The 54462-nt window shown below is 60.9% G+C and carries 56 protein-coding genes and 4 pseudogenes (2 of these 60 running past the window's edge); 27 read left to right on the forward strand and 33 right to left on the reverse strand.

Features of this window, described 5'->3' with window-relative positions; translation table 11 throughout:
- Positions 1-234, forward strand: partial view of a carbohydrate porin gene (locus NLM15_RS17425; protein WP_254124271.1) — the 3' portion only. Its footprint begins 87 nt before the window's first position; 234 of the gene's 321 nt are visible here — the last part of the coding sequence; its start codon lies beyond the left edge, outside the window; the stop codon is at positions 232-234.
- Here the strand turns inward: NLM15_RS17425 and NLM15_RS17430 are convergent.
- The 3 genes from NLM15_RS17430 to NLM15_RS17440 all read right to left on the reverse strand — a co-directional run bounded on the left by NLM15_RS17430 (position 231) and on the right by NLM15_RS17440 (position 1340).
- A complete protein-coding gene (locus NLM15_RS17430) occupies positions 231-623 on the reverse strand; it encodes an inorganic diphosphatase (protein WP_254118310.1) in 393 nt (130 codons plus the stop codon). The two genes, NLM15_RS17425 and NLM15_RS17430, sit on opposite strands and share 4 nt — an antisense overlap.
- Complete coding sequence (locus NLM15_RS17435; RefSeq protein WP_254118311.1) at positions 623-757, reverse strand: inorganic diphosphatase; 135 nt, start codon at positions 755-757, stop codon at positions 623-625. The genes NLM15_RS17430 and NLM15_RS17435 overlap by 1 nt, the downstream gene beginning before the upstream one ends.
- Before the next feature lie 67 nt (positions 758-824).
- The gene (locus tag NLM15_RS17440; protein WP_254124272.1) at positions 825-1340 is read right to left on the reverse strand and encodes a ferritin-like domain-containing protein; all 516 of its coding nucleotides are present in this window, start codon (positions 1338-1340) and stop codon (positions 825-827) included.
- A 218-nt stretch (positions 1341-1558) separates the two neighbouring features.
- Between NLM15_RS17440 and NLM15_RS17445 the strand changes: the two genes are divergently transcribed.
- Positions 1559-3061: an FAD-dependent oxidoreductase gene (locus tag NLM15_RS17445; protein WP_254118312.1), complete on the forward strand. Its 1503-nt coding sequence runs from the start codon at positions 1559-1561 to the stop codon at positions 3059-3061.
- Between the two features lie 89 nt (positions 3062-3150).
- Positions 3151-4315, forward strand: a pseudogene (locus tag NLM15_RS17450) (NAD(P)/FAD-dependent oxidoreductase).
- On the opposite strand, the gene NLM15_RS17455 reads toward NLM15_RS17450, so the two are convergent.
- The gene (locus NLM15_RS17455; protein ID WP_254118313.1) at positions 4312-4512 is read right to left on the reverse strand and encodes a hypothetical protein; all 201 of its coding nucleotides are present in this window, start codon (positions 4510-4512) and stop codon (positions 4312-4314) included. The pseudogene NLM15_RS17450 and the gene NLM15_RS17455 sit on opposite strands and share 4 nt — an antisense overlap.
- 198 nt (positions 4513-4710) lie before the next feature.
- Here NLM15_RS17455 and NLM15_RS17460 point away from each other — a divergent pair, with 198 nt between their 5' ends.
- Positions 4711-5985 carry a DUF892 family protein gene (locus NLM15_RS17460; RefSeq protein WP_254118314.1) on the forward strand — a complete coding sequence of 425 codons (1275 nt, stop codon included), beginning with the start codon at positions 4711-4713 and terminating at the stop codon, positions 5983-5985.
- 186 nt (positions 5986-6171) lie between these two features.
- Positions 6172-7131: an arginase family protein gene (locus NLM15_RS17465; RefSeq protein WP_254118315.1), complete on the forward strand. Its 960-nt coding sequence runs from the start codon at positions 6172-6174 to the stop codon at positions 7129-7131.
- Here NLM15_RS17465 and NLM15_RS17470 read toward each other — a convergent pair.
- Complete coding sequence (locus NLM15_RS17470) at positions 7128-7913, reverse strand: SDR family oxidoreductase (protein WP_254118316.1); 786 nt, start codon at positions 7911-7913, stop codon at positions 7128-7130. The genes NLM15_RS17465 and NLM15_RS17470 overlap by 4 nt on opposite strands.
- Before the next feature lie 129 nt (positions 7914-8042).
- On the opposite strand from NLM15_RS17470, the gene NLM15_RS17475 reads away from it, so the two are divergent.
- The 3 genes from NLM15_RS17475 to NLM15_RS17485 all read left to right on the forward strand — a co-directional run bounded on the left by NLM15_RS17475 (position 8043) and on the right by NLM15_RS17485 (position 10644).
- The gene (locus NLM15_RS17475) at positions 8043-9218 is read left to right on the forward strand and encodes a zinc-dependent alcohol dehydrogenase (RefSeq protein ID WP_254118317.1); all 1176 of its coding nucleotides are present in this window, start codon (positions 8043-8045) and stop codon (positions 9216-9218) included.
- A complete protein-coding gene (locus NLM15_RS17480; RefSeq protein WP_254118318.1) occupies positions 9218-10336 on the forward strand; it encodes a DUF305 domain-containing protein in 1119 nt (372 codons plus the stop codon). The genes NLM15_RS17475 and NLM15_RS17480 overlap by 1 nt, the downstream gene beginning before the upstream one ends.
- 83 nt (positions 10337-10419) lie before the next feature.
- The gene (locus NLM15_RS17485) at positions 10420-10644 is read left to right on the forward strand and encodes a general stress protein (protein ID WP_254118319.1); all 225 of its coding nucleotides are present in this window, start codon (positions 10420-10422) and stop codon (positions 10642-10644) included.
- A gap of 111 nt (positions 10645-10755) precedes the next feature.
- On the opposite strand, the gene NLM15_RS17490 is transcribed toward NLM15_RS17485, so the two are convergent.
- Positions 10756-11775: an ATP-dependent DNA ligase gene (locus NLM15_RS17490; RefSeq protein WP_254118320.1), complete on the reverse strand. Its 1020-nt coding sequence runs from the start codon at positions 11773-11775 to the stop codon at positions 10756-10758.
- A gap of 354 nt (positions 11776-12129) precedes the next feature.
- On the opposite strand from NLM15_RS17490, the gene NLM15_RS17495 reads away from it, so the two are divergent.
- Positions 12130-12339: a hypothetical protein gene (locus NLM15_RS17495; RefSeq protein ID WP_254118321.1), complete on the forward strand. Its 210-nt coding sequence runs from the start codon at positions 12130-12132 to the stop codon at positions 12337-12339.
- A gap of 143 nt (positions 12340-12482) precedes the next feature.
- Here NLM15_RS17495 and NLM15_RS17500 read toward each other — a convergent pair whose 3' ends face one another.
- A complete protein-coding gene (locus NLM15_RS17500) occupies positions 12483-12686 on the reverse strand; it encodes a hypothetical protein (protein WP_254118322.1) in 204 nt (67 codons plus the stop codon).
- A gap of 735 nt (positions 12687-13421) precedes the next feature.
- On the opposite strand from NLM15_RS17500, the gene NLM15_RS17505 reads away from it, so the two are divergent.
- Both NLM15_RS17505 and NLM15_RS17510 read left to right on the forward strand, forming a co-directional pair.
- Complete coding sequence (locus NLM15_RS17505) at positions 13422-13622, forward strand: hypothetical protein (protein WP_254118323.1); 201 nt, start codon at positions 13422-13424, stop codon at positions 13620-13622.
- A gap of 17 nt (positions 13623-13639) precedes the next feature.
- Positions 13640-14056, forward strand: a complete 417-nt coding sequence (locus tag NLM15_RS17510) for a hypothetical protein (protein WP_254118324.1) — start codon at positions 13640-13642, stop codon at positions 14054-14056.
- 111 nt (positions 14057-14167) lie between these two features.
- Here NLM15_RS17510 and NLM15_RS17515 read toward each other — a convergent pair whose 3' ends face one another.
- From NLM15_RS17515 to NLM15_RS17560, 10 genes are all read right to left on the reverse strand, one after another.
- On the reverse strand, positions 14168-14731 hold the full coding sequence (locus tag NLM15_RS17515) for an MOSC domain-containing protein (RefSeq protein ID WP_254118325.1): 564 nt from the start codon (positions 14729-14731) through the stop codon (positions 14168-14170).
- The gene (locus tag NLM15_RS17520) at positions 14731-16413 is read right to left on the reverse strand and encodes a PHP domain-containing protein (protein WP_254118326.1); all 1683 of its coding nucleotides are present in this window, start codon (positions 16411-16413) and stop codon (positions 14731-14733) included. The genes NLM15_RS17515 and NLM15_RS17520 overlap by 1 nt, the downstream gene beginning before the upstream one ends.
- Complete coding sequence (locus NLM15_RS17525) at positions 16414-16635, reverse strand: hypothetical protein (RefSeq protein ID WP_254118327.1); 222 nt, start codon at positions 16633-16635, stop codon at positions 16414-16416. It abuts the gene before it with no gap.
- Positions 16636-16807: 172 nt separating this feature from the next.
- Positions 16808-17965: a YihY/virulence factor BrkB family protein gene (locus NLM15_RS17530; protein WP_254118328.1), complete on the reverse strand. Its 1158-nt coding sequence runs from the start codon at positions 17963-17965 to the stop codon at positions 16808-16810.
- A gap of 59 nt (positions 17966-18024) precedes the next feature.
- On the reverse strand, positions 18025-18528 hold the full coding sequence (locus tag NLM15_RS17535) for a ferritin-like domain-containing protein (protein ID WP_254118329.1): 504 nt from the start codon (positions 18526-18528) through the stop codon (positions 18025-18027).
- Positions 18529-18589: 61 nt separating this feature from the next.
- Positions 18590-18904 (reverse strand): hypothetical protein, encoded by a 315-nt coding sequence (locus tag NLM15_RS17540; protein ID WP_254118330.1) that lies wholly within the window; start codon positions 18902-18904, stop codon positions 18590-18592.
- On the reverse strand, positions 18901-19536 hold the full coding sequence (locus tag NLM15_RS17545; RefSeq protein WP_254118331.1) for a cysteine hydrolase family protein: 636 nt from the start codon (positions 19534-19536) through the stop codon (positions 18901-18903). Before NLM15_RS17545 ends, NLM15_RS17540 begins: the two co-directional genes overlap by 4 nt.
- Positions 19520-19852 carry a SemiSWEET family sugar transporter gene (locus NLM15_RS17550; protein ID WP_254118332.1) on the reverse strand — a complete coding sequence of 111 codons (333 nt, stop codon included), beginning with the start codon at positions 19850-19852 and terminating at the stop codon, positions 19520-19522. Before NLM15_RS17550 ends, NLM15_RS17545 begins: the two co-directional genes overlap by 17 nt.
- 39 nt (positions 19853-19891) lie before the next feature.
- On the reverse strand, positions 19892-20290 hold the full coding sequence (locus NLM15_RS17555; protein WP_254118333.1) for a low affinity iron permease family protein: 399 nt from the start codon (positions 20288-20290) through the stop codon (positions 19892-19894).
- Between the two features lie 20 nt (positions 20291-20310).
- On the reverse strand, positions 20311-20514 hold the full coding sequence (locus NLM15_RS17560) for a hypothetical protein (RefSeq protein ID WP_254118334.1): 204 nt from the start codon (positions 20512-20514) through the stop codon (positions 20311-20313).
- A 144-nt stretch (positions 20515-20658) separates the two neighbouring features.
- On the opposite strand from NLM15_RS17560, the gene NLM15_RS17565 reads away from it, so the two are divergent.
- From NLM15_RS17565 to NLM15_RS17585, 5 genes are all read left to right on the forward strand, one after another.
- Complete coding sequence (locus NLM15_RS17565; protein ID WP_254118335.1) at positions 20659-21240, forward strand: phosphatase PAP2 family protein; 582 nt, start codon at positions 20659-20661, stop codon at positions 21238-21240.
- Entirely contained in the window at positions 21227-21832 is a 606-nt protein-coding gene (locus NLM15_RS17570) for a cupin domain-containing protein (protein ID WP_254118336.1), read from the forward strand. Before NLM15_RS17565 ends, NLM15_RS17570 begins: the two co-directional genes overlap by 14 nt.
- On the forward strand, positions 21829-22176 hold the full coding sequence (locus NLM15_RS17575) for a DUF3147 family protein (protein WP_254118337.1): 348 nt from the start codon (positions 21829-21831) through the stop codon (positions 22174-22176). The genes NLM15_RS17570 and NLM15_RS17575 overlap by 4 nt, the downstream gene beginning before the upstream one ends.
- The gene (locus NLM15_RS17580) at positions 22173-22649 is read left to right on the forward strand and encodes a DUF3147 family protein (RefSeq protein ID WP_254118338.1); all 477 of its coding nucleotides are present in this window, start codon (positions 22173-22175) and stop codon (positions 22647-22649) included. Before NLM15_RS17575 ends, NLM15_RS17580 begins: the two co-directional genes overlap by 4 nt.
- 94 nt (positions 22650-22743) lie before the next feature.
- The gene (locus NLM15_RS17585; protein WP_254118339.1) at positions 22744-23808 is read left to right on the forward strand and encodes an ROK family protein; all 1065 of its coding nucleotides are present in this window, start codon (positions 22744-22746) and stop codon (positions 23806-23808) included.
- A gap of 46 nt (positions 23809-23854) precedes the next feature.
- On the opposite strand, the pseudogene NLM15_RS17590 reads toward NLM15_RS17585, so the two are convergent.
- A pseudogene (locus tag NLM15_RS17590) lies at positions 23855-24049 on the reverse strand (DUF6496 domain-containing protein); the annotation flags it as partial.
- Between the two features lie 836 nt (positions 24050-24885).
- The gene (locus tag NLM15_RS17595) at positions 24886-25056 is read right to left on the reverse strand and encodes a hypothetical protein (RefSeq protein WP_254118341.1); all 171 of its coding nucleotides are present in this window, start codon (positions 25054-25056) and stop codon (positions 24886-24888) included.
- Between the two features lie 831 nt (positions 25057-25887).
- On the opposite strand from NLM15_RS17595, the gene NLM15_RS17600 reads away from it, so the two are divergent.
- Together NLM15_RS17600 and NLM15_RS17605 are read left to right on the forward strand one after the other, a co-directional pair.
- Positions 25888-26196 carry an inorganic diphosphatase gene (locus tag NLM15_RS17600; protein ID WP_254124273.1) on the forward strand — a complete coding sequence of 103 codons (309 nt, stop codon included), beginning with the start codon at positions 25888-25890 and terminating at the stop codon, positions 26194-26196.
- 210 nt (positions 26197-26406) lie between these two features.
- The gene (locus NLM15_RS17605; RefSeq protein WP_254124274.1) at positions 26407-28362 is read left to right on the forward strand and encodes an AI-2E family transporter; all 1956 of its coding nucleotides are present in this window, start codon (positions 26407-26409) and stop codon (positions 28360-28362) included.
- Positions 28363-28589: 227 nt separating this feature from the next.
- Here the strand turns inward: NLM15_RS17605 and NLM15_RS17610 are convergent, their stop codons facing one another.
- Complete coding sequence (locus NLM15_RS17610; RefSeq protein WP_254118342.1) at positions 28590-29024, reverse strand: hypothetical protein; 435 nt, start codon at positions 29022-29024, stop codon at positions 28590-28592.
- 416 nt (positions 29025-29440) lie between these two features.
- Here NLM15_RS17610 and NLM15_RS17615 point away from each other — a divergent pair, with 416 nt between their 5' ends.
- Entirely contained in the window at positions 29441-29821 is a 381-nt protein-coding gene (locus NLM15_RS17615) for a PRC-barrel domain-containing protein (protein ID WP_254118343.1), read from the forward strand.
- A 703-nt stretch (positions 29822-30524) separates the two neighbouring features.
- Here NLM15_RS17615 and NLM15_RS17620 read toward each other — a convergent pair.
- The 5 genes and pseudogenes from NLM15_RS17620 to NLM15_RS17645 all read right to left on the reverse strand — a co-directional run.
- Positions 30525-30740, reverse strand: a pseudogene (locus NLM15_RS17620) (PRC-barrel domain containing protein); the annotation flags it as partial.
- 66 nt (positions 30741-30806) lie between these two features.
- Complete coding sequence (locus tag NLM15_RS17625) at positions 30807-31229, reverse strand: hypothetical protein (RefSeq protein ID WP_254118344.1); 423 nt, start codon at positions 31227-31229, stop codon at positions 30807-30809.
- Positions 31230-31242: 13 nt separating this feature from the next.
- The gene (locus NLM15_RS17630; RefSeq protein ID WP_254118345.1) at positions 31243-31464 is read right to left on the reverse strand and encodes a hypothetical protein; all 222 of its coding nucleotides are present in this window, start codon (positions 31462-31464) and stop codon (positions 31243-31245) included.
- A 389-nt stretch (positions 31465-31853) separates the two neighbouring features.
- A complete protein-coding gene (locus NLM15_RS17635) occupies positions 31854-32072 on the reverse strand; it encodes a hypothetical protein (RefSeq protein WP_254118346.1) in 219 nt (72 codons plus the stop codon).
- A 977-nt stretch (positions 32073-33049) separates the two neighbouring features.
- Complete coding sequence (locus tag NLM15_RS17645; protein WP_254118347.1) at positions 33050-34663, reverse strand: alpha-amylase family glycosyl hydrolase; 1614 nt, start codon at positions 34661-34663, stop codon at positions 33050-33052.
- Positions 34664-35110: 447 nt separating this feature from the next.
- Here NLM15_RS17645 and NLM15_RS17650 point away from each other — a divergent pair, with 447 nt between their 5' ends.
- Complete coding sequence (locus NLM15_RS17650) at positions 35111-36001, forward strand: NAD(P)/FAD-dependent oxidoreductase (protein WP_254118348.1); 891 nt, start codon at positions 35111-35113, stop codon at positions 35999-36001.
- 26 nt (positions 36002-36027) lie between these two features.
- Positions 36028-36981: a cation diffusion facilitator family transporter gene (locus tag NLM15_RS17655; RefSeq protein ID WP_254124276.1), complete on the forward strand. Its 954-nt coding sequence runs from the start codon at positions 36028-36030 to the stop codon at positions 36979-36981.
- A 535-nt stretch (positions 36982-37516) separates the two neighbouring features.
- Here the strand turns inward: NLM15_RS17655 and NLM15_RS17660 are convergent.
- The 6 genes from NLM15_RS17660 to NLM15_RS17685 all read right to left on the reverse strand — a co-directional run bounded on the left by NLM15_RS17660 (position 37517) and on the right by NLM15_RS17685 (position 46741).
- Positions 37517-39493, reverse strand: coding sequence for a glycosyltransferase family 2 protein (locus NLM15_RS17660; protein WP_254118349.1), 1977 nt, complete (start codon positions 39491-39493; stop codon positions 37517-37519).
- The gene (locus tag NLM15_RS17665) at positions 39493-40719 is read right to left on the reverse strand and encodes a hypothetical protein (RefSeq protein ID WP_309143605.1); all 1227 of its coding nucleotides are present in this window, start codon (positions 40717-40719) and stop codon (positions 39493-39495) included. Before NLM15_RS17665 ends, NLM15_RS17660 begins: the two co-directional genes overlap by 1 nt.
- On the reverse strand, positions 40716-42236 hold the full coding sequence (locus tag NLM15_RS17670; protein WP_254118350.1) for an HlyD family secretion protein: 1521 nt from the start codon (positions 42234-42236) through the stop codon (positions 40716-40718). The genes NLM15_RS17665 and NLM15_RS17670 overlap by 4 nt, the downstream gene beginning before the upstream one ends.
- Positions 42237-43021: 785 nt before the next feature.
- Positions 43022-45229: a xanthine dehydrogenase family protein molybdopterin-binding subunit gene (locus NLM15_RS17675; protein ID WP_254118351.1), complete on the reverse strand. Its 2208-nt coding sequence runs from the start codon at positions 45227-45229 to the stop codon at positions 43022-43024.
- A gap of 7 nt (positions 45230-45236) precedes the next feature.
- Positions 45237-46253, reverse strand: a complete 1017-nt coding sequence (locus NLM15_RS17680) for a xanthine dehydrogenase family protein subunit M (protein ID WP_254118352.1) — start codon at positions 46251-46253, stop codon at positions 45237-45239.
- Positions 46250-46741, reverse strand: coding sequence for a (2Fe-2S)-binding protein (locus NLM15_RS17685; protein WP_254118353.1), 492 nt, complete (start codon positions 46739-46741; stop codon positions 46250-46252). Before NLM15_RS17685 ends, NLM15_RS17680 begins: the two co-directional genes overlap by 4 nt.
- 412 nt (positions 46742-47153) lie before the next feature.
- Between NLM15_RS17685 and NLM15_RS43745 the strand changes: the two genes are divergently transcribed.
- The 4 genes and pseudogenes from NLM15_RS43745 to NLM15_RS44045 all read left to right on the forward strand — a co-directional run bounded on the left by NLM15_RS43745 (position 47154) and on the right by NLM15_RS44045 (position 50036).
- Positions 47154-47366, forward strand: coding sequence for a hypothetical protein (locus NLM15_RS43745; RefSeq protein WP_254124278.1), 213 nt, complete (start codon positions 47154-47156; stop codon positions 47364-47366).
- 18 nt (positions 47367-47384) lie between these two features.
- Positions 47385-47627, forward strand: a pseudogene (locus tag NLM15_RS17695) (hypothetical protein); the annotation flags it as partial.
- Between the two features lie 1810 nt (positions 47628-49437).
- Positions 49438-49575 carry a hypothetical protein gene (locus NLM15_RS17700; RefSeq protein ID WP_254118354.1) on the forward strand — a complete coding sequence of 46 codons (138 nt, stop codon included), beginning with the start codon at positions 49438-49440 and terminating at the stop codon, positions 49573-49575.
- A gap of 230 nt (positions 49576-49805) precedes the next feature.
- Positions 49806-50036, forward strand: a complete 231-nt coding sequence (locus NLM15_RS44045; protein ID WP_375166846.1) for a hypothetical protein — start codon at positions 49806-49808, stop codon at positions 50034-50036.
- Positions 50037-50098: 62 nt separating this feature from the next.
- Here the strand turns inward: NLM15_RS44045 and NLM15_RS17705 are convergent, their stop codons facing one another.
- Positions 50099-50416 (reverse strand): hypothetical protein, encoded by a 318-nt coding sequence (locus tag NLM15_RS17705; protein ID WP_254118355.1) that lies wholly within the window; start codon positions 50414-50416, stop codon positions 50099-50101.
- A 461-nt stretch (positions 50417-50877) separates the two neighbouring features.
- Between NLM15_RS17705 and NLM15_RS17710 the strand changes: the two genes are divergently transcribed.
- Positions 50878-52932 carry a response regulator transcription factor gene (locus NLM15_RS17710; RefSeq protein WP_254118356.1) on the forward strand — a complete coding sequence of 685 codons (2055 nt, stop codon included), beginning with the start codon at positions 50878-50880 and terminating at the stop codon, positions 52930-52932.
- A gap of 116 nt (positions 52933-53048) precedes the next feature.
- Here the strand turns inward: NLM15_RS17710 and NLM15_RS17715 are convergent, their stop codons facing one another.
- Entirely contained in the window at positions 53049-53204 is a 156-nt protein-coding gene (locus tag NLM15_RS17715) for a hypothetical protein (RefSeq protein ID WP_254118357.1), read from the reverse strand.
- Positions 53205-53731: 527 nt separating this feature from the next.
- On the opposite strand from NLM15_RS17715, the gene ligD reads away from it, so the two are divergent.
- Positions 53732-54462, forward strand: the 5' portion of a protein-coding gene (gene ligD, locus NLM15_RS17720; RefSeq protein ID WP_309143650.1) for a non-homologous end-joining DNA ligase. Its footprint extends 73 nt past the window's final position; 731 of the gene's 804 nt are visible here — the first part of the coding sequence; the start codon lies at positions 53732-53734; its stop codon lies off the right edge, out of view.

The following is a 54462-nucleotide window of genomic DNA, read 5'->3' on the forward strand; positions in this document are numbered from 1 at the left end:
GCGCTCGATGCCGACATCGTACTTTTCTCGATCCCGCGTGGCCGTTGCGCGGTTTCGAGGGGCTTCTCACGGCCGCGTATTAATACCAGATCAAAGACGGATGGACGTTGCAGTACAACCTGCGGTACATCATCCACCCCCGGGGGGAGGTGCCACAGTTCTTCCAGTGCAGCGCCCGGCAAGGTTCTTCATAACGCAACCGTGCTCGGCCTGCGAACGACTCTGAACTTCTAGTTCGTGGCTCGGCGGGCCAGCCGCTTGATGGTCTTGGTCGCGCGGTTCGGTCCATGCCAGCCGAGGAATTTCAGCTCTTTGTTCTCCAACGCATTCGTCGCCCGAAAGAATTCTTCGAGATCATCGCGTGCATGAGATGGAAGATTGCGGATATCCTTGAGATCCGTTTCCAGCGGTGACCTGTCAGGCACCGCAAATACCCGGTCGTTGCGCTCCGTCTTGCCCTTTTTCTTCTGCTCGACTTCGAGAATGCCGATCGGTCGACAGCGCAGCACGACGCCTGGATAGGTCTGCGCATCATGCAGGATCAGCACATCCAGCGGGTCGCCATCCTCGGCCTTGGTCGAGGGAATGAAACCCCAATCATAAGGATAGGTCAGACCCGCCATCAAGGCTTCGCCAGGGCAAAAACGCCAAGCTTGGGATCAAAATCGAGCTTGCACGAACTGCCCCGCGGCGTCTCGACCACGGCGAAGATATTGTTATCGTCGGCCCAGCTCGGCAGTTTTGTCAGATTGGTCATGGCGGATTACTTGAGCCTCGAAAGGAGTAGCGTGCCCGGCGGAAATAGATCCGCCGGGCCCTGCCGATCAGGCGGCGGTGGAGGCCTTCTTGTTGACCCCCTTGCGCAACGCAACCGTGTTGAGTTTGGTGTTCGCCGCTTTCTCTTCGTTGAGGTTCGTGGTCAGGAAACGCACGATATCGTCGTGGCCGAGTTCTTCCGCCCACGCAATCAGCGTGCCATACCGGCATATCTCGTAATGCTCGACGGCTTGCGCGTTGGCGACGATCGCCGCATCGAGCACCGTCTTGTCTTCGATCTCGCCGGCCGTCTCGTCCGCTTCCTTGATGATGCCGTCGATGGCCGGACATTGCGTACCACTCGGCGATTGGCCGAGTTTGTCGAAGACCTTTTCGAGACGCTCGATCTGCTTGTTGGTCTCCTCGAGATGGTTCTTGAGGCCTGTGGCCAGATCGCGGTTGGTGGCTTTGTCGATCATTTTCGGCAAGGCCTTGGTGATCTGCTGTTCGGCATAGTAGATGTCCTGTAAGCCATGCAGCAGCAGGTCATCCATCGTCTTGATGTCTTTCGTGAATAGTCCCATGACGTCACTCCTCGAATTCAAAGCGATGGAACGGCGGCGCCACGGCTTCGTTCCTCGCCTTGTCGCTGCCGGACGGGTGAATGCGGTCTCGGAGCGTAAGCGGCCCAACGAGCTATCGCGCGTTGATCATCCTCAAGGACGCCGGGAGGCGGCTTCCCACGCGCCCGAAGGAACCTGCGCAAACAGCCCGCGTTTTGCTTCTTTGCATGGAGTTCAGGATGGTCAGCACCTCGCTCTGGATGGAGACCGAGATCCTGCCGGAGGCGGGTGCGCTCAAAGGCGACGTGCATTGCGATGTCGCCGTGGTCGGTTCGGGCATCGCCGGGCTCTCAACGGCGTATGAACTCATGAAGCGCGGCCGGTCGGTTATCGTCATTGACCGCAAAGGCATAGCAAGCGGTATGACGGCGCGCACGTCGGCGCACCTTGCGCCGCTCTGCGATGATCTGATGAGCGAATTCCGGAAGCTGCGTGGCGCCGAGGCCGCCAGGCTGTTCTACGAGAGTCAGGCCGCCGCCGTCGACAGGATCGAAGACATCCAGGCCAGCGAGAAGATTGCCTGTGACTTCCTTCGTCTTGACGGCTATCTGTTTCAGGGCAATGGCATGCCGGCCGACATGTTCGATGCGGAGCTGGAAGCGGTGCGCGAGGTTGGAGCACCGGTTCACCGACTGGTCGGCGTGCCGCTCAAAGGCTGCGAGGACCGGCACGTCCTTCGATATCCGCGCCAGGCAAAATTCCATCCCCTCAAATATCTCGCGGGTCTTGCCGCCGTTTGCAGAAGCGGCGGCGTCCGCTTCTTTGCCAACAGCCCGGTGGAGGGGGTCGCCGAACAAGACGGCACCGTCACGCTGCGAACTTCACAAGGGGAGATCACCGCCGCGCATGCCGTGATCGCGACCAACGCCTCCATCGTCGATCGCTTTCAACTGCATACCAAGGTCGCTCCTTACCGTACCTACGTGCTCGCTTTTGCCATCGCGCGCGGTGAACTTCCCGATGCGCTCTATTGGGACACGGAAGATCCCTACCACTATGTGCGGCTGCAAACAGGCCCAGACGATGATTTCGTTCTTGTCGGCGGCGAAGACCACAAAAGCGGCGAGGCCAATGACGCCGACGCGCGCTTTGCCCAGCTGGAGAGCTGGGCGCGAGCATTGATCCCGGCCCTTGGCCGCATCTCCCATCGCTGGTCAGGCCAGGTTCTCGATACCATTGACTATGCTGGCTTCATCGGCCGCGAGCCCGGCCGCGAGCGCGTATACCTTGCGATGGGCGATTCAGGCCAGGGTCTGACCCATGGCGTCATGGGCGCAATGCTGAACACGGCCCTCATTCTCGGCGAGGATCATCCGTGGAAGTCCGTCTATGCGCCGGATCGCAAACCGCTCGCAGCGGCTACGAATTTCCTGCGGGAGAACATGACGATCTTGCAAAATCTCGCGGAATACGTCGCGCCGGGTGAAATCGCCTCGCTCGAAGAGCTTCACCCGGGTGAGGGCGCCATCCTGCGGCGGGGACTTGAAAAGATCGCCGCCTACAAGGACGATGCTGGCGAACTGCATCTTCATTCGGCGAGTTGCACCCATATCGGCTGTCATCTGCACTGGAACAGCTTTGAGAGCTGCTGGGACTGTCCGTGTCACGGTTCGATCTTTGCGCCCAACGGCCAGCCGATCAATGCTCCGGCCGTGTCGGCCTTACGCCCGGTGAAGGTCTAACGAAATCTGACTAAGGCGGGGAGCGTTCCATCTTCAACGACGATGACATCGAGCAGGACGATCTGCGCAGTCCGCGTACACCCTGGGCCATTCTGCCGCCGCCAGTTGAGCCGATCGCTGACAGCTTTCGTTGTGAGGTTCTGATCGTCGGCGCCGGCATCACCGGTGCTCTGGTGGCCGAGCGCCTGACACGGCAAGGCCGCCAAGTGGTCATCATCGATCGCGAGCTTCCCAGTCTCGGTAGCACGGTGGCCAGCACCGCCATGCTGCTCTGGGAAATCGATCGTCCGCTGTTTGAACTCACGCAGCTCTATGGTTTCGAGAAGGCGATGCGCTGCTATCGGGCCAGCCATCGTGCGACGCAAGGCCTGCTGTCCCTGGTTGCGCATCATGGAATTTCCTGCCACATGCGGCCGCGTCTTTCGCTATCTCGCCGTCGATGACAGTCCGAAGCTTGTTCAGGATGAATATGCGCTGAGGGGCCGCGCCGATCTGCCGTCCCTCCAACTCGATCATGCCGCGCTGCGCAAGCGCTTCGCCATCGCCCGGGCGGGCGCTCTTTTGTCGAGGGACGCGGCCGATGCCGATCCGGTGCTGCTCACGCGTGGCGTGCTTGATGTTTCCCTACGGCGCGGCGCCCGCCTCCTAAAGGCCAATGCGGTTGCCTACGATAGTACGGCTCAGAACGTAACCGTCGGCCTTGAAAGTGGGCTTTCGATCGACGCGCGCCACGTCGTGCTCGCGACCGGCTATGTGATGCCTGATATTGTGCGGCCCACGACGCAGCAGCCAGCTTCCAGCTGGGCTATCGCGACCCGACGGCAGCTGAGCCATCTATGGCCAGAACAGGCGCTGATCTGGGAGGCGAGCCGGAACTATCATTATGCGCGGACCACCGCTGATGGCCGCATCATCCTTGGTGGCGAGGATGATCATGCCCTCATCGAGCCTGACGCTCGTAATGACGCGACGCCGGCAAAGGTGGCTGCGCTCAAGGATCATCTGAAGGCTCTTTGGCCGCATGCATCGGACCAGGTCGACTTCCGTTGGTCGGGCGCGTTCGATACCACCCCTGACGGCTTGCCGTTGATAGGCAGGGTACCGGGCTGCAACAATATTTTTGCTGCCTTTGGCTATGGTGGCAACGGCATTACCTTCAGCTTCCTCGCGGCGGAACTTCTGGCCACGATGTTTGCCGGAGGCTCCTCGCCCCTGCTCGATGATCTTGCGATTGACCGGGATATTCCCGGCTAACGACGCGCGATCAGGCAGCCCAGCATGAAGGCGACGACCAGCGAGGGCAACGGTGCCTCTCGCACCACATCGCGCAGAAAAGCGAGCGCTTGGCCCGGCGGCTGCCCGTCTTCCAGGCTTTGCCGAACCGTGCGGGCGGTCTCTCGCACGCCTTCCGAAACCTCCTTGACTTTTGCGAAGGCGTCTTCGCTGTCCATCTCATCCTCCTCCGGAGCATCCAGCAAGCCAAGCTTATGGGCGACCAATCGTTCCACGAGCGCGGACACGGCCAAGCTAGTCTCTGAGCGTCCAGCGCTGCGAACGGCTTCGACGCCCCGACACTTCAGGCACGAAAGGAACAACCATAGCGCGTGACTGTTCGAATGAGATCTCCTCCTCTAGCCCGAGGCTTTTCCATGTATCACCACGTTAAGAAGCTGATGTTCACTGTCCGCGTCGATGAGCCGGACCCTCGTTTTGGCAATATGCTTCTTGAACAGTTCGGCGGTGCCAACGGCGAACTTGCGGCCGCGATGCAATATTCGATCCAAGGACTCAATTGCGAAGACCCTGATCGTAAGGACCTTCTGATGGATATCGGCACCGAAGAGCTGAGCCATCTGGAAGTCGTCGGCACGCTGGCCCGCATGCATCTCAAGCCGGCCAAGTTCGATCGCCAGGCGGCTGAGGCCGATCCGCTGATCGCGATCGCAGGTGGCGGCGGGGTGAACCTCTTCAACTCCCAAGGCAATCCCTGGACCGCCGACTACCTGAAGATCACCGGCGAACTCGACGTCGACCTGCGCAGCAATATTGCTGCCGAAGCGCGGGCCAAGATCGTCTACGAACGCCTGATCAACTTCACCGACGACGCCGGCACCAAGGACGCCTTGCAGTTTCTCATGACCCGCGAAATCACCCATATGAAGGCATTCTCGCTCGCCCTGGAGAGCATGAGCAAGCCGGCGTTCAGTATCGGCCGCATTGCGCCGACGCCGGGCCTCGTCGATCAGTTCTTTAACGACTCCACCGGCACCGGCGATCATGGTGAGATCGACACCCGCGGGCCCTGGAACGAGGGCGGCGAATGGGTCTTCACGGAATCTCCAGCCATCCAGGCCGGGGAGCCCGGTCCCGCGTCGGCTATCGTCACCGAAAGCTCATCGCCGGTCGACGAGGCCGGGCTTGGCGATCTGCTGATCGACGAGCTCCGCGATATCCTTCACGCCGAGAAGCAGTTGACGAAGGCGCTTCCGAAGATGGCGGAAGCGGCGCGCTTCGATCAGTTGCGCGAGCTGTTCGAACAGCATCTCGGCGAGACGGAAACCCAGATAGAGCGCATCAATGAATGCTTTGAGCTGCTTGGCAAGGCCGCACGCGCCAAGCCCTGCAAGGGAATGATGGGCCTTGTCGAAGAAGGTCAGCAAATCATGACTGAGGGCGAGGAAAAGGAAGACGCGGCGGCCGACCTCGCTCTGATCGGTGCGGCGCAACGCGTCGAGCATTATGAGATTGCCGGCTACACAACAGCGCGCAATCTCGCCCAGCAGCTTCGTCATAGCGCTATCGTCAGCCTCCTGTCGAAGTCGCTGGCGGAGGAGGAAAACGCCGATCAATTGCTGAATCAGGTCGCACGGTCCCTTATGTCGGTCGCGAAAATGCCAGCTGTCGTCGAGCAGACCGAACAATAAGCGGTGGCGGCGATCTCGGGCAGTATCACGGTGATTGCCGCAGCTGTCCTTCTGGGGCGATCGCCGTGCCACTGCTGTTAGTCGGAAGCGCTGTGTGCCGTCGATCGTTCCTCACCCTGATGGACAGAGCTATCTCGTTGAAGAGGAACGTGGCGCCGCGGACCAGGGTAGGGTGAGACAAACCCGATGACACATCCGGTTACTCCCGCCACCCTTCTAGGCCTTCCCGCGGCGACCACCGACACGCTCTCAGGCGCAGATGTTGTGATCTTTGGCGTGCCGGATGCGACGCTGCATGTGCCCGGCAGCACCAGTCATGCCGCCCGTGCTCCTTCGGCGCTTCGTGAAAGCACTGAGCAAATTGCGCGGGATCCATTGCGTTGGGATTTCGATCAGGATGGCCCCTTGATACCGGGAGGACTGCGGGCGATTGATCTTGGCGACCTTCCGACCAATCCGGCGACACCGCAGGAGAACCGCTCGCTGATCACGTCCACAACTGCGAGCATTCTGAAGGCGGACGCCGTGCCCATGCTAATTGGCGGCGATGACTCGGTGCCCATTCCTTTCTTCGCGGGGTTCGAGCAGTTTGGCCCGCTCACCATTCTGCAGATCGATGCGCATCTCGACTGGCGGGACGAGCGCGCCGGTCTCAAGCATACGTTTTCGCGCACCATGCGCCGGGCTAGCGAAATGCCGTGGGTGGAGCGGATCATCCAGGTAGGACAGCGCGGCATCGGGGGTTCGCGCGCGGAGGACCTAGCCGCCGCACGGGCCTGGGGCGTGAAGCTGTTCAGTGCAGCTTCGGTACGGGGACATGGCGTGCAAGCCGTTCTCGATCATATCCCGCCGGGCAGCCGTTGCATCGTTACCCTCGATTGCGACGGTCTCGACCCGGCTGTCATTCCCGCGGTGCTGGTCCCACAGCCGGGTGGTCTCGGCTACTTTGATGTCGTCGAGCTTCTGCATGGCGTTACGCAGCGGGCGCGGATCGTTGGTCTTGATCTCGTGGAGCTGGTGCCGGACGCGGACGTGCGAGGTCTGGGCGTGCTTGCAGCCGCACGCATCCTCTGCGTTGCCCTCGGATGCATTGCACGGCAGCGGTCCACCGCAAAAAGTGAAATGAATGGCGCCCCGATGCCCTAGGACTTCGCGGTGCCGGGCTCCGCCTGTTTGCGATGCTGCTTAGCGAGCGTTTCAGCCGGCGTCACGTTGGCGACGGCCGACTGGATCTTATTCTTGAGGCCGGTCACGACGTCGCCCTCGCCATTTATCATCGCCTCGAAACCCTTGCGGGCAACCATCGCTGCATCGTCCTTTTCCTCGGACCCGACCTTGGTGTCGAGCATGTCCGCGCGGGCGAAGAACTCGGTTTCAGTTGCGCCTGGCATCAGGCAAGTGACGGTCACCTTCGTGCCGCGCAGTTCCTCGCGTAGTGCAAAGGAGAGGGAGTTCAGGTACGACTTCGAAGCGTTGTAGACGGCCTGAAAGCTGCCTGGGGTGAAGCCGGCGATCGATCCGGTGATAAGGATCTGTCCCTCATTGCGCCGGCGCATGTCCTGGCCCACGCGATGGAGCAGATACGTCGTACCCATGACGTTGGTGTCGATTACCTGACGGATACGCGTCCAGTCCTGGTCCAAAAAGGCATGGCCCAGACCGCGACCGGCATTGGCCATCAATACGTCGACCTTGCGGCCTTGAGCAAGCTCATAGAGCTTGTCGACGCCTTCAACGGTCGCGAGATCGGCTTGCAGCGCCACCACAGCGATACTGTTAACGTCTTTGCGCAGCGCTTCCGCCGCCGTCTCGATCCCGGGCTCGTCCGCGGCGACGAGCAGGTCGTACCCTTTTGCGGCGCAGAGCCGTGCAAGCTCAAAACCAATGCCCGTCGAGGCACCCGTCACAATCGCAAACTGTCCGGCCATCGGCGCATTCCTTCTCGGCTTTTTACATGGCTTTGAGCCTAATGGGGCACAGACGAGACCGTTCCTAAGCGGCATAGGAACCAGCCGCATTATTGAGATTTGGTTGGTCGCGCAACTTTGGAGCGGTCCATGAAAGCCCTCACCTGGCACGGCAAGAGCGACGTTCGCTGTGAATCCGTTCCCGATCCCAAGATCCAGGACGGACGTGACGCTATCATCAAGGTGACGGCGTGCGCGATCTGTGGCTCGGACCTGCATCTATTCGACGGCATCATGCCGACCATGGAGAAGGGCGATGTGCTCGGCCACGAGACCATGGGCGAGGTTGTCGAGGTCGGCAAGGACAACAAAAAGCTCAAGGTCGGCGACCGCGTCGTGGTGCCATTCACCATTGCGTGCGGCGAATGCTTCTTCTGCAAGAATGGCTTCTACTCAGGCTGCGAACGATCCAACCCCAATGCCAAAGAAGCCGAGAAAATGTGGGGGCATTCGCCGGCGGGTCTGTTCGGCTATTCATACATGCTGGGTGGATTTGCCGGTGGTCAGGCCGAATATTTGCGCGTGCCGTACGCCGATGTCGGACCTTATAAGATTCCCGACGGCCTGAGCGATGAACAAGTCCTGTTCCTCTCGGATATCTTCCCGACCGGCTACATGGCGGCAGAAGTCTGCAACCTCAAAGGCGGAGAGACGGTTGCCGTATGGGGATGCGGCCCGGTCGGGCAATTTGCGATCAAGAGCGCAATTTTGCTAGGAGCCGAACGGGTGATCGCCATCGACACGGTGCCCGAGCGACTCACGCTCGCCATGCAATCGGGCGCAATCACGCTGGATTTTATGAAAGAGGATGTCTATGAGCGCATCCAGCAGCTCACGCAAGGCCGCGGCGCGGACGCCTGCATCGATGCGGTCGGTACCGAGCCGGAGACCATGGCAAGCAAGGACTCGGTGGTCGACCGCATCAAGGTCGCAACCTTCATGGGTACCGACCGCCCGCATGTTTTGCGGCAGGCCATCCAGTGCTGCCGCAACTTTGGTACCGTCTCCATCGTCGGCGTCTATGGGGGCATGCTCGACAACATTCCGATGGGCAGCGCCATCAATCGCGGTCTTACCTTCCGCATGGCCCAGACGCCTGTTCAGCATTACTTACCCAAACTTTTGCAACGCATCGAAAAGGGCGAGGTCGATCCAAGCTTCGTCATCACCCATCGTGCGACTCTCGAGGAAGGTCCCGAACTCTACAAGACATTCCGAGCCAAGCAGGATGGCTGCATCAAGGTTGTGATGAAGCCTTTCGGGTGATGGAAGAGCGCGCCGCGGAACAGCTGAAGTCGCACTGGCTGGCGGCCGCTCAGCTTGGGTTTGTCAGCAGCACATTCTCGACCCTCATCAGTCAGCTTGCGGCGGTACAGTTGGGGCGGGACGCGACGGTCGACTGGATGACGGTCGCTGCTATTCCCGGACGCGACGCAATGCTCAGTTCTGTACCCTCAGCACAAGCCATCGCACTCGGCATCGCCTTTCATCAATGGGCAGACGTCTCCTGGGCGCTGGTATTTTTTGGCGTTTTTGGACGCTGGACGAGCCCTCTCGCTCCAGGCACTATTGGTTGGTTGGCCATTCCATGGGCTGCCTTGACCTCGGCAACGGAGTGGTTCGGGCTGGTGCCACTGTTCCCGTTCTTTCAGCCGATCTTCGCTTTGCAACAGCCCTACTGGATCGGCTTTCTCGTCCATCTCTCGTCGGCTTTGATCTATCCCCTGTTCGCCTGGTTGCGTTGGCCCTTCGGTCGCGCGCCGGTCACATCCGCAGTGCGCTTTGCCAAGCGCTGGGCAGCGGGGGCGCTCCTGGTGCTTGCAACGTTAGCCCTCGTTGCCGTGGCTGATCGCTTGGGTTGGTCGCTACCGATCTCCAGCCGCGATTTGGCCAACGATCAGCGCTACATGCGCCATATGCTGACGCATCACGAACAAGGTATTGAACTCGCCCAGCTTGGCCAGCGGCGTGCGAGGGAGTCACACCTGCGCGCACTCGCGGCCCTGATGGTTGCCAGCCAGGCGGGCGAGAATCGCATCTTCGAGCATTGGTGGCGCGGTTGGTTCAGCGAGCCAATGGCGGTCTGCTCTGGCGAGGAGCGGGCGGCTATGCCCGGCTATCTGACGCCGGCACAGATGGCGGATGTGCGGAAGGCGGCGGATGAGGACTTCGATACCATCTTTATTCGGCTGATGAGCCTGCATCATGCGGGCGCCGTCCATATGGCGGATAACCAATGGCATTCTTCTGGCGATCCCCGCTTGCGGCTAATGGCGCATGCCATACGGCATGAGCAACAAGGCGAGATTGCTCTGATGAACGACGTTAAGGGCCTCGAAGCCGTGCGACAGGCGACGCGCAACTTGCTGGCCAACAATCTCTGATCAACCTTAATCTTTCTCTCAGGAACGAGCATCAGATCGAACGATTAGCGCTATGGGCCGGGCAACAAAGAAGGAGAATATCGATGGCAGACGAACAACGCGGTGGCTCCGGAAATTTCGCCAACGATCCGCAGCGCGCATCGGAAGCAGGTAAGAAGGGTGGCGAGCATAGAAGCGGGCAGGGTCAGCAGACGCAGGGCGGAAGTAAGCCCAGCCAGCAGGGCGGCAGCTCGACCGACAATCCGGGCAACTTCGCCAATGACCGCGAAAAGGCCAGTGAAGCCGGTCGCAAGGGCGGCCAATCCTGAGAACTTCGAGCACTGAAAACCAGGCGAGGCCAGGACGTCAACAAGATGTCCGGCCTCGTGTCTCTTGAAATCATCAGCATGTGTCTCACCGCGCGCACTTCTCAAACCGTTCTACCCAGCAGCTTTCAAAGAACGCTTGGCCGCCTTCTGCCGAAGCTGATCCATGCGGCACTGCAATGGCTTCTTGTCGGGGCGCCAGCGCACGAGCTTCGTGCCATGCCGAAACCGACCACCCGGGACGTGGTCGAATGTCACTTCGACGACATAGGTCGGACGTACGGCCGTCCATTCAGCAGATCGCTTCGTTGACCACCGGCTTGGACCCCCGGGTGTATTGCCGGTGAAGCTCTGCGAGATAACGATTTTCTCCAGCCGGTCGATGAGAGCCAGTCGATCGGACGCTCGGATGCCGGACGTAAATCCGACATGATGCAGCAGTCCGTCCTTGTCGTAGAGACCAAGCAACAACGAGCCGATCACCTTGCGATTGCCCTGCTTCTTCTCGGCGTAACGAAATCCGCCGACGAAGCAATCGGCAGACCGAAGAAGCTTGATCTTCTGCATGCCGTCTCGGGTACCGCCTCGATAGGGCAGATCGAGGCGCTTTGCGACGACGCCGTTATGATCCTCATTCACGGAACTGAGCCAAGCCTCGGCGTCTGCGACGTTGCGGCTTGCCGGCGATAGCCGAAAGACGCCGCCGACCACGAAGGCTTGCCGCGCCAGTCTTTCAAAGGTGGCACGGCGCTTCATAAGCGGCAGCTCGAAAAGGTCTCTCTTGCCAGACCGCAGCAAGTCAAAAACGATAAAGATCGCTGGCGTCTCCGCGGCGAGGCGCTTGATCCGGCTCGCCGCCGGATGGATGCGCTGAAGCAAGGCGTCGAACGAATAGCCGCCGTCCCGTTCAACGATCAGTTCACCGTCCAGAGTAAGCGCTTTCGGCGACAATGTGGTCGCTGCTGAAGCAATTTCTGTGAAATAGCGAACAAGGTCGCGGCCGCTCTTCGATTGCATGCTGGTCCGGCTGCCATCGCGGACCAAAAGACAGCGGAAGCCGTCCCACTTCGGCTCATATTGCCATTGCGCTCCGCGGGGCAATTGGGCGGCGAATTCGGCTTCCATGAGTTGCATGCGAGATTCAAGCCTCTGGGGTGTTGTAAGACACGCATGGTCAAGCTCTTGATTTTGCCAAGCGAAGCTACCTTGAAACGTTCCTCCATCATTTCATGCTGTGACCTAAAGCCTGATGTTGCAGGCAGCCCGTTCCTCGGATCTACGGCGACTCCAGCGAGCCAACCAGACAGTAGGCGGGCGTACTGGTCGGTGTGTAGTGTATGTGCGAAAACAGGATCGCTGAGCGCTTCGGCGACCAAATGGAATTGGAGTTCGATGTTCCGACGCCATCAACGGTGGCGCCGGAAGGTTCGCGCGGAGAATGGAAGCGGCCAGCTGATACGGTCCTCGATCCGGCGGAGGTTAGGTTGGATGCTGACCACTACACCTCCCCACTACACCTCCGAAGCTGCCCGCCATCGTCAAGTAGCGGAGGAATTCCGGACGATGGCCGCCCACACGCCGCACGCATCTTTGCGTGAGCAAGATCTGGCGCTCGCGCAAGATTACGACAAGCTGGCAGATAACGAGGACGGCGTAGCCAAAATCTCAGAGGCCTTCGCAACTGAGGCCACCCTTTGATGCTCTTGCGATCGGCGCAAACGCCGAAAACGCCATGCCCCCCAGATGGCGGCTGCAACAACGACCCAGAAGCAAAATTGATGCTTCCGAACTGAGGCGGCACCCTCAATCATCCCACGGCGCGGATTTGTTCCAATTGGAGGCTAGTTTGGTGGCTGCAAACCCGGCGAGCGCAACCATTCGCTCATGTGCGAGCCAGTCTCGCACTGGCGTGCCTTTCGCAGAAGGTTCTCGCGCTCGACACCTGGAGAGATCTCCTTGGCTTCCTGGCGTAATCTGGTGGCTTCTGCTGCCAGTCGAGTTTCCAAATCGTCTGTCTGCTTGAAACGACGCCGATGCTCTGTCATCGCGTGCTCCTTTCCTGTTGGAGGAAGGCGGGAGCGCGTGATGGGCGTTCTCATCACCGATAAATGCCACGGGCCGCGCGGTGATGGACTAACCGTACATCAATCCGGCGTCGCGCCATGCCAACTTAGGTTAACCGACCGGGAACTATATTTTTGCAGGCAGCACGAACTTTTTCGAGAACCAGTCGGCGATGCACAGTTTTCCTCAATAGCGCTGCACCGCAACAGAGCAACGCGATCCGAATCGAAGCCGTTCCATCGGATTTTCAGCCTCCTTCGTAAACCATCGGTCTCCGCAATGCGCCTTCTGGTGGCTCGGCGCTAGTCTTCAACCCGTTTGCGTAAGCATTGCCGCTCGGAAGGCGACACCAGCGGGCGCTGCTGCAGCAGCTTTTCAGACACTTGAAGCGCCTCGCGGGAACGCGCCACCAGCTCGCCGGTAAGTCTTGTGCCCCTGTGAATGCGATCAATGGACCAGGAAGCTTCTTGCTCGCTCCGATCGGAAACCCTCTGCCACTTGGTAAGCATGGCAAAGCCCTCGCAACATCTCACTTAGCAGTGTTTACGCCCCAATTGAGCCATCGGCTAGGTCAAACCAGCGATTGGCGCGCATCTCGGTCCCTTCGCGGAGCTCCGCTCCATCGGGTCAAAGCGCATTTTCTCCAAAGCTTAACATGTCTGAATCGCAAGCCACAAAAATCTGGTAGGATCGGCTTTTCCCTTGCGGGGCAGCTCATGTTCGACACGGCAACCACCGCGCTTTTGCGCGCGGTCCTCGACGAAGTGTGCGAAAGCCTTTCGCACCGCGAGATCGGAGCTCGTACCCACGTCGCTTCGAAGATCCTGGAGGCCGCCACCAGAGGCGAGGTTTCACCCGACGGCCTCAGGCAGGTCGGCCGCGATGCCCTATCCCGCGCGCCCACGATGTGGCGCTGATCACACCGGGGCGGGGGATGAACTTCCAGGTGACGGTCCTCAAGGTCTTGGTCAGCTATCCGGATGGCTTCGCCGTGATGGACGATCTCAAGCGGGACATGGCCATCCTGGCGACCAGCGGCCGCGATTGGGCGGACCGCACCAGGCGCATGGCCGCGCGCGTGCCGGATCTTGACATCTTTTCACAAGGGCTGGTCGAACGCATAAATGGGGGATGGAAGATCACGGCCCGGGGGCGAGCAGTGCTCGAAGTCATGGAAGCTCGTGCCGCGGCGTCCGAGACGATCCAGGAGCCTTCTTTTGAGGAGACGATCGTAACCTCGCCGACGCCCGTTCCTCCGCTGCGGCAGACCGCTGATCGGGCCAAGCGGCGGCGCGAACGCCATGCACGTCGCCGCGAGGCGCGCGAACGGGCGAGAGCCAACGCCTCCTGAATTGAGATCAAACTCCAGGAAAGAAGCCGCCAGCTCGACGCGGCGGCCTGGTTGGTTCCGGACTGTCGATAGCCTCCCAAGCGACAAGCGCACCGCCGTTACACCGGCTCCTTACAGAGCCGGCAAGGTGCGGAAGTAAGAGGAGGGGAGCCGAACTCGCGCCCGATCGCCAGGCGCGACCGTGCCGCCGGTTCGCACCACGCCAAGTACCCCACATTTGAAGGGAGGGGCCGTTTCTGCCGACGAGAGCACGCGCCGTTTCAAGCCCGCCCGGAAGCGATCGATGAGGACGCAGGGCGTCCGGAGGCCGGTCAGTTCAACGATCGCCTTGGGTCCGAACTCAATGAGGGTTCCGATCGGGATCCTTTCTAGGTCAAGCCCGGCAGTGGTAATGTTCTCGCCGAGATCACCCGCGCCGACCTCGAAGCCAGCTTCGAGGAGGTTTGCGAAGAGCTCGGATGGGATCCGGTGAATCTGGCGGAGGTTGGGTAGGCGGGGCCGGCGACGGGCGAGATAGCGGTGCTGGACGAATGCGCCGGCGTGGGCATCGCCTTCGACGCCATGGCCTTCCATCAGGACTATGTGGTCCAAGGCTGGTTTGCTGAAGTGATGTCCGCGATCGGCGGCGACCGCCACCACCGTTCCTTCGAGCGAGAGATCGTGCGCCTGCGGCATCAGGCGGCGCGGGTGAGCGAGCGCCGCTTCTGACGGAGGTGGCGCGTGATCTCAGGAAGCCTCATCGCGTTCAGAACCCGGTCGGCAGGGACGCCGCCCTTGCGGGCCATCTCGACGCCCCAGTGCATGTGGTCGAGCTCCGGGATCGAGTGCGCGTCCGGATTGATGCTCATCATACAGCCGGCGTCGAGGGCCGCCTGGTGCCACCGCCAATCCAGGTCGAGCCGCCATGGGTGGGCGTTGATCTCCACGACCACGTCGTGTTTGGCGCAGGCCCGCAGCACTTTCTCGACGTCGATTTCGTAGCCCGGCCGCCGCTGGAGCTGCCGGCCGGTCATGTGGCCGATGATGGTGGTGTGAGGATCGGAGATTGCCCGAAGAAGACGCTCCGTCTGCGTCTTGCGGTCCAGTTTGAAGCGGCCGTGGATGCTGGCGACCACGAAGTCGAAGCGCTCCAGCACGTCGTCCGGATAATCCAATGACCCGTCGGCCAGGATGTCGGATTCGATGCCTTTCAGTATCCGGAAATCCTTGCCGAACCGCCTGTTCAGCCGGTCGGCTTCCCTGTGCTGCCGAGCGATTTCCTCGACGGATAGACCGCCAGCGTAGTGGGCGGATTTGGAATGATCGGCCACGCCGAAATATTCAAACCCGCGTTGCCGCGTGGCCTTGGCCATGATCTCCAAGGTCTCGGTCCCGTCCGAGGCATCAGTGTGGCAGTGTAGGATTCCGCGAAGGTCCTGGTCGGTGACCAGCTTCGGCAACTTGCCCTTCAGAGCCAACTCGACCTCGTCCCGCCCCTCCCGGAGTTCGGGATCGATGAAGGGCAGACCGAGGGCGCGATAGATGTCGGCCTCCTCGCCGGCGATCAGGGTGCGCCCCTTGTGCAAGCCCTCGGCTTCCAACCGCATCTCTTTCTCGGCGGCCAACGCCTGGAGCTGCTCGATGTGGGCGGGGGAGCCGGTCGCGAAAAGAAGGGTGGCGCCGAAGTGCCCGTGGTCGGACAGGCGGATCTGCAGTGCGTCCGGGGGCGACAGCTTCGAAATCTTGCCGGCCTTGGGAGCCTCCGCAACGATCGTGAAGTCGCCGACAAGTTCGCAGCCTCGGCGGAAGTCGCCTGCAATCGTGACGCGCTTCTGCTCTGGCTGGGTCTTGCGGATCGAATCCTTGGCGTGTGCGAGCAAGGCGGCGGCGCGGTGCAGATGGAGGCGACCTTCTCCGCTTTTCGCGATGACCAGGTTCTGCAGGATCTTGGTCTGAAGCGCCGCGCCGAACCCTTTGGCCTTCTTGATGCGATCGTCCTTGGCGGCGGCCTCCAGCTCGGAGAGCGAGGTGATGGCCAGGTCTTTATAAAGACGCAGCACTTTGTCCGGGCGGAGACCGGGCACGGCAAGCATCTCGAGCACGCCAGCAGGAATCTCCTTTCGCAGCTTTTCAAGGCTGGGATGCGTGCCTGTCTTGTGAAGCTTGCCAATGATGTCGGCGATCGCGTCGCCGACGCCGGGAATCTCGGTGAGCCGGTCTTCGGCAACGAGCACATGAAGAGGGATCGCAAGGGCCACCAGGCTGTCCGCGGCACGTGAATAGGCTTTTGCCCGATACGGATTGCCGCCACGCAAGGCGGTGCGCTGCGCGTATTCACGCAGAAGACTTGCCACGGCGCGGGTATCGAGGGACGGCACTCAACTGGCCTCGCGACTTGTGTCCTGCGGCGCCGCCGAGCCTAAGCGACCTTGGGTTCTCGAACCGTCATCCGGACGGCGATCGAGAGACTTCTCGAGCTTTTGTGCTGCCCGAAAGTCTTCGAGGTGCTGGATATTCGGGCCAAAAGCGGCCTCTTTCTTGAGAAGATTATAGATTCGTCCCGCCACAAGCTGCAGATGTCTTATCCTGCCCTGCGGCATCGATCTCGCCTTGCAAAGAGCTCGGACGGCGTAGGCCCGTAAGTAATCAAAAGCGTCTGACATGTCGGTAAAACGCCGACGATAGTCTTTTGTTCTTTCGGTCGGCGGTTGGCGGCAAAAGCAAAGATTGTTGCAAGCGCTGGTCGGTCGCGATCTGGCTTCGAGAGTACTTTTAGGCAGCTTCCTTCGCACCGATGGTATCGGCCATCCGGGCTCCTCTGGTGCCAAGGGGCTTCGGCGCACCCGTCGTGGTGTCCCGCGCCGTCTGGTGCTCCATCTCAGCGTTGAGCTCCGCGCCGAGCAGGATAACGATCGCGGAAATCCAAAGCCAAGTCATGAAGCCGATCACGGCACCCAGCGATCCATAGGTCTGGTTGAACGTGCCGAAATTGGCCGCATACCAGGAGAACAGGCCGGACGCCGCGAGCCAGAGCAACGTGGCTGCCGAGCTACCCCAAGTGATCCAGTGCCAGCGCGGCGCTTCGCGGCTGGGTCCGAAGCGATAGACGCAGGCGATGGCCACGGCGAGCGCGACGAACATTGCAGGCCAACGGGCGATCCGGATCAGAAGGTCGGCGAAGTTCGACAGGTAGAGATAATTGAGCGCGACTGGTACTACGACGACGGCGGCAAGGGCCGACAGCACGAAAACGATCCCGGCCACCGTGAAGGAAAGAGAAATGGCGTTCAGCTTGAAGAAGCCGCGCTTCTCGTTCTCGCCGTAGACGATGTTCAGTGTGTCGAAAAGCGCCTTCATCGCAGCGTTGGCGCTCCAGAGAGAGATGACAAGTCCTACGGCGAATGTCAGTCCGAGAGTGCGGTCCCCTTTCGAGCTCACGCGGGTGAGCTGCTCGCGCGCCACGTCAATGGCGCCACCCGGCACGAAGCTTGCGATGTCGTCCAGATGCTTCGCGATGCTGCCGGGATCGGTAAAGATCCCGTAGATGGCGACGAGGGCGGCCAGCGCCGGGAAAATCGCCAGGATGCTATAGTAGGTCATGCCTGCTGCAAGAGCCAAAATGCGGTGGTCGCCGATGTTGGCATAGACCCGCCACAGAATGTCCTTCCATCCCTTCGTGGGGATCTCGGCGGGCGAGGCGGCCCGACGTCCGCGGTCCTCCCCTTCTACGGCGAGGCCGGCCAGTGAGGCATCTTGCCTCGCATCGGATTGCGAAGGAAGATCCTTGGACGGCTTCTGTCGATCATCCTTTTGGTTGGTCGGTACCAAGCGCTCGATCAGAAAAGCGGTCGCCATCAGGCCGAGCGCCGTAGCGATGCTCAAGCCATCGAGGCCGGTTCGCGAGCGGCGTTCCATCTTATTGTCGTCCATATCTCCTCCGCCCGCGAGGGCCGCTCACGTGCTGATCAAAGCCTCCTCTACGAGCGCGCTTACGCGGCTTTCCGGTTGACGCTCCGCAGCGCCATTGTGTTGAGCTTCTCGTCGGTCGCCTTTTCCTCATCGAGGTTCTGCTGCAGGACCGAGGCGCAGTCGTCGCGGCCGAGCATCTTCGCCCATGCGATCAGCGTGCCGTAGCGCGTAATCTCGTAGTGCTCCACGGCCTGGGCGGCGGCGATGAGCGCCGCGTCGAGGACCTGCTTGTCTTCGACGTCACCGGCGACATCGCTCGCTTCCTCCAGAATGCCGTCGATCGCCGGGCAATCGACTCCTTGGATCTCCACGTCGTGCATCTGGAAGACCTTTTCGAGCCGCGTTATCTGGCCCTTGGTCTCGGAGAGGTGGGTCTGGAAGCCGTTCTTGAGGCCGGGGTCGGTCGCCTTCTCGATCATGTCAGGCAGATTTTTTTCGATCTGCTGCTCGGCATAGTAAATGTCCTTGAGCGTGTGCACGAACAGGTCGTTCAGCGTTTTGATGCCCTTGGTGAAAAAGCCCATGGCGTCCTCCAGCGTTTGCTTCGTCCTGCAAACCGCCGGCGCTGAGGACTGTTCCTAAGCGTCACAACGTGACGATTTCCTGGGCGCGAACGACGATTTCCTCCTGCCCGAGCTCGGTCTCCAGCCTCTCACCCAGAGCGCGCCAGTAGTCGGTGAGAAGGTGGTCCGCCATGACTTCGACGATCGCAATACTGTCGCGCTCAGTGCCGCCGCCGCGCTGCCACAGGCCTTGCCCCGGCGTGCGGACGAAGCTGGTGGCCCCGCCGAACTCGTCGGTGAGCTCTTTGAGAAGATGCTCGAACCATTCCTGCAGTACCCTTTCGCCGCGGCCCGTCTCCTTGGGCAGCAGGATCTGCACGAGATAGGAGGGGGTCATGCCAGAGGTCTTGTGGCGTTGCCGGGCCAGGCGGCGAGAAGAGTTTCCGTCGTCACGCACTCGACCTGCTGCCCGAACCGGTTCATGTAGATGTTCATCATGGAATCGTGGGTCTCGTCGGCGGAACTGCAGAGCGCATCGGTCACGAGAATGACCCGGAAGCCCCAATCGACCGCGCCCAGTACCGTGGCCAGGACGCAGACGTCCGTCTCGCCGCCGGTGACGATAATGGTGTCGACAGACGCGTTTCGCAGAAGGGCGTGTAGATCGCTCCCGGTCCAGGGCGAATAGACGTGTTTGTCGTAGGTGCGGGCTGGCGGAACGAAGCGGGCAAGCTCCGGCACCAGATCGATCATGTCCGGGCCCAGCTCATTGATGGTCATCGAGCTCCAGCGCTCGTAGTAGCGTCGCCACATCCCGGAACCCTCACCGGGATTTCTCGCCGGGATGAAACGGGTGAAGGCAGTGCGTTCGGGATGTGCCGCCGTTATCTCGACGATGTTTGGCAAAACGCGCGAGAGCCATGGCATCTTCCATTTCGTCCGTTCCGCGAACATGCGCTGCATGTCAACGCAGATATGGATCGCACTGGCGCCGGGAGGCCCGTAGCTCAGCTCACCGTCTTTCGACATGGCTCCCTCCTCGAGCGACTGCCTCAATCGAGGGGCGCGGCTGTCGTTCCTGCGTCGGCGAGAGGTCGCGGACCTTGCAACCGAGAACGATGCCGGCGAGCGTGGCGCCGACGAGGTTCGAGCCTACGATGACCCAATCTCCCTGCATGACGCCGTAGACGATCCAGAGCGAAAGACCAAGCGTCAGCGCGGCCAGCATGCTCAGCGACAGGTCCGCCGTGGATCCGCGAGGCCAGGCCTTCCGGACCTGGGGCACGTAAGACAGCGAGGCCAGGAAGGCGGCGACACCGCCGATGTAAGGGGCGAGGCTAGACACGGGGCGAATAACGGCAGGCGAACGCCCGCCGTTCCTATTTTAGCCAGCTCGCTTGAGGACTTCGACCTTGGCGCTCTCGATGTCCTCGTCCGGAGCCTCCTCGATGCCAGCGATCTGGTTCCGCGCATGCTTGGTGGCGAGGATGAGCTCGTCCAGCTTGACCTGCAGCGCCAGCGTGTCGCGGTTCTGCGTTGCCTGGATGAGGAATACCATTAGGAAGGTCACGATGGTCGTGCCGGTGTTGATTACCAGCTGCCAAGTGTCGCTGAAGCCGAAGAGGGGACCTGTCACGGCCCAAACGACCACGACGGCGACGGCGAGCAGAAAAGTCGCCGGCCGACCCGAAACGCGCGAGGTCGCCACGGCCAGGCGGGCGAACCAGCCGCCCTTGGATGGCGAAGTCGACGAAGCATTCCCGACTGGCAGGTTGGCGCGCATTTTCTTGGCTCTCCTTGAAGCTATTTTGGTTCGACCTTGAGCTTGGGATCGCTTGGAAGAACCCTCGCACCGGCCTGGGCGGCAGCTTGATCGGTCGTGACTTCGGAATCGGCGTGGACTGCGCCGGAGTTCTTTTTGCCGATGAGCAGGTAGCTGGCGGCGAGACTTGCCGCAATCACAGTCCCGCTCGCTATCAGAAAACGCGAATTTCGTTTCTTTCGCACGATCCCTCCGAACGCATTTTCCAATGCTGGTCCGCGGCTGGGGTTCCTGGGAAATGAACTTGGCTTTTGCTGGAACGTTATGATGGCAACTGCAATTCAAACGAGGCGCTGCGGGCACCCCGGAATGCCGCCGCGGACGAGGTGATGGCCCTTTTTACTATGAAGCCGACAAAGACAGACGTTAAGATTGCGCGGACAGTGGCGCGCAACACGAGCCATCGCGCGGAGACCGTCTCACGCGAGCTGACGTGGGGAGCGGACGAGAAGGTCCTGCTGGCCTTGGCGGTCGCCGGCTGGGTCGCGTCACGGGGCAGATCGGAGGGGCTGGAGCGCGCCGGCAATCATGCGCTCCTCGTCACGGTCGTAGCCTCCCTGCTGCCGCACGGCCTTAAGTCGGTGTTCGATCAGACCCGCCCGGACCGCAGGACGGTGCTCGGCCACGTGCATGGCGTCTCGTTCTCCGGCCAACGCGAGGACGCTTTCCCGTCGGGGCATGCCCTGCACATGGGCGCACTCGCATCCGCGGCGGGCACGCTGCCGCTCCAACCGCGACGAGCGATCCGAACGCTGGCTGTCGGCCTTTCCCTGACGCGGATCGTCGTGCTGGCGCACTGGGCGAGCGATGTCGTCGCGGGCTTCGCGCTTGGCGCTTTCATCGAGCGACTGCTCAGGTTGTGGACGGGCTATCCGCTGCGATCGAAGGAGGAAGATCATGCCAATCCTTGAGGACGTGAAGGAGTATGTGCAGCGCGCGACGGGCTTGGGGCGTCCGGGCAAGGACGAAGCCGCAAGTCTGGTCCGGTTAAGAAAGCCGCATACGGTCCGGTTCAAAGACGATGGACTCGTTCCCAATCATCCGCGCTGGCCGTTCGTTATCTACAAAGGCGCCGTCAATGTCGGTGACGGGCACGATCCCGCGGCCGTGATGGAAGACCTTTTCGAGGCCAACGGCTGGGACGACACGTGGCGCGACGGCATCTACGACTATGTTCACTACCACTCGCGGATCCATGAGGTGCTCGGCATCGCCCGCGGCAGGGGCCGCGTGCGCTTCGGTGGCAGCAAGGGCCGGGTATTCACGCTCAAGGCCGGCGATGTCGTGGTCCTGCCGGCCGGGACCGGTCATCAGTGTCTCTCGGCGGACGAAGACTTTCTGGTCATCGGCGCCTATCCCCCGACGGGCACCTACGACGAGTGCACGACGATCGAGGACCGCCCGCGAGCGCTGAAGACGATCTCGAAGGTGCCGGCGCCGCGTAAGGACCCAGTGTACGGTGCGAGCGGCTCGCTTTTGAAGCTTTGGAAGAAACCAAAATGACCGAGTACGTGATCCGCTTCCTGGTCGGCGGGGCCGTGGTGTCGGCGTTCGCTATGCTGGGAGACGTGCTGAGACCCAAGAGCTTCGCCGGCCTGTTCGGGGCCGCCCCCTCGGTCGCGCTCGCCACGCTCGGCATCGCGATCTATCAGCATGGCGAATCTTATGCGGCATCGCAGAGCCTTTCGATGATGGCCGGTACCGTCGCGCTCGCTATCTATAGCATCGTCGTTTGCCAGCTGCTGATCCGAGCGCGCATGCGGGCGCTGCCGGCGACCCTGTTATCGATCATAGTCTGGTTGGCGGCCGCTTTCGGACTATGGTCTCTCGCGGGAGGACAGGCATGACGACCCCAATTCGAATCTCGCCGTCATCTCTGCGTGAGAGCCGCTGGTACGAGTATGTGATCCGCTTCGCGCTCGGCGGAGCGGCGACTGTCTTCACCGGTCTCATCAGCAGCCGCTATGGAGCCTCGGTCGGCGGCCTTTTCTTGGCGCTCCCGGCGATCTTTTGCGCCAGTGCGACGCTGATCGAAAAGCACGAAATCCGCCGCAAGCGGGCGGCTGGACTTTCCGGCGAGCGGCGAGGACAAGAGGCGGCCGCCCTCGACGCCGCCGGCGCTGCTTTAGGTGCTGTCGGAATGCTGGCATTTGCTTTCGTGTTCTGGCTGCTGGTGGAGCGCAGCGTCGGCGGCGCGTTCGCCGCGGCGTCGCTGGTCTGGCTATGCGTGTCGGTGGCGGCCTGGTTTGCACGACGCAAGTTGCGCTCCGCGCATCGGCCTGAACGGGACAGCGCCCCTGCAGTGTCGAGAAGCCGCTGATCTGCCACTGATGCCTGGGCGCAAGGTTAGGAACTCTGCTTCTTCCCGCGCGGTTGACTGGACGGCCGCATCGGCGACTTGATCAGAGTGTAGAATGTCCGACACGATCACGACTACCGGCATCGCCGCCCACGGCGCCTCCCGCCTTCCCTCGGTGGAGATCGACAGCTTCAACGTCGAACTGAAGGACGAGGAAGGATTCATCGGAGACCGCGCGAGCAAGGGCGCCTTCCGCGACATCCTCGAAAAGTGGCGCAAGCCGCTGCGCAAGACCGGCGAGGATCCTTTCGGCAAAGCGCCGTCTGAGAACATCAGCAAAAAGCTTCTCGATGCCATCCTCGTCGGCGATGACACCGAAGCGTCGGCGGTGGTTCACAGCGCGATTGAGGATTTCGCCCAGGAACTCGCCTACGTCACGCGCCGCTTCCTGAAATCCAAGGCTTGGGAAAGGACCGAGCGTATCGTGGTCGGCGGCGGCTTTCGCGACAGCCGCCTCGGCGAGCTCGCCATCGCGCGGACCGAGATCATCCTACGGGCAGAAGACTTCAAGATAGATATGCGGCCGATCCGTCACCATCCGGACGATGCCGGTCTGATCGGAGCGCTGTATTTAGCTCCCTCGTGGATATTCGAGAGCCACGATTCGATACTGGCGATCGACATCGGCGGCACCAATATCCGTGTTGGGGTGGTGGAAACGCGTCCCAAGAAGTCGCCCGACCTGGCCAAGGCCTGCGTGTGGAAGTCCGAACTCTGGCGTCACGCCGAAGATGAGCCGAGCCGCGAGCAGGCGGTCAAGCGCATGGTGAAAATGCTCAAGGACTTGATCGCGAAGGCGGACAAGGAAGGGTTCAAATTGGCGCCATTCATCGGAATCGCGTGCCCCGGCGTCATCAAGGCGGACGGGTCGATCGAGAAGGGTGCGCAGAACCTGCCGGGCAATTGGGAGAGCCGCAAGTTCAACCTACCGGCCAGCCTAGTCGAAGCCATCCCACAGGTCGGCGAACACGACACGGCCATCGTGATGCACAATGATGGTGTCGTGCAGGGACTGTCGGAGATGCCGTTCATGCAGGATGTGAAGCGGTGGGGTGTGCTGACGATCGGCACAGGTCTCGGCAACGCGCGCTTCACCAATCGTAGCAACGGCAAGGGTTAGCAGCGAAGCTCGACCAGTCGCACTTGGCTGGTCCTTCTCATTTCTTTTTCTTTGGGACCTTCTTGCCTTTCTTGCGGGCCTTCGACAGTCCGATTGCGATTGCCTGTTTTCGGCTCTTGACCTTACCGCCCTTTCCAGCCCGCCCGCTCTTCGCCTTGCCTTTCTTGTAGCGGCGCACTTCGCTTTTGACGTCGCTGCCGGAGCTCTTGGAATATTTTCGTTTCTTTGCTTTTCGCGCCATCATCTTTCCTTCGTCGACTGAACAAGCCACCCGCTGGGGTTCCTCGGAAAAATAAGGTCGTGAACGATTAGTTCCTTAAACCGCGTGGCGGAGGCGGGGTGGCTCCCGGGGTAGGAACTGCAATCCTCTCGGCCCGTTTTTTTTCGGAGAAGAAGGCAAATGCGCCATGCGGTGTCACCGAAAGCGAAACCTGCGAAACGACAAAAGAGGCCGCACGAAGCGGCATCGGAAGTTGGCGGATGATGATCCCGAGGATCTCCTTGAGGATTGGATGACTGCGTCGGGAGACGCCGCAGCGTCTAGTCTATAACATCTGAGGTATCGCGAGCGTATATGCGAGCCACGGCGTGCCTAGGGACGGGAACGTTCGTTCGATTGAGCAACATTAAGCTGCGGGCATCCGCATTTCCCGATCCTAAGCTGAGCCGATGGGTCGTTCAAGTGGCGCTGCCGCTCGCGGCTGTTGCCAATTGGCCAACGAGTCCGCCGCGGAGGCCATTCAACTTCGGGAAGCTCCGGCCGGCACCGAAAGCAAGCGGCTGCTACCCGAGGTTCGGCACGCGGAGACCAATTCCCACATGCGGAGTTGCAACGCCTGCTCAGATTGATGCGGCCCGGAAGCACTTCGCATACGCGATGTTTGCAAGTTTCTGCGCCCTTCTTCTTGGCGCGGGAGCGGCCTACGCCGCCGGAATGGCGACCACGGGCCAGGCTGTCAAGGAAGCGGCGCGACCTGTGACATGAGAGCTGAAGCGCCCCGTTGCGGTTATGCAGTCGTTCATTACCGGCAGTCGCCACCAGCATCGGCGAACGACATCGAGAGGCGAGCCTGCCACTTAGCGACGCGAACGCCTCTTCGTTGCGCGCCGGTTGTAGGGCGAACGGTTGATGGGCTTCAGGGAAATCCCTTCGCGCCGCGCCTTGCTGCGGATAGCCGCGATGGGACGTTGAAGTTTGACGCTCATCACTCCGGTCGGCGTGTTGCCCTTCGCGAGCTGCTTGAGCATTTTCACATCCGCGCTCGACCACGGTTCACGCGTACGACGTTTGTATGAGGGATTTGCCTTGCGCGGGCCCTTCCTGCCGATCGGCGAGCCGGGTCGCTTCCATGATGCTCTTGCCATTGAAGTCCTCCTGTAAGTCGTTCTTGAACGAAGGAATCAGCAAATCGGTTCCGATGAACAGGAACGGCGGGATCGGCGCGAAGCTCTTCGTTGATCAGGGGCAACGGAGGTTTCAGTGCGCGTCCAACTAGCATCGATATGTCTTGTGCTGTCCGGTGGATTGGCGATTGCACAGCCCGCCAAGCCGGCGGACGACCTTGGCGCGCCGAGCGGGCGTTCGGCGCCCGAAGACAGGGGTCAATTGCAGCAGCAGGGCTGGACCGGGCCTACCAACACCGGTTCAGGTGGTGCGCCTCCGGAAAGTCCCCAAGGGCAAAGCCCGCCACGGATGCAGCCGGCGCCGGACGGATCGACAAAAACCACGGTCGAGCCTCCCAAGTAGCCCTCATGGGCTATTGCGCGTCCGCGTGGATAACGCCAGCGCGGCGCGACGGGAGGAACAAAGGATTCACGTTGCCGTTTCAAAGGCCAGACAACGCAGCGCCTGCAGACCCATGACGAACCTGAGCAAGCTCCCGACGTGGGCCGACGAGAAGAAGATCTACGCCGTGATCGAAACACCCCGTGGAAGCACCTGCGAATTGGAGTTCGATCCGGAGCTGAGGATGTTCACGCTTGCGAAGCCCCTAATGGGTTGGGCTCACCTATCCGTAGGATTGGGTCTTCATTCCCTCGGCACAAGCCGAAGACAGCGACCCGCTGGACGTCCTCATCATCTACGTATCTCAGACCTATGCGGGCGTCGTGCTCCGATGCCGGCCGATCGGGATTCTCGAAATCCTCCAGAAGCGAGAAGGCAAGGAGGAGCGCAACGATCGCATCTTCGCTGCGCCAGAGCGCTCGCCGTTAGAGAGCAATCTTGAAGACATTAGGAATCTGCCGTCTCGCGCCGTCGAGGAACTCGAACAGTTCTTCCGCGCGACGAACGCGCTGGAAGACACGGAGCCCAAATTCCTAGGGTGGCGCGGCCCCGGCGCCGCCGTCAAGGCCATCAAGCGGCTATCGAATTGCGACGGGGGCTAGAGCGTCCGCGACATTCCAACCTGCTTGCCATGGTCGATCTGTAGACCCAGAACTCTAGGGCGCCGATTGGAGCCGAGGTACAAAAGGGAACATCGGCCGTAATTAGGGGTGAGCTAAGCAGAACCGAAGCCGAGCCCTTGAGATATGCCGGGCCCATCCCGCCTGTGGACTTTGCCTGGAAGCCACATCGCGAGCTCTCTGTTGCCTGCGATGGTCGCAAGCAATCTCTTCATCGGCCTGGCCCTTGTGGCATTGCTCTATTTCGGGCGTGAGCTCTTCGTGCCGGTTGTTGTTGCGTTGCTTTTGAGCTTCGTGCTCGCTCCGGTCGTTCGGCTTTTTCGTCGCTTTTATGCCGGCCGCGTGGGCTCGGTTCTTGCCGCAGTGGTGCTTGCATTTCTGCTGATTTTCGGGCTCAGCGCCATTATGACCCAGCAGGTCGCACAACTCGCCGAGAACCTGCCCCGCTATCAGCTGACGATCAGCGATAAGATTCATTCGGTCCAAGACATCGCGCTCAGTCCGGGAATCCTCAATCGGCTAAAGGATATGCTCGGAGATCTGCGCCAAGAAATGTCAAAGCCGCAAGAGCAAGGACGAAAGAATGCTCATGAACCCGCCCAGACTTCTGTAGGAGAACCCCAGGCTAAGCCACTGCCGGTGGAAATCCAACAGCCGCCGCCTAAACCGTTCGATGTAGTGCAAGCCATCGTCGGGCCTCTGTTGGCGCCTCTGGCGACGACGGGCATTGTTATCGTTTTCGTGATTTTTATGCTGCTTTTTCGCGAAGATCTGCGGGGCCGTTTTGTCCGCCTCGCAGGCGCAGAGGATTTGGGGCGCACGTCCGAAGCAATCGACGATGCCGGTCGGCGACTGAGCCGGTATTTCCTGACGCAAACCTGCATCAACGCAACGTTCGGGATTGTCATCGGGATCAGTCTTGCGGTGATCGGCATTCCCAATCCGGTGTTGTGGGGCATCTTCGCGGCTCTTATGCGCTTCGTTCCTTATATCGGCGCATTCATCGCCGCCGCAGTCCCTGCGGCGCTTGCCATCGCGGTTGATCCGGGTTGGTCCATGTTCTTACGGACGTTGGCATTGTTCGTGATCGTAGAACCGATCCTGAGCCAAATTGTAGAGCCCATGCTGTATGGCCACAATACAGGGCTCTCGCCGGAAGCTGTGGTGGTGGCTGCAGCCTTCTGGACTTGGTTATGGGGACCAATTGGACTTCTGCTTTCGACACCCCTGACGGTGTGCCTGGTGGTATTGGGGCGTCACGTCGAGCGATTGGAGTTCTTGGATGTGATCCTAGGTGATCAGCCGGCGCTCACGCCAGAACAGAATTTCTTTCAACGTATGCTGGCCGGTGATCCCGACGAGGCTGCGGACCAAGCCGAGAAGTTCATGAAGGAAAAATCCCTCTGCGCCTATTACGACGAGATTGCAATTCCTGGGTTGCTGCTGGCGCGGGCTGACGCGCGACGCGACGCTCTGGACTCGGAGCGCCTGCACCGGATTAAGGAAACTGTCGAGGGCGTCATCGACAATCTTTCCGATCACGATGACTGCGCTCCACCTGTCAAGAGCAACGAGAACCTCCATGACGCCAACACAGTTGAAATCGAGGTGGTCAACGCTCCTGATCTATCGCCGCCCGTTGTACCGACTGGAACGTCAAGACCCGGTTGGCGAGACGGAAAGCATGTATTGTGCATCGGCGCGCGAGATCCTCTTGACGAAGCGACGGCGAACATGATCGCGCAGCTTCTCGAAAAACATGGTATCGGCGCCCGCATCGAGCCTTCGACGGCTGCCTTGTCTTCCAACATCGTTGGGCTTGATACAGCCAGCATAGGGATGGTGTGTGTATCTTGCCTTGGAAGAGGAAGTCCGGTGCATCTACGCTTCCTTCTTCGGCGTCTGCGTCGCAAAATGCCACACGCCACACTCCTTGTCGGCCTATGGGGCTCAACCAAAGATTCGGAGGATGAAGCGAGTCTGGATGGCGAGCCGATCGGCGCGGATTTCTATGCGAAGTCGCTTCGCAAGGCGGTAGAGCTTTGCATCGAAGCAGCATGCCGCTCGACCGCCGCACCCGAAGGAGAAACAAAACGTACTGATGCGCACCGGTCTCGAGCGCCGCGATCTGGTGGTAGGCGCAATTGAGGACGTCACCGCTGCGAGGAGTGTGGGACGATTAGGGCGGCGAGGGCGCGTTTGATGTCTGTTATGCCCCGAACAGCGGCGCAAAAGAGGACCTCGCTCGAGGTTCGAGTCGGGCCAGAAGCGGAAGCAATCGGCACCGGCCTGGTCAAGTGGTGCAGACGACTTCTTTATCTCAGGCGGTCGGCCAGCCCTCGAGTTGCGCCCCTTGAAACTATTGTCCGCCGCGTTTACTCGCAGTCCTGCTCGGCCGCCGTCACCTTTTGCTGGGACGGCGCAGGCTCGGCCGCACCAGCCGTCGCCTTCTTTGATTGGTCAGTGGGCGCGGGGCGGGTCTGCTCGACCGTGCCTGTCGTCCGATCCGGCGCCTGTGCGGAGGGTGCAGGCTTGGTCGCCGTTGATTGCTCGGCGGCAGTAGGCTGGCTCTGCATCTGGCGCTGCGCGTCTTCCGACGACGTTGCGGTATGCTCCGAGGCCTTGCCCATCGAAGATGTCGGCGGATGCTGCTTGGAATCAACTGCCGCGGAACCAGTGGTTTGTCTGGTATAACCGGGGACATTCCCTGATCCTGCATCATGGCTCACCGTGTTGCAGGGACCGGCATAAACGGAGCTGGCGCTGAAGGCGAGCGCTGCGCTCAGGATCATAAGTCTGTTTGCGATCATAGCTCTTCTCCTTTGAGCTCTCTGTGACGATGAACAAAAGTAGAGGGCCTTCCGTTCCGAACGCACGAGAGCTGCCCCAACATTGAAGAGCGGCGGAGATCACCGGATTCTAAAGTCGTCCACCCAAATAAAGCGACTTCAGTTGGCAGCCTCATCATCATCGTCTTTGCGGCGAACACTATGTCTCGACTGACGGAGAGCCTCAAGGGCAACTCCTCTCAGCTAGGTTGAATGGATACCGCGACCGTAATGCAGGCTTTTCGTCATGGGGGTTCATCGTAGCTGGAGGTTGTTAGAGACGATGCCGACGACGATAGATTGGTGATCGGCGCTGCGGCATGTTCTCCGAAGAAAGGAACGACCCCGTAACGGCCGAGTTAAGCCGACAAAACCCACCTGTGAGGGAGACGAAAGCCATGGCACGCGCAACAGCCCATCCGGATCGTCAATGCATCTCAAGCGAAGATATTCAAGGAACCGAGGTATATGGAGCCGATGGAAAGAATATCGGTGAAATAGATCACCTCATTATCGACAAGGTGTCAGGTCGCGTGGCTTATGCTGTCATGAGCTTTGGCGGATTTGTTGGATTGGGCCACAGCCATTACCCCATTCCTTGGAGCGCTCTGACCTATGATACGTCGCTCAGTGGTTTTCGAACCAATATCACCGAGCAACAGCTGAGGGACGCGCCTGAATTCAGTGATGACTCGTGGCAGGATCGAGATTGGGAAACGCGCACCCACCAGTATTACGGGACGCCAACGTACTGGGAGGCGCGCCCAGGTGGCCTTTAAGGGTGGGCAGCGGATCTGAAAGTCCCAATCGTTAGGCGCTTGATCTCATGCGCCGCGCATAGGCTCATGCGCTGCATGCTGTCGGATTCGATCTTGCCGAACTGAGGCTTTCGCCAAGTTACGTGTCCAATCGTCTGATAGCCGACGCAGAATTTATGAGCTTCAAATGGCCTGCCTCACAAAACGAGTAGGTCACTCATGACCGATGTCTCTAGCACCGGTGAAGCCGATGCAACGATTGTCCTCTCATCTGGAAGCGCTAAATCAGTAGCTGCCGCCCGTGCCAAGCGATCCGCGCCAAGCTCTCGCGCTATGGAAATAGCGGCACCAACCATCGGGACTGATTTGCCCTGCGACGATTTCTCACCTGTCGGACGGCCGGAAGTGGACACAGACAGCGCAGTGCAGCGGTCCGTTGGGGCGCCGGCGAAACTCATTCCAGGGCCCTTAGGCAGTGCGCATCGCTGGATCAATCGCCCATATGGCGCTCTACAGCGCTCTTCTTGCCCATGGCAGCTATCTGGCGTCGCGCTGCCATTTGCCTGGTTTGGCTTTGCCGGCGAAAGGGAGCACGAGCTCTCCGTAAGCAGCGAAATGGGTCCCGACAGGCACGGAGCGTGCTCGGGACCGCAGCGCCAATGCCGGTCGACCAGCGGCAGACCGCTCACGGCGCGGGTATGCCAGCACAATAATCATCGACCGATCAAGCCATCTCAGGACCTGACCAATTCCAACTGGTCTCGCTGATGTACTTGGGTGCGCCTCTAAGCTGATTCTCGGGAACGGTTGTGACATAGCCGCCTAGATTGCTGTCATACCTCAGGGATTGCCAGGAAAGCGGGTAGTGATCGTCCCCGATGCCCAGAAAGCCGCCAAATCCGAGTACGGCGCAAGCGACCTTGCCGCTGATCTTGTTGAGGTCGCCCGTTCAATCCTTGCAGAAGCATGTCGCGGATATAGACACACGCGCAATGACGCGGTGCCATCAGCCGAGAGGTCGGGTTTGCCTGAAATGGAAACCGCTCGGAGCGAACTTCCTGGCTACAGCGAGCACCTCGGCTTCGCATGTTTCCAGCGCTATCTTCTGGGCCAGCATGACATCTCCGATCGGCAGGGCGCCGATTGGCATGAAGCATAACCCGGCCTCCAGACGACCTTTTTCGTTGATCGCCCACACGTTGGCCGAGGTTCCGGCCTGGACTCTGTATCGCTTTCCGGTGTCGCTTCCGATCACTTCGAAGTAGCCCCGACCGGCAAACTGCTCCCGTTGCGCCGGCGACAGCCATTCCCGCAATATCCGCAGTGATCGTCCCTCTGGCGTGCCCTCGGCGCCGTGCTTGATGAAGAGAGCTCGCGTTGCTCTCCTGCGGGAGCGGACGCCCGGCTGCGTCGATCCAAAACCCAACATGGCGGAATGCCCGCTACCCGCCGACGAGCCTAGGAAAGAAGATCGTCTCGTCCGCATTGGGATCGAACGATCGGATCTGTGATGCCTGACCCGGACCCGTCCGGAACGCCGCGGTGAAGCCGGCCTGCGTCAGCTCGTAGAACCGCTGCTCCGCCTTCGCCAATTCCTGTACGTCGAGGGGGTCGAAATAATGACGGCTGTCGCCAGTACGGTCCATCACGATCTGGATTGCCATGATCGCTCTCCTCGAATTGCTGATAGACAAGGACCAGTATCCGGCTGAACGCAAGAACTTTCAAGAGAAGAACATTTAATCACAAATTTCCCGTCGTCAGCTGATCGCAGCTTATGGCTTGGTACAAGCTCAGATTGAAGAGCGGCCGGTTCGTCCGGTTCACCAAGCCATCAGGTATTAACTCGGCCCGCCGGGGCTGGGATGAGAAAGGGGGCAGGTTAGTCCCTCGATTCACAGGGCCCGGCCTGGCTATCGAGCCCGTGACGGGAATGGCTGTTTTCCGATGGTACTTACCTAACGACGTCCGCCCGGCGGATTCGATCGGCGTCGGCCGGGAGAGGGGCGCTCTCGCGGTAGGCGTACCACGGCCTCGGTGCTGCATTTTGTGTTTAGGACCATGGCGGCTCATCGCTCGGCCCTGCTGCCTCGTCGCGGATCGTGACATCCGCCGAACGCAAGCCGGTCAGCAATACAGTTCTTACGGAAGCAGGATCGAATCCAATATCCTTGGCGTTTGGTGGATGCGCCTCGCTGCCTTTTAATCGGAGTGCCAAGTGCAATTGCTCGCAAAGGTGCTGAACGATGAGATTGATCTGTTCGTCAGTCATGATTTGCTTTTCCTGCTACAATTGTGCCACCCAATCACATTTGAAAATAGCCCGGTACGGGGTAGGGGAACGGCGTCGTCTTGGCGTTCAGGGTGGGCTTGAGGGCGTTTCGCTGTCCACGACATGGGCATGGCTTTCTTGCCGCCGCCGGGCAACTGCACCGGATTTCCATGAGTCGGCGGAACCGAAATATTTTTATCATAAGTGAATCTTCGCTGGGGCTCGCAAGGCCGTGAGGCAAAGCCGCTGCGATTTGCTGGGAGCTCTTGAATAGCAACCTGTGTGCAGTATGGGCGTTACCTGCATCACCGGCCAAGACCGATTTCCATAAGCGCGCCAGTGGCTGAGGAATCGATCCCGCCTGAACCAAAGGGAAGGGTCGAGCGCATACACAGGCGCCGCCGCTTCAAACACGCTAAGTCGCTAGAAGAACGCCTAACTCAAGAGGCCTTGCAACTGCATGAGGAAGCCGGAAACCTTCCACCCGGCCGTAAGCGGGAGGCGCTGCTCAGAAAAGCGCGCCAAGACGAGACGGCAGCATATTTGACGGAATGGCTGACTTCTCCTGGATTGCAGTCGCCGAAGTAAGGCCGCTTGATTTCGCCATCTCTTCCTACGACGTGGCCCTCAGCCTCCGATCGGGAACTGAACGCCAAGGGAATTTCGCAACTCTCACTGCGGCAGATTGTTAACTTGGCATCACTGGTCGTCGTAGCGCCGGTGGCGGAGAGGAGTAATCGAGTCTCCCGCCTACATATGAGGGAGCACGCCATGCTGAGACGGCGTCGTTTCAAGAATACTACTTTGGAAGAACTACTGGACGCGGTGCGGCGTTCGCGGGAAAGAGGCTCGGGACATCCCGACAGGATTATTCGCAAAGCTCGGCGAACTAAGACCGCCTCTCACCTGAGAGAGTGGCTGATCACGTCGGGTCTACAATCGGTGAAGTAAAGGGCCGTCTCGCGCATCTGCGAGCGTCAGCCGCGCTCGAGCTCGACAATCACGCCTTCATTGCCCCGAAGCAGAATCGACGCTTCCGGCAGTGGCTGCTGCGGCCGGTCAAGATGCGTCGACATCATCATCCGGCCACGACCTTTCCAGTGCCATTTCCTTGGCTCGGCAGCGATGTTGAGGGCGACCAGCACTTCGGTCCCGCCCGCCACGCGCTTCACTGCGAGCACATCGTTCCGCGATCGCAACGGTTCATAGCTACCATATTGCAAACAGGGATGCTCATGCCGTAGCGCGATCAACGCTCGGAATAGCGCTAGGATTGAACGCTGATCACGTTGCTGCTGCGCTATGTTGGGCGCGCTCTCTGGCCCGAGCGGCAGCCATGGGCTGGCTTTGGTGAAGCCTCCACTGGGGCTGTCGTCCCACCGCATCGGTGCGCGTTCCGGGTCGCGGCAAAGTCCGTATCCGGGCACGAGCTTCTCGAATGGATCACGGACGTGATCGGGCGGAATGGGCACGCGTTTGCGGCCGATCTCATCGCCCATGTAGAAGAACGGCGTTCCCGGGAGCGTCATGAGGAGCATCGCCAGCACGCGCATCTGGGCGGCGCCGATCTTACTCGCGATCCTTTGCTTGTCGTGGCCGCCGATCACCCAGACGGGCGATGCGCGCTCGGGCAAGGCGTTGAAATAGGCATCAATGGCCGCTTGCACCGACAGCGCGTCCCACTCGGCGTCGTGCAGCGCGAAGTTGAGTGGCAGATGGAGGCGCGGCCGGTCGGTGCCGTAGAAGTGGCCAATGCGGTCGGTCTTGCCCTGGACTTCGCCGCACAACAGCCGGCCGGGATAGATGTCGAGGATCTGCCGGATGAATTCGATGCATTGCATCGTCTCCGGCCGGTCGTCGGTGAAGACCGGTGTGTTGCGTTGCGGGGGCGGCTTGCCCTCGGCTTGCGGATTTTTTGGATTGTCGCGCAAGAGCTCGTCCTTGATCAGCACCGCGCTGGCATCCACACGAAAACCATCGACGCCGCGATCAAGCCAGAAGCGCATGACGTCGGCCATCGCTGCCCGCACGTCCGGATTGCGCCAGTTCAGATCGGGCTGCTCGACCAGGAACGAGTGGTAAAAATACTGGCGCCGCGCTTCGCACCATTCCCACGCGCTGCCGCCGAAGCGGCTCAGCCAGTTGTTGGGCGGCCCGCCGTCCTCGCCCGCATCGGCCCAGATGTACCAGTCGGCTTTCGCGCTGTTGCGCGAGGTGCTGCTTTCGACGAACCAGGCATGGTCGTCGGCGGTGTGATTGGGGACGAGGTCGAGAATGAGCCGGATGCCTTCCTTGTGCAGGACGGCGATGAGGCGATCAAAGTCATCCAGGCTGCCAAAACTCGCGTCGATCGAACAATAATCGGAGATGTCATAACCGAGATCGCGGAAGGGGCTACGGTAGATCGGCGTGAGCCACACCGCGTCGATGCCGAGCCATTTCAGATAGTCGATCCGCGCCGCCAGGCCGGCAAGGTCGCCTTTGCCGTCGCCATCGGAATCTTGAAATGAGATCAGCGCGATCTCATAGATGACAGCGGATTGCCACCACGCCGTCTTATTGCTCCCCTCGGCCGCATCGCCTTCGTTCACCTCGCCGTGCCTCATGCTTCAAACAAACGCTCTTCTCGCAATCTCAGGATTCTATCGCCAGGATGTTCGCTTCCGTGTTCGGCTCAACCACGTGGCATCAAGTCCAGGAATGAACGATGGTTGCTACGTGACCGGCGAATTCTGAGTACTGCAGGCGCCTCTTCAGGGAACGGAGTAGGGGGCGAGCGATGGGTTTGCGGCAAAAACGTAAGGCGATAGTGCCGCAACTCTTGCGGCGCACTCTGCCGCCGGAGATCGTCCGTCACAGAGCCATCCTTGTCGGCCTTCGGGAACCGCCCGTGGTGCCCTGGGTTGGTCCGACGACTGATCTTTCCGAAGGGACCAGCATGCCGGAACCGGACATCCAAAAGGGAATGCCGCTATCGCGCATCGGATCCCAACCCCTCAGTGAGGGATCAAGCAACGCGATCACGCGCGACGTTATCGATGTCCATTGAATGCTTAATCGTCGGCGGCGGGCCAGCAGGCCTGATGGCCGCTATCTATCTCGGCCGATTCCGACGCCGCGTCTGCCTTGTGGATACGGGCGCAAGTCGTGCGGCTTTGATCCCCCGTAGTCACAATGTACCGGGCTTTGCGCATGGCCTGTCCGGCGCAGAGCTGATCGCGCGGATGTCGTCGCAACTAGCCGAGCTCGACGTCGCGCGCGTGGATGCCGAAGTCACCGCCCTGAGGCGGCACAGAGACGGCTTTCGCGCGAGCTGGCGGGGATGCGAACATGACGTCTCCAGTGTGGTTCTCGCCTGCGGGATCGTGGACATCCATCCGCCATTCGACGAGTGGCGCTCTGCGGTCGCTGATGGGCTCTTACGCTACTGTCCGGTCTGCGACGCCTTCGAGGCAATCGGCCGCCGAATCGGCGTGATCGGCCCGCTCGATCACGCCGCGCCCAAGGCGCTATTCCTCCGCGGCTACTCGCAGGATGTGACGCTGCTCGCGACGGAATGCGGAGCGGACGAGGTCGCGAAGGCGCGGCTGTCCGTGGAAGCTGTTAGCGTCGTACCGGCCTCCGACCTGAGGCTCAGGCGAAAGGGGAAACGGATCGAAGCGGTCTTCGATGGCGAGCTTACCGAGGAATTTGATGTGGTCTATGCGGCGATGGGCGCGCAGGTGCGCTCGCGGCTGGCGATGTCGCTGGATGCCGAGCATACCGACGAAAGCTATCTAAGGGTCGACGATCATCAGCGCACATCGGTCGATGGACTCTACGGAATAGGCGACGTCGTTACCGATCTGCACCAGATCTCCGTCGCGTTCGGTCATGCGGCGGTCGCCGCCTGTACGATTCACAACAGCCTGCCTCGGCGGTGGGCCTGATTCTGTGGAGGTGGATCTTGGTGAACATGACGGCCGCATCATCGTCGAAGACGACCGTCTATGCTGCGCTGGCCGGCAATATCCTTGTCGCCGTCACCAAGATCGGCGCCGCCATCTGGACGGGAAGCTCGGCGATGACGAGCGAGGCCGTGCACTCGGTCGTGGATACATCCAACGAGGTGCTGCTGCTCTACGGCTACCATCGTGCGAGCCGCCCGGCGGACGAATCGCATCCGCTCGGCTATGGACGTGAATTGTACTTCTGGAGCTTCATCTTCGCGCTGCTGATTTTTGCGCTCGGCTCCGGCGTCTCGCTCTATCAGGGGGTCTTGCACATTTGGGCACCCGAGCCGATTGAGGATCCCATCGTTAGCTTCGTCGTGCTCGCCCTGTCGTTCCTGTTCGAGAGCGCCTCGTGGCTAATCGCCCTGCGTCGTTTCCGGTCGGATGCTGCGCGATTCGGATACTATCAGGCCTTCGTCCGCAGCAAGGACCCTCCCGCGTTCATGGTGTTGCTTGAGGACAGCGCCGCGATGGTCGGCATCGTCATCGCGGCCGCAGCCACTGCAGCTGCGGTATGGCTGGCGCAGCCGGTGTGGGATGGCATCGGCTCGATCCTGATCGGGGTTCTTTTAGGGATCACATCCGTCGGACTCGCCCGCGAGAGCAAGAGTCTCCTGATCGGCGAGCCGGCGCATCCGGAGCTCGCTCGATCGATCCTCGAGATCGCACGACGCTCGCCGGGCGTGCTCCAGGCCAACGGGCTCCTGACGGTGCAGTTATCGCCGGACGAGGTTATCGCCGCCCTAAGCGTCGAGTTCGCCGACGAGAAGCGCGCCGACGACATTGAACAATGTGTGATCTCGCTCGAGAGCGAGATCCGCAAACGTCACCCGAGCGTCGCAGCCCTGTTCATCAAGCCGCAGACGAACGCGCGCTTCCATGCCGTTCGGGCGAAACGTCGGGGCCAGAGATCCTAGAACGACCTTTTCACGAAATTCCGCCGGGATGGCTGAAGATATCAAACTGCCGCGAGTGAGACCGACCGGAGTCATACCGCACGCGTCCGCGGGTGCAGATCGCAAGCGCGGTCGGTGCCGAAACGGCGGAGCCCTACGCCGATAGCGGCCGCCTTTGTGCACGAGTTCGACGCAGACCCGGCTGGTCAGCATCAGCGTGCCGGAGTCACCTGCACCGGCCGGCGAGACTATTCCTGCCCCCGCCGCCTATTTTAGGCAGAAAAGCCAAAAGCGGACGCCGCGAAGCGGCTGGGAGACGGCAGCGTCGGCCTGATCCGCCATCTTCCGCTTGAGCAGGTCGGCCAAGTCAGTCTCAAAAATGTGCCCGAGTGCGCTCGAGGAGAGCATCAAGGCTTCGCCTCCTGACGGGCGCCCCTCAGACCGAGGAACGCCATTTTTCCACGTCCGGCAAATGTCGAGCCCGGATCGAGCATAGTGAAAGCGTGGCATTTTCGGAGACCATCGCTGAGAGTTACGTCTGACTTTAGGCCCCGCGCTAGACGCCAATAAATCCGCGACGTAGCAACCCGGCCAGCGCGCCTCGAAGGCTGGCGACGCCGGCGATGTTACCGTGGGACGCGCTGAAGAGCCGTACCACCAGACGCTGATGTTGTTCCGCACTCGGCTCAAGCCGCGCGAGCACCGTGTTGCCGGATCGCGAGACCATGGACATGTCGGTCCATCCCAGCCCTTCCAGGTGAATTTTGTAGCGCCAGCCGGCCAGCTCAAGCGCCCCGCCGTCCGCACCCGAGAAGCGCACCGAGGTCGGCGACATCGCGAGCAGGCGGCACGACAAGACCTTTCCTTCGCCCGAGAGCCAGACAGCCTCGTCCGTCTCGAACATGTGGCCGGGACGAGGCAATTCGAAGCAGACGAGAAACGCGATGAAAGCGATCAGCATCGCGATGCCGGCCCAGAGCAGGTTGAAGAAATCTAGCGAGGAAATCTCGCTGGCGGCGTAGGGCGAGATCAACGCCCATATGATGCTCGCGGCAGAACTTGCGGCGATCATCCCGAAGATGGCGGCGAGCTTCCAGTGGATGCGCGGCGCCGATCGGTCGCCGCCTTTGTCGGTAATTTTGAAGGGGCGGCCGAACGGCTTGACGACGGCGCTCAGCAGCGTTGCGGTCACCGCAAAGCAGGTGATGGCGTGGGTGGCTTCCATGAACAAAGGCAGCGTCCGCGCGCGCGATATCCAGCCCATGTAGATAATCTGCCCGAGCAGCGCCGGCACGCCATAGCGCAGGAAGGAGTGGTAATCGGCTTCGAACGCGGGCAGCCCGCCGAACCAATAGATCGTCGGTGCGATCAATAGCAGCACCATGAAGGGTTTGGAGAGCCAGTTTAGCATGCCGTGAAGATAGTGCCAGCGCTGGGTGAAGCTGAAGCCGGGGCCGAGCAGCGGGCCGTTACGCAGCAGGGCGACCTGTATGGTGCCGAGGCACCAGCGCGTGCGCTGGGTGACGTATTCCGGGATGCCTTCGGCTGAAAGTCCGAAACTGAGCGGCTCGTTCAGCCAGGATGTGCGGTAGCCGTGCGCCAGCATGGTGTAGGTGAGGTTGATATCCTCGGTGATTGCCTGATCGGGAAAGCCGCCGATTTCCTCGAGCCGGTCGCGGCGAACGACAAAGGAGGTGCCGACGCAGAACGCGCAGCCCCACGCGTCCTTGGCCGGTTGGAAGATGTCGAAGAAGAAGCGTTGATCGTCGACCCAACTCTTCTCCGCCAGCAGATTATGCTGGATCGGATCGGCGTTGTAGTAAAATTGCGGAGTCTGCACGATCGCAACCTCCGGATCGGACAGCAGCAGGCCGACCGTGCGTTTCAAAAAGTCCCGCCGGGGCGCAAAATCCGCATCGAGCACCAGAATGACAGGCGCGTTGGTCGCGCGGGCGGTCGTGGCCAACCCGTTATTGAGGTTCCCGGCCTTGGCGCCCTTGTTGTCAGGCCGGGTCAGATGACGCGCGCCAACGCGCTCGCAATATTCCCGCAGCCAGTCGCGCCTCTGGTCATCAAGCACCCAGACTGTCGCATTGGCATAGTCGAGCGCCAGTGCGCTCAGGATCGACCGCTCGAGGATTTCGAGCGGTTCGTCATAGGTGCAGATGAAGATGTCGACGGCGGGATGGCGATTTTTTGCGGACAGAAGCTGCTCCGCCGCGTCGGCTTGCGCGGTGCGGTCCGAGCTGCGGAACAGGATCACGATAGAGATCAGCGTGTACAGGATGGCCAGTGACTCGAAGGCAATGAAGAGCCGCGGCCAAAGACTTTGCGCCGACAGCTCGAACGGCGGCAGCGTATCGTTCCATCGCCACAGTGCATAAAGGATCAGAAACGCCGCGCTCGTCGCCCCGAACAGGATACGGTCTCTGGCACACAGCGGGTCCAGCAGTCGCGCTATCACCAGAAGCCCGAGCAGAATTCCGATGTCGATGGTCAGGATCGAAAGATCATCGGGGGCGGTGGGGAACATCAGCGTATCCTTTTCCCGGTGAAGGGGTTCCAACCTGTTTCGGCCAGCACGGCCCATGCGGTCGCGCCGAGATGCGGACGGCGGTAATAGAAGAAGTCAGGATCGCCGCTGCCGGTGGGATCGATCGACAGTCCCGTTGTCAATCGCGCCGGGCGGGAGGCATTGAGCAGGCCGCTCGGCGTCTGGTCCGCCTTCAGGCTTGCCAACAACCGATCGCTCTCTCGCGCGTTGCCGCTGATCCGGTAGGCCAATGCCGCCTGCGCCGTGCCCTCGACCCAGAGGCCGTCGCGATCGCCGTTGAAATCGAAACCGCCATCGACCCCTAGTCGCGCTTTCGCGAAGCCGAGTGCGCTCTTCCAGGCTTCCGGCGATTCGGGCACGGCCATCCACGGCCAAAGCTGAGCGTCGAGCGCGAGCAGACCCTCATCCGCAAGATTGCCGTCGGGCTTCGTCCCAAGCAGGAAATGATCTCCGCGAAAGGCGCGATCGAGCAGCCGCCTGGCCTGCGCTGCCGCGTCGTCGTACTTCGGTTCCCCAGTCAAGCGAAACAGCCAGCGCGCGGCCGCGTGGACGTCGGCATTGTGCTCGGTCGACTTCCAGGTGAGCCTGACCTGCTTCGGATCGTAGCCGTGAAAGCCGCCGTAAAAGCCATCCGAGGAAGCGGTCGCGTCGATGACCCAGTCGATCAGGCGTCTGGCGTCGGCGAGACATTGAGGATCGTGGGTCGCCTGATGGAGCGTCAGCAGTGCCAGTGCGACCCACGCAACGTTTCCGGTGGAAGTGCCGTCCTGCGCCGGATCCTCCGCCCAGATCTTGGCATGACCGTCCCACCAGCCCGGTAGATCGGGTACCTCCTGGTTCACCGCACCGGTGCGATAGGCATTGCGCACACGGCCGTCATCAAAGCTTCGATCCTTGCGTACGGCGCGGCTCAGCGCGTTGGCGATCGGTCTTGCATCCGACACATTGCCGCAGGCAATCAGTGCAATGGCGGCGAGCGCGTTGTCATAGACGAAGGCCGTGGTAGCGAGACCGGCCGGAAGGGTCGCTTCATCCGTGCTGGGTTCATAACTGCCGATGAAAACCGCGTCGGCAGCTTTTGTGTGCGGCGTGACCGCCTTGTTCAACCCGGCGCAGAAAGTGTTTGCCGCTTGCGCCGTTTGGCCTGCGGCCGCCAGGGCGCCCACGACTGTCGCGCACATCATCATCACGATGGCAGACTTCATCGTGATACAAGGGTGCGAGTTTCGGGCGATCCATCCGCGTCGGCCTTTGGTTTCTGCGGCTCCGAGGCGCGGAAGACGTCTTGCAGAAGTGCGATGCCAGCTCTTCTTGTATCCGCGTCCAAAGACAAATTCTGCGCAGTGTCGCTGTTGGCAGTCTCGGTCTTGGCAGTCTCGGTCTTGGCAGTCTCGGTCTTGGCACTGTCGTTCCTGCCTGCGTCGTCTCCAATCCACGAAGCAACGAAATGGCCGAGCCGGTGCCAGGTGACCGACATCGAGGGGACCACACCATTCTCGCGCGTCACCGTCACCCATTGGCCGACCGGACACGCGGATGCGCTTGCAGTTCCTGCTTGTTGCGCTGATGCGCCATCCCCGCTCGCGTCATCCGGCGTGATGATGGCGTAGAGTTCGCGCCGTTCGGTTTGCGGGAACGGAACGGCAAAGCGCTCATCGACCTTGTCGCTGGTCTTCGGCAGCACCGCGCTGACGACGCCGGACCGCAACGAACTCCCGTCGATGCGAACACGGGTGCCGGGCATCATGCTCTGACCCTGCCGGTAGGAGAAGATGGCCACAACAAAGCGCTTGTCGCAGTCGACAATGGAACTGATGGTATCACCAGCGCTCACATGCCGTCCCATCGCGGCGCCGACGGTCAACACCTTGCCTTGGCCGTGCGAAAGGACATCGGCATCCGCCAAGGTCGCGAGCCTTGCTTGTTCGGCGTCGATCAGGTTTTCCAGGTCGGCGAGCACGACCGATTGCTGCTTTTCCTCGATTTTCATCCGCCTGGCGTCCAGGTCGATGTCCCTGCGCTTCTGAGCCAGGTTATTGAGAGCAACCAGTTCGTCTCCGACATAGATACCTTTGCTCAGGGCGTCGAGCTGGGCCATCTTTTGATTCAGCTTGGCAGCCTCTGCGTCCGCACCATGCATGGCCGCGGCGTATTGCTGGATCGTCGGCCTGAGCATATCCATGCTTGCGGCATTGCGTGTCACCATATTGCTCTGGCGGTCCACCAAGGCCTTCTTTTCACCGCTCATGGCGTTGGATTGCGCAACCCGGGCGCGAAGCTCCTCGATCTGCGACTTGAACTGAGCCTTGAGCTGGTTGGTCTGGTTGGCGAGTTCATCATCGAGAGACGAAACATAGCTGAGGTCCGATTCGTGCTTCGCGCGTGTCGCGTCGAGTTTTTGACGTGCGTCGGACGCCTTCTCCTGGAGCGTGATGAGTGTCCCGCGATCAACTCTTGGATTGCTGATCTGCGCCAGCGTGTCGCCGTCGCGGACGTCCCGGCCGGGAAGTACCGCCAACAAACCGATTTCGCCACTGATTGGCGCGGTCAGAAGCGTAACAGGCGCGTTGACCACGGCGCGATCGGATTGATCTGCGACGATCGGTGGCGCCACGGCTGTGAGCATCAGTGCAGACAGCAGTCCCGCCACGCCTATGGCGGACATTCTCAGAAGTGCGGGGTGCCTGCGCACAGTGCCGCCGCTTTCGGATCTATCAATCATCAGCTTTCTCTCGGTTGGAGGTATTTCCAAAAGCACTTATCTGGCGTTGATTGCCGGTTCTTCCCGTCGCTGGCTAAGGCACTGCAACAATGCAGGGCGCATTTGGTTCAAATGGCCGCAGGGAATAAGGACGGGAACCGGCTGAATGCTGGTCGCGACAGGCGTGGGGCGTGTTTCCAATCTCTTCCATAGCGCCGTCCAGGAGAGACCCCGGTCCTCTTGCGGCGTTCTCGGCCTCCCTGGTTATCCCCGGCCTTCTGGGGCTCGGGTCGGGCGCCAGATTGATCGCGTCGTAAGACGGCGGTACTGCGCGCTTCCCGCGGGCGAACGATGCGACAAGACTGGCACGGGCGCGCTCGATCCATGGGGTGAGACCTGCCTCAGTTCACTACTGCAGCAGCGGTTTCATCCGATTTACCTCGCGCCTCGGCGTGGCGGCGGCCAAGAGCTCAGTGCGTCATCGCGGCGCGCGCGATCAAGCTGGCGAGCGGAGGAGCCTCAGCGGTGGCGTGGCGCATCACGGTAGGAAAGAGCGCTGCAACCGCAGAGATTCCTCAGCATGTATTGCAGGAACGTCGCCGCTTACGCTCGCTATATGGTTAGAGGAAATCTGCGATGTCTTCAGCGAGGCGCGACATGCGCAAAGCCAAACCGACCGAATGATCGTTGACCACCCCTTTCGCCGCTAAATGCGCCGACTTTTCGTCTTTGACGAGACAAAGGTCGACAGTGAATGCCTGCGAGCAGCCCGTCGGATCAGGCGAGGGGGCAAATAGCCTGTCGCATCAGGCGAGCAGATTATCCAGCGTGATCGGGAAGCGGCGGATGCGTTTGCCAGTGGCGTGATAGACGGCGTTTGCGATCGCCGCAGGAACGCCGACGATGCCGATTTCGCCCAGGCCCTTGACGCCAAGCCGGTTGATGTGGTCGTCGCGCTCTTCAACGAAGATCACGTCGATGTCGTGGATGTCGGCGTTCACTGGGATGTGGTACTCGGCGATGTTCGCATTCATGATCCGGCCGAAGCGGTGATCCATCACCGTCTCCTCGTGCAGGGCCATCCCGATCCCCCAGACCACGCCGCCCATGATCTGGCTGCGACCGGTCTTGGTGTTCAGGATCCGACCGGCGGCGACGGCGCTCACGACTCGCGTGACGCGGATGACGCCGAGCTGCTCGTCGACCTTTACCTCGGCGAACACGGCCGAATGCGTGTTGCGGGCGCGCGACTTGTCCTCCGTGAAGTGGTTGAGCTTCTGCTTTTCGAGCCGCTCGAGCTTGCCGTGCCGCATCGCATCCGCGATCGAGACGGCACGGGTCTTTTCACCGTTGCTGGCGATCGTGCCGTCGATCAGGATGACGTCGGCAGCATCGACGCCGGCGAGCGGCGAAGAGGGCATCGTACTGGCGAGACGCGCGAGATCCTGGCGAATGTCGTCGGCCGCTCCCAGCACCGCATGTGCGCTCGATGCGGCCATCCAGGAACCGCCCTCGACGGGAGCCTGCGGGAGGGTCGAGTCGGCGAGCTTGACACTGATGCTCTCGATCGGCAGCCCGAGTGCATCGGCAGCCACCTGCGCCATGATGGTGTAGGTGCCGGTGCCGATGTCGGACGCCGCGCAGAACACCTCGGCATGCCCATTGGCGGTCAGCACGATGCGGACTGCGACCGGCATCTGCAGTGCCTCCCACACGCCTGTCGCCATGCCCCAGCCGACCAGCTCCTTACCGTCGCGCATCGCGCGCGGCGTGGGATCGCGGCTGCTCCAGCCGAAGGCTTCAGCGCCGCGGGCGTAGCATTCGCGTAGCTGCTTGCTGGTGTAGGGCAGGTCTTCGCTCTGGTCGCGATCCGAGTAGCACTTCAGCCGTAGCTCGATCGGGTCGAGCTTGAGGGCGACGGCCAGCTCGTCCATGGCGCATTCGAGCGCGCACACGCCCGAGGCTGCGCCGGGCGCGCGCATGTCGCAGGGGGTGGAGACGTCGAGACGGACGAGCTTGTGAGAATAGCGGCTGTTTGCGCTTTTGTAGAGCTGTTCCGCCCAGCCGCTGTCGTTGCGCGCGAAATCCTCGTAGCGCGACGTGATGGCCGTGGCCTCGTGCACGACCGCATCGAGCGTGCCGTCAGGCTTGGCGCCGAGGCCGACGCGCTCGATTGTCGCGGGCCGGTGGCCGAGCCCATACATCTGCCGCCGCGTCAGCACCACGCGAACGGAGCGCTTCAGAACGAGCGCAGCGAGCGTTGCCAGCACCACCTGATATTGCGGCCGCAAGCCGGAGCCGAAGGCGCCGCCGACATAGGGCGATAGCACCCGGATGTCATCGGGCTTCTTGTCGAACACGCTGCACAGAAATTTTTGGACGTTCTGGACGCCTTGCGTCTTGTCGTAGACCGTGAGCCTGCCGTTGCCGTCCCAGACGGCCGTGCTTGCATAGAGCTCCATCGGATTGTGATGCTCGGTCGGAAGGACGTAGTCCGCCTCGTGCCGTACGGCCGCTCCCGCAAGCGCTTTTGCGGCGTCGCCGCGCGGCTTGAGCTGCTGCTTCACCTCAGTCGCCTTCCTGCGCCCGGCTTCGAGATCGGTCGCAAACGCCTGCTCCTCCCGATATTCGACATGCACCAGGGTCGCGGCGAATTTCGCGGTTTCCCAGTCCTCCGCCACGACCAGCGCGATCGGCTGGCCGTTGAATTTGATGCTGTCGTCATAGAGCGGCCGGAACGGCGATCCTTCCTCCGGCGCCACTTCATCCTTCCAGGCCTCGTCGTTGTCGGCGAGTGGCGGGCGATGCGCATGCGTGAGCACGTCGAGCACGCCTTTTACCTTCAGGGCCTCGCTGGTATCGAGGCGGGCGATGCGTCCGCGCGGAATTGTGGCCTCGACGACGAAGCCATGCAGAAGCCCGTCGGCCGTGAATTCGCCGGCATATTTGGCGGCCCCGGTGACCTTGGCGCGGCCGTCGACGCGGGACGTTGGTGTTCCGACATAGGCGTTCATCGGTGCCTCACGCGATCTTCTTGTGGGCCTGTGATTGCGGCGTGGCGTTGGCGGCCTGCATCAGCGTTCGCACGATGGCGCGGCGCGCGAGCTCGATCTTGAAACCGTTATGGGCCTGGGCTCTTGCGCTCTGCAGCAGGAGATCCGCAGCGCGGGAGAAATGCTCCGTTGTTGCCGCCTGGCCGCGCAAGGCCGTTTCGGCCTCAAGGCTGCGCCAGGGTTTGTGGGCCACGCCGCCGAGCGCGACGCGCGCCTCTCTGATCGCGTTGCCGTCCAGTTCGAGCGCAGCCGCAACCGAGACCAGGGCGAAGGCATAGGACAGCCGGTCGCGGATCTTCAGATAGCTGTAGTTGCGGGTAAAGCCGCGCGGCGGCAGTTCGATCGCCGTGATGATCTCGTCGGCCTCGAGATTGGTATCGAGATGAGGCGTGTCGCCAGGAAGCCGGTGGAAGTCGGTCAGCACGATCGTACGTTCGCCGGACGGGCCTGCGACGTGCACGAGCGCGTCAAGTGCGGCCAGCGCCACGCTCATGTCGGACGGATTGGTCGCGATGCAGGAGGCGCTTGTGCCGACGATCGCATGGTTGCGGTTGAGGCCGTCGATCGCCGAGCAGCCGCTGCCGATGGTTCGCTTGTTGCAGGGCGTCGTCGTGTCATAGAAGTAGGCGCAACGCGTCCGTTGCATCAGATTGCCGCCGACGGAGGCCATGTTGCGCAATTGCGCCGATGCTCCGGCCAGGACGGCGCTGGCGAGCAGCGGGTAGCGCTGCTCGATCAGCGGATGGTAAGCAAGATCCGAGTTCGGCACCAAGGCACCGATGCGCAGGCCTCCGTCGGCTGTCTCCTCGATCTTGCGGAGCGGCAGGCGGGAGATGTCGATCAGCCGGGAGGGCGCTTCGACATTCTCCTTCATCAGGTCGATCAAATTGGTGCCGCCGGCGATGAGCTTGGCGCCGGGATGAGCGGTGAGCAGGAGGATCGCATCGGCGACGTCGCTGGCGCGGGAATACTGGAAATTGATCATGGCCGCCCCATTGCCTGCTGGATGGCGGCGACGATGTTCGGATAGGCGCCGCAGCGGCAGAGATTGCCGCTCATCAGCTCCCGGATCTCGTCAGAATCTTTGGCGCGGCCTTCGGCCAGGAGCCCGGCCGCGGAACAAATCTGTCCGGGCGTGCAATAGCCGCACTGGAAGGCGTCGTGATCAATAAAGGCCTGTTGCAGGGGATGCATCGCGCCGTCTTTGGCAATTCCTTCGACCGTAGTGATCTCCGCGCCGTCCTTCATGACGGCGAGCGTCAGGCAGGAATTGACCCGCCGCCCGTCGACCAGCACGGTGCAGGCGCCGCATTGACCGTGATCGCAGCCTTTCTTGGTCCCAGTCAGCGCGAGATGGTCGCGCAGGGCGTCGAGAAGTGTGGTCCAGGGCACGAGGTCAAGCGTGCGCCTGTTACCATTGACGATGAGATTGATCGGAATGCGGTCGGGAATTTGATTTGCGGCATCGGCCATGTCTCTTCCCCTGAGATGAAGGCCCAGCCGAGTAGTTGCATATGCTGACGCGAGTGCGCGTCGTCTCCGCTGGCCAATAGCGCCCAACGGACGGCCAGCGGCTTGGTTCCATGCCGGGAATCCCTTCCATTGATGAAACCGTAAGCGCCTTGCCCCGCCGAGTGCCCCATGCCAACGTGAGGTGGCGGGATGGCCACTCTTGGCCGCAGAGCGGTTCTTCAGTGTGAATCGTAACCCCTGGAAAGGGCTAGGAGCGAAAGGCTTCCCCGTGGTTACGACTTTTGCCCTGCTAACTCGCTGGTTGCGCAACCCGCAGGTCGATCAGCTGAGCTTCACCCACAACCCGCGGCCACCGAGGGCCTAACCAAAGTAACCAATCTGACTTTGGCAGGTGCATTGCCGCATTGTCCGGATTCCGCGACAGTGCCCTTGCGAAGAGCGGGCGCGGATATTGCGTGCGGTTCTCGATGAGGTCTGTGAAAGCGTTTCTCGAGACCAGACCTGCACCCGCACCCACGTGGCCTCAAAGATTTTGGAGGCTGCCACGAGAGGTGACACCTCACCGGATGACCTCAGGCAGGTCGGTCGCCAAGCCCTCTCGGATGCGCCGACGATGTGGCGGTAGTTGCGGAGGGCAGCGGGGCTGAATTTCCAAGTCACTGTCCTGGAGATTCCTGGTGAGCTATCCCGACGGCTTCGCTGATGGCGGAGTTCAAACGTGATATGGCGATATTGGCCACTAGCGAGCAGGAATGGACAGAGCGCACCAAACGGCTGGCGTCGCGGGTGCCTAACTTGGACATTTTTCCCAAGGACTGTTGAGCGAACAGGCGGTGGCTGGCGAATCACCGACAACGGACGCGCCGCGCTCGAATTCGTGGAAGCGCCCCTGGCCGCTGGGATCTGACGACGACGGAGAGGGCTTGGCTCCGCTGTCGCTACCGCTTGAGAGGGGCGGCGTCGGCGCGGACGCCGTCAGCGTCGACGCGCCGACGCGCTCCCGATGACGTACGCGAGCAGATCAAATACCCGGGGCGTTACGGGCAACGCATCCGGTCCCCGACGAAGCTCGCGGCGGTCGGTCTCCAATGCGTGGCCCTCAAAAGAGATAGAGCAAGATCGCTCCCGTCTGGCACGAGGGAATGTAGTATAGGGTGCGACGCAAAAAATAAGTCGCTGGTGAGAAAAAATGTGGGCGCGGTGTCAAGCGCGCTCCGATCTGCCACGGCAAGGTCGCCCCGTGGGTGGTCACTCCGGGAGATCGCGATGAGCACGAGTTATACTGCCCGGGATCGGCGCAGACGTCAGTGTCGACGCAGCGGCCCCTCCAACTTTCTTAAAGTGCTTTTGACGCTTTTTATGCTTGGCGTATCCGCCAGACCTTGCGAGCGACGCTGGACGACGTAAGCGACCTGGAGCTCTGGGATATCGGGGCAACTAGGGGCGCGCGATCGAATATCTCGTTCGAATGAATCCCTCGACCAACCCACGCGGCCTCTGAGGCCAATCCGAGGCTCCTTCGATTGGCAGTCGCTTGTCTACTGGTGGCCCATGGTCGAACTTATAGCGCTGCGTCGATTATCAGCATTTGACCGGCAGCCGACGCCGCGGACCTAACGGCAGCGCTGTCAGGTCTTGGCCTTTCACTAGCGGTGCCGCTACATGTGCAGAGGGGGGAGGCCGGAAGTTTGCAGCCGAGCGTTAGACAACGCTTTCAACCCGAAGCGGTCATTTTTGGCCGAAGCGATCCTCGACCTCCACGGGGAAGTTCAGGTTTGAGGGACGCATCCTTACCCATGTGTCACCTAGACGCGCCTGGACCTGCATCGACTTAGGAACGAAGGGTAAGGGGGGCGGTTGCAGACAAACTTCAACAGGAGAAGACAACTATGAAGTTTGGCAAGATCGCGCTTGCAGCTGCGTTTATGTTCGGATCGATCGCTGCCGCCTCGGCGCAGGGTGGGGCTGGCGGCGGAGCCGGCGGCGCGGGTGGTGCAGGCGGAGGGGCGGGTGGAACTGGGGCAGGAGCCGGCGCGGGCGCTGGATCGGGCGGAGCCGGTGCTGGATCGGGCGGCGGTGGCAATTCTCCAGCAGCGGCTAGTGGTCAAGGCGCTTCGAGCAGCCCTGGGTCGGCCAATCCCGGCGCGACCATGAATGACCCAAAGATGAAGGGGAAGTAATTCGAAATCGAACGGCCCGCTGGATTTAATGCCAGCGGGCCCGGACTGGGATCCGTTCTGTCTGGATCAGGACGCGATATCTTAGAACGTTTGGTGACAGAGCAGCCTTCTCTTCGCCTCGCGGCCGGCGCTGGAGTTCGTTAATGCCTGCTCCAGGTAGAGGGCCCTCTTCGCCGAGGTCCAGACGGGGATGTAAAGGGTGCTGATTGTTGCGCGAAGCGCCACCACGCTACGTGAGCTACCAAAGCGTCGTCCTGTTTCCTGATTCCGAACGCGTCGACCAAGTGAACCCGCGATGGTGAGTTCCTCGAACGCGTTTGCCCTCCCTCTGACGGAAAACGCCCCGCCAAGCCCGCGCATTGAACGCCGCCTCGTCAGTATTCGTAACCCGCCGCTCTACATCGAGGTCCTGCTTGATGGGCGGCAATCCCTGCCTTGTGACGGCTGCGAATTCAATCCACCGCGCTCGAGGTACGCGTCCACGCGCATGACAAGATCGCGAGCCAGGTCGGCGAGATGTATGACTTCTTCGCGAAGGCCAAGACGACCAACTGGTTTGTCGTCAAGATTGGCGCCTGGATCGCCGGCGCCCTCGGCTTTATCGCGGTGCTGCTGATGATCACTGCGAACGGAGCGAAGCTGCTGAGGCGTTGACGTCCGCTTGTGGCGCAAGCAGACATGTCGATAGTTCAATTTCGTGCCGGCAAGTGACCCATAGCCTATACAGGCTGGTCTCAGCACGTTCCGGTTGCCGGCCTGCTAAAGCTTGCAGAATTGCCAAGACTTACGAAGACTTGCTCGCCGGGCCCAGCGAATCCGCACCATCCAAGACGCAGCAGAGAGACCGGTTAGGAACTGCGACGACTAACCTGTGTTAATCGGCAATGCCTAGATACTTCTTCAACGTTCATGGCACCGAGCCGAGCACCGATGACGCGGGAGAGCATTTTCGGGACGACGAAAGGGCGTGGCATAACGCTACGATCTTTGCTGGCGAAGTCTTGAGGGATATCAACGGGAGGTTTCGCCCGGGGCAAAAATGGTCGCTTGAGGTCACAGACGAAGCCGGCAAGCCGATCTTCTTCATCAACATTGGATCTAGAAAAATGAAATAGAGCGCCTCAGTTACTGGATTCGGGGGCAACACTTTCCGGGTTGCACGTTACGCGAACGGCTTCTATTTCCCTGTGCCGGTCTGGATACTCGAACCGGTAGTCTGCTCACTACCCGGTTGGCCCGGGGGATGCGCAGAAGCGGCCGGCTTCTCCTGATCGGTCACGTATCCGGACGCTCCGGAGTTGCGTGTCTTGACCCCTTTGGCCGCATCACGCTGCATCTGCTCGTTGGGTTCGCTGGCCTTGAGCTCCTTATCTACATCACCGTGCATCTCCTCCTTGGTTTGCTCACTGGGCGCCGCCTTTTGCTCCTGTGCCGTTGCATGGAAGGTGATCGCGCTTCCGGCAACTACAATCATCGCGAGAATTACTGTTCGCATGCTTCTCCTCCATTGCGTTGCCCCGGTCCCGCTAAACGCGCGAACTTCCCAATCTTTCCTAGCTCCGATTGCTATTTTAATAGGTGCCCTTTGCGATCGAAGTGGATTGCGCTCAATGCCTCCTATCGGCCCTCAGCTGCTTCACCATTTGCATGCGCTGATGTCGGCTTGCGGGGGGGCGAGCGGACCGAGGACGAAGATCGCCGCGACACCCGCATGTGACCCGAAGCAGACGATCGGCCCCATTTCCCTTCTCCTGTGCTGATGGACTTTCTGCCGGCGGCGAGGCCGCTTCTCGATGGACCGATCAATCGCAAGTTTGAACATCGTTCGATCGCCTCATTAACTCCCGGAACCAAGAGGTGTGTTGTGCGTTGCCGCGCTGCTCGTGAAATTTACGTCGTTGAACCTAGTCGCCTTTGCTGGGCGAATTAGGACGGAACGCCGGGCGAGTAGCGCAGATGCTTCGTATCCGAGTCGTGATAGCAGATCGTCGTCCGATCGTTTTGCAGGGTTTTGCGACGCTATTTGCGGCGGAGCGTGACTTCGAGATCGTTGCGTCGTGCATTAGTGGAGCTGGCTGCCTCGAGGCATTTCGGAAGTTGAAGCCAGATGTCGCGCTTGTGGAGGACGGATTTCCTGACGTGACGGCTTCTGAAATGCTCGCCGCCGTCAATGCCGAAAACATTCCCACACGGCTGGTCTTCTACACGGCATCCATTGCGCGTGGGGATCTTGCTGCCGCAATCGCAGCGGGTGCCTGCACTGCAATTCCGATGCGCGAGGAGCCCGAAACCTTGATGCAGTCCCTGAGGCTGGTGGCGCCGACCGCGGACCGGGCGGCTGCTCGCAAGGCGGGCAATGCCGCGTTTGGCGAAAAAGGGCTGGCAGCGCTAACGGACCAGGAGCGCAAGATCATGCGTCTGGTCGCCTGCGGAATGTCGGACAAGGAGCTTGCGCGCCAGCTTAAGATCCCCACAGTCACCGTCCAGGCGCGAATCAATCACATATCTGCGCAGCTTGAGATCAAAAACCGGACGGAGCTCGCAACGTTCGTCCTGTCGCGCCTTTATGGTGGGATGGGCGCGCTTGCAGCTCTGATCTGGGCAGCGCTAGATGACGTTCAATCCGCGGGCGCGACCGCAGTCGGTCAAGCGTATACCGATAGTGTCACGGTAATGGCCGCAGACGGCACCGGCGCGGCCTTGACCATCAAAATCACCTCCCAAAAAACTACCGCTATTTCGGGCAAAACGGCCAAAGCCGGGGGCAATGCCGGCCGCGATGAGGATTCTGGAGCTGATAGCCCGACGCGGGCCAAGCTCATCGAATCCCGTGCCGATATTGCCGCCAGCACGATCACATTGCCGACACCCACCCCTCTAAGGCTGGGCCTGAGCAGCTTTGGCACGTTCGTATTGATGGCGGTCGGGGTCTCGATATACGAACTCCTTGCCAGCCCGGCGCAGGCATTCACTTTTTCCGATAGCCCGAGCGATTTCTTTGCATCGGATGCCGCAAACGCTACCGGCCAATTTGCCGCCCTCAATACGGCTGGCGACGTCGATCCGAACCTCAATGGCTTCGACAAGCTGACCTGGCTCAATCCCGAAATGCACAGTGAATCATTCGCCTTCGAGGGAGCCCGAGGCGATACTGTCGGCAGAGGCGACGAACTCCAGATCACAGATGCAGCCGCGAGCGAGGATAGCGTCAGCGGCAGCGGCAACCCTCACGTTGGAGCCGGTGCCATCGACGCTCTCATCGATCATGGCGGCTTCGAACAGGCGGGCAGAACGGACACGCCGAGGAATGCCGAATACGGCACAACACAGGCGACCGAAGTAGACGGATCCGATCATGGACAATTGCAGCGTGATTTGTATGTTTCGGAGCAAGGCGCCACAGCTGGCAAGCCGCATGCCGAGCGCGAGCCGCCGGGACAGGATCCAACTCAAAGGCAATCGCAGCGTGACTTGCATGTTTCGGAGGAAGGCGCCGCAAAAGGCAAGCCACATGCCGAGCACGAGCCACCGGAACACGAACACAATCGTGGACAATTGCATCGCGAGGTAGACGCTTCAAACGACGACGCCACAGTCGGCAAGAAGCATGTCAAGAATGATGCACTGGGTAGCCATGCCAATTCCATCCAATCGCAGCGTGACTTGCAGGAGCCGCATTCAAACGCTTCTAAAAATCTGCATGCGGGGCCGAGCCAGAACGCTGGCAGCAACCACCAAGCTACCGATGACTCCGGTCCGGCACAAACGGCAGCTGCGCCCGAGCCCGGAGATTCCTTTCATTTCAAGAATGATATAGCAGAGGCCAAAGATTCAGATCATTTTGAGGATGGCCATGGGCTCGATTCGGTTGAATATGGTTTGCACGATGCCGGAAATAGTGGAATGGCACTGATCAACGATGCAAACCTGTTCGGCCCTTCCCTCGCGGAGCAAAGCGCAGTTGCTCACGCAAGAGGCGAACATCATTTCACGTATGATTTGTCTGTGTAGCTGACTCGACGAGCCAGCGATCGATCCGCGCTGCCCCGGCAATCGGCCTGCCGTGATGACGACTGGCGTCGTCAGTAGAGCTCGATATCGACGCGCCCGTGGTACGGCTTGGCCCACTAGGATTCGATGACGACGAGACCGCTCTCGAGATGCTTCTTGCGGTCGGCTTCGGGCAGTGACTGCCATTTGCGAACATCAACGGCAGGGAAATCCCCGTCGAACCGCTCCGGCTTTTCCGGCGACACCGAGACGTGCCCCAGTTTCGTGTCCACTTCCCGAAAGCCACGGCCGAGATCGTTGGCGAAGATCTTCAGCTCCGCCTTGATGGCTTCGATCCGCGTGGTGGTCGATGAGATTTTCTTGCGAAGACGAAGCGCCTCGAGACAGAGCTCCAGGCGCTTCTTAATTTAGCATCGGGTTCGATCGCGGGCATGGCGGGTCCTGACGCGCGGAACGCGGAACGAGGGCCGCGCGTCTGAAATGTTCCGTAATAACGAAGAGTTTCTGTCCGGCCCCACAGGCAGGCCCATAGCGTACAGGCGAGGAACAACCGAAATCAGCAGGCGTTCAAGTAGAGCCTTCCACGAGAGAGGGTATTGATCCGGCCTCAGCATATGCCCCCCGGTGCCGCTGAGGCCGTTTCTTTTTCGTAGTGTCGGCGTGAGTTGCGTATTGGGCGAAGCGTACCAAAAGGAGTCTGGCTGAAGAGCTGCAAGCTCTGTCAATGCCGGGCTTCATCAGTCCTCAATTGGCGACCCTGAAGACGAAAGCACCTTCAGGATCCCAGTAGATTCACGAGATCAAATACGACGGCTACCGCATCCAGCTGCGCGTCGACGGCGACGACCGCCGGGCTTACATGCGGAATGGGTTCGACTGGACGCACAAGTCCTCCACCGCTGCGGGTGCCTTCGACATCCCAGGTCAGGCGATCGTAGACGGGGAGGTCGTTGTCATCCATGAGGACCGGACCAACTTCTCCGAGCTGCAGGCCGACCTCGGGAAAGGCGATCAAGATCGGTTACTGTACTTCGCCTTCGATCTCCTCTGGCTCGACGGCCAGGATCTTCGCAAGCTATCCCAGCTTGCCCGCAAAGAACTGCTGAAGGAGCTGATCGAGGGCAACAAGCTGGAGAAGCCCGTTTTCTACAGCGAACATCACGAGGGCGACGGCCGCGCGATGTTCGAAGCCGCCAGCAAGCTCAACTACGAGGGCATTATCTCGAAAAGGGTGGACGCGCCGTACCGCTCGGACCGCGTCGAGGTCTGGCAAAAAATCAAGGCAGTCCAGCGCGAGAAATTTGCTGTGGTCGGATTCGTCAAGGATCCATCCGGCGTCGCTGCCCTTTACCTCGGCAAGAAGGAGGGCAAAGAATTGCGGTATATGGGGAAGGTTGGGACCGGCTGGAGCCGAACGAAGTCAGCAGAGATCCGCAAGGCATTGGAAACGGTCGTCAGCCCGAAGACAAAACTCACCAAACCCGTCAGGAAGCCCAGGGCTATCTGGGTCGAGCCAACGTTCTATGCCGA

This window comes from Bradyrhizobium sp. CCGB20, from assembly GCF_024199855.1.
GTDB lineage: Bacteria > Pseudomonadota > Alphaproteobacteria > Rhizobiales > Xanthobacteraceae > Bradyrhizobium.

What these genes read in the sequence shown, in the direction of transcription:
- NLM15_RS17430 (WP_254118310.1), bottom strand. Translation starts at nt 623, where the DNA reads ATGGCGGGTCTGACCTATCCTTATGATTGGGGTTTCATTCCCTCGACC.
- NLM15_RS17435 (WP_254118311.1), bottom strand. Translation starts at nt 757, where the DNA reads ATGACCAATCTGACAAAACTGCCGAGCTGGGCCGACGATAACAATATC.
- NLM15_RS17440 (WP_254124272.1), bottom strand. Translation starts at nt 1,340, where the DNA reads ATGGGACTATTCACGAAAGACATCAAGACGATGGATGACCTGCTGCTG.
- NLM15_RS17445 (WP_254118312.1), top strand. Translation starts at nt 1,559, where the DNA reads ATGGTCAGCACCTCGCTCTGGATGGAGACCGAGATCCTGCCGGAGGCG.
- NLM15_RS17455 (WP_254118313.1), bottom strand. Translation starts at nt 4,512, where the DNA reads ATGGACAGCGAAGACGCCTTCGCAAAAGTCAAGGAGGTTTCGGAAGGC.
- NLM15_RS17460 (WP_254118314.1), top strand. Translation starts at nt 4,711, where the DNA reads ATGTATCACCACGTTAAGAAGCTGATGTTCACTGTCCGCGTCGATGAG.
- NLM15_RS17465 (WP_254118315.1), top strand. Translation starts at nt 6,172, where the DNA reads ATGACACATCCGGTTACTCCCGCCACCCTTCTAGGCCTTCCCGCGGCG.
- NLM15_RS17470 (WP_254118316.1), bottom strand. Translation starts at nt 7,913, where the DNA reads ATGGCCGGACAGTTTGCGATTGTGACGGGTGCCTCGACGGGCATTGGT.
- NLM15_RS17475 (WP_254118317.1), top strand. Translation starts at nt 8,043, where the DNA reads ATGAAAGCCCTCACCTGGCACGGCAAGAGCGACGTTCGCTGTGAATCC.
- NLM15_RS17480 (WP_254118318.1), top strand. Translation starts at nt 9,218, where the DNA reads ATGGAAGAGCGCGCCGCGGAACAGCTGAAGTCGCACTGGCTGGCGGCC.
- NLM15_RS17485 (WP_254118319.1), top strand. Translation starts at nt 10,420, where the DNA reads ATGGCAGACGAACAACGCGGTGGCTCCGGAAATTTCGCCAACGATCCG.
- NLM15_RS17490 (WP_254118320.1), bottom strand. Translation starts at nt 11,775, where the DNA reads ATGCAACTCATGGAAGCCGAATTCGCCGCCCAATTGCCCCGCGGAGCG.
- NLM15_RS17495 (WP_254118321.1), top strand. Translation starts at nt 12,130, where the DNA reads ATGCTGACCACTACACCTCCCCACTACACCTCCGAAGCTGCCCGCCAT.
- NLM15_RS17500 (WP_254118322.1), bottom strand. Translation starts at nt 12,686, where the DNA reads ATGACAGAGCATCGGCGTCGTTTCAAGCAGACAGACGATTTGGAAACT.
- NLM15_RS17505 (WP_254118323.1), top strand. Translation starts at nt 13,422, where the DNA reads ATGTTCGACACGGCAACCACCGCGCTTTTGCGCGCGGTCCTCGACGAA.
- NLM15_RS17510 (WP_254118324.1), top strand. Translation starts at nt 13,640, where the DNA reads ATGAACTTCCAGGTGACGGTCCTCAAGGTCTTGGTCAGCTATCCGGAT.
- NLM15_RS17515 (WP_254118325.1), bottom strand. Translation starts at nt 14,731, where the DNA reads ATGCCGCAGGCGCACGATCTCTCGCTCGAAGGAACGGTGGTGGCGGTC.
- NLM15_RS17525 (WP_254118327.1), bottom strand. Translation starts at nt 16,635, where the DNA reads ATGCCGCAGGGCAGGATAAGACATCTGCAGCTTGTGGCGGGACGAATC.
- NLM15_RS17530 (WP_254118328.1), bottom strand. Translation starts at nt 17,965, where the DNA reads ATGGACGACAATAAGATGGAACGCCGCTCGCGAACCGGCCTCGATGGC.
- NLM15_RS17535 (WP_254118329.1), bottom strand. Translation starts at nt 18,528, where the DNA reads ATGGGCTTTTTCACCAAGGGCATCAAAACGCTGAACGACCTGTTCGTG.
- NLM15_RS17540 (WP_254118330.1), bottom strand. Translation starts at nt 18,904, where the DNA reads ATGACCCCCTCCTATCTCGTGCAGATCCTGCTGCCCAAGGAGACGGGC.
- NLM15_RS17545 (WP_254118331.1), bottom strand. Translation starts at nt 19,536, where the DNA reads ATGTCGAAAGACGGTGAGCTGAGCTACGGGCCTCCCGGCGCCAGTGCG.
- NLM15_RS17555 (WP_254118333.1), bottom strand. Translation starts at nt 20,290, where the DNA reads ATGCGCGCCAACCTGCCAGTCGGGAATGCTTCGTCGACTTCGCCATCC.
- NLM15_RS17565 (WP_254118335.1), top strand. Translation starts at nt 20,659, where the DNA reads ATGGCCCTTTTTACTATGAAGCCGACAAAGACAGACGTTAAGATTGCG.
- NLM15_RS17570 (WP_254118336.1), top strand. Translation starts at nt 21,227, where the DNA reads ATGCCAATCCTTGAGGACGTGAAGGAGTATGTGCAGCGCGCGACGGGC.
- NLM15_RS17575 (WP_254118337.1), top strand. Translation starts at nt 21,829, where the DNA reads ATGACCGAGTACGTGATCCGCTTCCTGGTCGGCGGGGCCGTGGTGTCG.
- NLM15_RS17580 (WP_254118338.1), top strand. Translation starts at nt 22,173, where the DNA reads ATGACGACCCCAATTCGAATCTCGCCGTCATCTCTGCGTGAGAGCCGC.
- NLM15_RS17585 (WP_254118339.1), top strand. Translation starts at nt 22,744, where the DNA reads ATGTCCGACACGATCACGACTACCGGCATCGCCGCCCACGGCGCCTCC.
- NLM15_RS17595 (WP_254118341.1), bottom strand. Translation starts at nt 25,056, where the DNA reads ATGCTCAAGCAGCTCGCGAAGGGCAACACGCCGACCGGAGTGATGAGC.
- NLM15_RS17605 (WP_254124274.1), top strand. Translation starts at nt 26,407, where the DNA reads ATGGTCGCAAGCAATCTCTTCATCGGCCTGGCCCTTGTGGCATTGCTC.
- NLM15_RS17610 (WP_254118342.1), bottom strand. Translation starts at nt 29,024, where the DNA reads ATGATCGCAAACAGACTTATGATCCTGAGCGCAGCGCTCGCCTTCAGC.
- NLM15_RS17615 (WP_254118343.1), top strand. Translation starts at nt 29,441, where the DNA reads ATGGCACGCGCAACAGCCCATCCGGATCGTCAATGCATCTCAAGCGAA.
- NLM15_RS17625 (WP_254118344.1), bottom strand. Translation starts at nt 31,229, where the DNA reads ATGTTGGGTTTTGGATCGACGCAGCCGGGCGTCCGCTCCCGCAGGAGA.
- NLM15_RS17630 (WP_254118345.1), bottom strand. Translation starts at nt 31,464, where the DNA reads ATGGCAATCCAGATCGTGATGGACCGTACTGGCGACAGCCGTCATTAT.
- NLM15_RS17635 (WP_254118346.1), bottom strand. Translation starts at nt 32,072, where the DNA reads ATGACTGACGAACAGATCAATCTCATCGTTCAGCACCTTTGCGAGCAA.
- NLM15_RS17650 (WP_254118348.1), top strand. Translation starts at nt 35,111, where the DNA reads ATGTCCATTGAATGCTTAATCGTCGGCGGCGGGCCAGCAGGCCTGATG.
- NLM15_RS17655 (WP_254124276.1), top strand. Translation starts at nt 36,028, where the DNA reads ATGACGGCCGCATCATCGTCGAAGACGACCGTCTATGCTGCGCTGGCC.
- NLM15_RS17660 (WP_254118349.1), bottom strand. Translation starts at nt 39,493, where the DNA reads ATGTTCCCCACCGCCCCCGATGATCTTTCGATCCTGACCATCGACATC.
- NLM15_RS17665 (WP_309143605.1), bottom strand. Translation starts at nt 40,719, where the DNA reads ATGAAGTCTGCCATCGTGATGATGATGTGCGCGACAGTCGTGGGCGCC.
- NLM15_RS17670 (WP_254118350.1), bottom strand. Translation starts at nt 42,236, where the DNA reads ATGATTGATAGATCCGAAAGCGGCGGCACTGTGCGCAGGCACCCCGCA.
- NLM15_RS17675 (WP_254118351.1), bottom strand. Translation starts at nt 45,229, where the DNA reads ATGAACGCCTATGTCGGAACACCAACGTCCCGCGTCGACGGCCGCGCC.
- NLM15_RS17680 (WP_254118352.1), bottom strand. Translation starts at nt 46,253, where the DNA reads ATGATCAATTTCCAGTATTCCCGCGCCAGCGACGTCGCCGATGCGATC.
- NLM15_RS17685 (WP_254118353.1), bottom strand. Translation starts at nt 46,741, where the DNA reads ATGGCCGATGCCGCAAATCAAATTCCCGACCGCATTCCGATCAATCTC.
- NLM15_RS17700 (WP_254118354.1), top strand. Translation starts at nt 49,438, where the DNA reads ATGTATGACTTCTTCGCGAAGGCCAAGACGACCAACTGGTTTGTCGTC.
- NLM15_RS44045 (WP_375166846.1), top strand. Translation starts at nt 49,806, where the DNA reads ATGCCTAGATACTTCTTCAACGTTCATGGCACCGAGCCGAGCACCGAT.
- NLM15_RS17705 (WP_254118355.1), bottom strand. Translation starts at nt 50,416, where the DNA reads ATGCGAACAGTAATTCTCGCGATGATTGTAGTTGCCGGAAGCGCGATC.
- NLM15_RS17710 (WP_254118356.1), top strand. Translation starts at nt 50,878, where the DNA reads ATGCTTCGTATCCGAGTCGTGATAGCAGATCGTCGTCCGATCGTTTTG.